We start from the raw sequence: 57,437 nt of genomic DNA, 5'->3' as shown, positions 1-57,437 counted from the left end.
GGCGCCAAGCCTGCCACCCACCGCATCGCGGTTGCCACGGGCCGCATCGAGATGCAGCCCGCCACGCTGGCCATCATCGAGGCCGGCACTGCCAAGAAGGGCGACGTGCTGGGTATTGCACGGATTGCCGGCATCCAGGCGGCGAAGAAGACCAGTGATCTGATTCCGTTGTGCCATCCACTGGCGTTGACGCGGGTGGCGGTGGAGTTTGAGGTGGCTGGCATGCAGTATCCTGGCACTGTAGGTATCGCATGCACGGCAACGGTGGAGACCATCGGCCAGACCGGCGTCGAGATGGAAGCGTTGACGGCGGTGCAGATCGCCTTGCTGACCATATACGACATGTGCAAGGCCGTGGATCGGGGAATGTCTGTGCACGAGGTCCGAGTGCTGGAAAAGCATGGAGGTCGTTCAGGAAGATTTGCTGTGGCCGCAGAAAATTGAAGCCATGGCCGTTACAGCAAATCCTGGCTATTGACGCCCTCCCGGGGTGCAAGTTCTGCGTCGTCCGCAGCAATCCCCAGCGCAACGCGCTAGTTACAATCGTAAGGGGCTAAGCAAGTCCGTTTCCGACCGGCGCCCTCGCTGAATGCCGGGGTTCTGTCACCGGCTCCCACCCTGGACGCTGTCATTCGTGTGTCGAATGGTTTCGAATTTTTATTGGAGGCACGTGAAACGCGATTGGCCTTACTGGAGCGATTTTTTCGCGCTCGCGTCACTGGCCCTTTTGACCATTGCGCTTCACCATAGCGCACTGTCGGGCTCCTGGCGCTGGGATGACGGCCTGCATCTACTGCACACCACCCAGTATTCCTGGACCGCTCTATTCCTTGACCCGGAAGTCCTTCTGTCGGTATCAGGCAACCAGTTCGCACCCTGGAACCTGTTCCTTTACTACGTCAACGGCGCGCTCTTCGGTGCCGACGCACGGCTGTACTATGCCCACCATCTCATATCGCTTTGGGCGGCCGCTGCAGCGCTTTATGCACTCCTGAGGCAATGGCTTCCAGCATCCCGCGCATGGCTGGCTCCAGGTTTGTTGCTGATCGGTGCGCCCACTTTTCAGATGGCCCAGCAGTTAATGGTTGGGCACTATCTGGATGGTTTGGTATTTGCAAGCCTCGGACTGCTGATGCAAGTCCGTGGGGTGAAAGCTTATGGAGCCTCTCGCGGCAAGACACTGATTCTAAGCTGCGCGGGCGCACTGCTCTATGGTTTGGCGTGCCTCTGCAAGGAAATTTATGTTCCATGGGTTTTGATGTGGCTCGTTGTTTCGTGGGTGCTAATGCGTTCCGCGCGAAACGTGGCGGTTTGTACAGCCCCCGTCTTGCTGGTGGCGCTGGCCTACACGATCGCTCGCCTTCTGCTGTTTGGCGACGCTGGGGGCTATTACGGCGGAGGGAGTGGTAGTTGGGAGCCCGCCCGGCTTTTTCAAAGCATGGCCGCAATTCCGGGTGCTTTGCTTGGGGAGGGCATGCGCAGCATAGCGCCTCTTTTCGTCGTTGTTTTGGCATTTTTCGCGGGAACCCTTGCTTCGGGTACTCACGTTCGGCTAATGGTTTGCGCTGCAGCATTGATTGCTACGTTAACGCCGCTAGTTTTTCTAGCAAGTAGCAACCCCCCCTGGGAATTGCATGCACGCTACGTCTGGGCACCCTGGCTTCTCATGTGTCTGATTTGGGCTATGCCCTGGAGCAAAAGTCTTCAGCGCCTGCAATGGATCGCCTGCCTGTTTTTTGTTATTTTTGTGGTTTGGCAAGCGACGATCCTCCGCGAAGGCGATCAACAGCGCGAGGCAATGTTCGACGCGCATTCCCGCATGTTGCTTCAGCCCCCTGAAGGGGTAAGGTATTGGGTACCAGCAGAATTCAATAGCCCAGTATATCTAACCTTTGCCACGTATGCAGCCCGTGAAGCCTTGCATCGAAAAGGCCACGTGGAGGGAGAGCCGCTAGAAGTTCTACGCACGATTCCCAGCACGCCTGAAGAACACGCTGTAGCACAGGCCTGGGATCGAGAATGCCACTGCTTCAAGCCTTTACTGACACTTGCTCCAGCGGAGCGTGATGCCGCGCTGAATAGACTTCATGCCGAGAGGGGCATGCTCATGCCAGGGGCTCATCCAATGGCAGACGTATACACAGGACCCACTCCTGAGATGGTTCTTGATGGCAATCGCCTTCAGGTTTCGGGCTCGATAATGTCAGAGGGCCCTGGGAATGTTCTTATGTTGGCGAACTGGTTTCCATCGAGACTGATCGCATCCAGTATAATCAGGGAAGCTGAATTGGACAACTCCAATTCTCAAACTGTAAGATTCAAAATCTTGTTTGAGTCCACAGACCCCGCTAGCGCGTCCGAACTCAAGAAAAATTTGTGTGTATTAACGCAAAGTCAATCCCATCCCTATACCTATATATTGCTCGATGCTGCTGCACCTTCGACCGCATGCCGCATATTGCTAACGCCCTTGGCGCTAAGACGGCCTGCAGCAGTGCAACACTGATGGCACTCCAATGGATCTATTTTTCAAGGTAATTTAAATTATTAGCCGCAAATTGGAAAAGCCGTGAATTCGTGCCGGTCAGTAGTCGCTTATACAAAAGACGCGAGCAGAGTTGAGGGACTTGACTGATAGTTCTGGTAACAGGGGGCGCCGCTGACAATCAACGAAGCCGGCACATGAAAGAAGGGCGGCGTGGGGAACTGTGCGTTGCAGGCATCCAGGTCGCAATGCGGACCAGTGATTTGATTCTCCGTGCCCCGCCCTCACGCGGGTGAGGGCAGAGCTTGAGGTAGCCAGCGCCCGGCTCCCCACACGAAGGGAATCACCTGCATCGCAGCGAAGGAGACCCTTGGCCAGACTGAGTTGAGATGGAAGCTCAGACGGCCGTGCAGATTTCCCCATTGATGATCTATGGCGCGTGTCAGGCATGTGGACCGGGGCTGCGCACTAGGCCTAGGTGGTAGGAACAAAGCAGGCGCCGCTCTTCACGGGCATTTGGTCCGTATTGACCACGCATTGCTCCAAAAAATATGCTCCCAAATTGGCTCCCAGGCTTGGCCACTTTCTGACAATTTTGCATTTTTTGAGGCACCGCGTGCCTGTTTGGCGCAAATTGACACATGCAATCAAGGCACGCACTGCAGCAGATGCGCGCCACCATGCTGCGATGCACTGGCAATTCTGGATACTCTGGCTGGCCTGCCAATTGCTTCTGCTAAGCCGTGGAACAAGAGGCGATGGGTCGTGTACATTGAGAGCCTTGCCGAAAAGCCCTCGGATACATTTTTCTGGGAGTGCAATCGGCCGCAAAAGAGATACGAGGACCCGAAAGCGGGCTTGGATTCCACTGACCAGTGGCTACCCGATACGGCGACAAGACAACGCGGCGTTTTCATGACAAAAAGCATCTACGTTGCTCAACCCCTTTTGCCGCCCATCGAAGAGTTCATCCCCTATCTTCAAAAGATATGGGACAACAAGATACTGACCAATGGCGGCCCTTTCCATCAGCAACTGGAAGAGGCCTTGTGCAAGTATCTTGGCGTCAAGCATCTAGCATTGCTCTCCAATGGCACGCTGGGGCTGATGACAGCTCTCCAGGGGTTGAGAGTCCAGGGAGAGGTCATCACCACCCCGTATTCCTTTGTCGCGACTGCCCACTCTCTTCTCTGGAATGGCATCCGCCCCGTTTTCGTTGATGTCGATCCTGGCACGCTCAACCTCGATCCAGGCAAGATCGAAGCGGCCATTACGGAGTCCACCTCGGCGATCATGCCTGTTCACTGCTATGGTCATCCCTGCGACGTGGATGCCATTCAAAAGATCGCCGATAAACACCGGCTCAAGGTCATCTACGATGCCGCGCATGCATTTGGCGTGCGCGACACAGGCGGTAGCATCTTGCGCCACGGCGACCTGTCTGTTGTGAGCTTTCATGCCACGAAGGTCTTCAACACTTTTGAAGGCGGGGCCATCATCTGCCCCGACGCCGAGACCAAGCAGCACATCGACTACCTGAAGAATTTCGGATTCGTGAATGAAACCACGGTGGTGGCTGCAGGCATCAACGGCAAGATGAGCGAAGTCAATGCCGCGTTCGGGATGCTCCAGCTCCAGCACATCGATCGGGCCTTGTCTGAGCGCCAACGGGTCGATGCAGCCTACCGCGCGGGGCTTGAGTCTGTTCGGGGTATCCGCTGTCTTCGCGGTCCGCCGAACGTGCAGGTGAACTATGCATACTTTCCGATCCTTGTCGGCCCAGAATATGCGTTGTGCCGAGATGCGCTCTACCAGAGGCTCAAGGATGAAGGTATCCATGGCCGCCGCTACTTTTATCCGCTCATTCCGAGTTTTCCCATGTACAGGGAGCTACCCTCTGCCGCACTCGACAACCTTCCGTGCGCGGTCAATGCAGCAGAAAAAGTGTTGTGTCTTCCCATCTATCCAGCGCTCACGACGGACGAGGTGGAGCGCATAGTCCACATCATCGCGGCACAGCCATGACATGGAAAGATTCTCAGGCCCGAGCGCTGACAGAGGGGTCACGGAATAAGATAGCGGAGCCACCAGAGAACCTATCTGTGGCGCCACAACATAACGAGGGAAATCATGCCAACCATTGAACAATTCATTGAAAACTTCTTGATCGCCGTAGACTTCCAGGTCCCCGTCGACATCACGCCCGAGACCTTGTTGAGCGACCTGCCGGAGTGGGACTCGCTGGCGGCGCTGGGTATCATCGTCATGTTCGATGTGGACTACAACAAGACTATCGTGGGCGATGACCTCAAGAACTGCGCCACGGTCTCAGATCTGTACAAACTGCTCGGCTGAAGCACCATGGGCCTCTCCACACTCCACAACGTCCGCTTTGCGGGCATGACCAGTTGCGTCCCCAAGCGGGTGTTGTCGAACCTGGATGACTGCCCTGCTTCGATGCGCTCCGAGCGCGAGCGATTGGTGCGCAATATCGGTATCCATCAGCGCCGCATCTGCCCCACTTGGCAAACCTTTTCGGATCTGGCCTTTGAGGCCACAGAAAAACTGCTTGAGTCGCTGGACTGGAAACGCGAAGAGGTCGATGCACTGATAGTCGTGACACAGTCACCAGACTACTTGATCCCCGCGACCGCCATCATCCTGCAGGATCGGTTGAAGCTGTCCCATGCCACGATTGCATTCGATGTCAACCTGGGTTGTTCGGGGTATCCTTTCGGGCTCCACATCCTCGGGAGCATGATCGCATCCGGAGCAATCAAGAAGGGCCTCGTCCTGGTCGGTGACCGCTGCGCCACGGTCGACGATCCTCTGTTCTCCGATGCAGGAACGGCCACGGCACTGGAGTTTTCGCCCGATGCTGCACCGATGTACTTCGACCTGAACAGCGATGGAAGCGGCCACAAGGCCATCATGCTGCCAGTGGGGGGCCATCGCGAGCCGTTCGGTCCAAACCATGTCATTCCCACGCGAGATGGGAATGGTCTCCTCCACTGGGCGTCCGACCTGATCCTTGATGGACCAGCGGTCTTAAGCTTTTCCACGCAACGGGTGCCGCCATCCGTCCGCAGTGTTCTCGAGTATGCCGGCATGACGCCCGACAACGTGGACTACTTCATCTTCCACCAAGCCAACCGGATGATCAACGAAACAATCCGCAAGAAGCTCGGTCTGCCGGTGGAAAAAGTCCCCTCCACCTTGCACGACTTCGGCAACACCAGCGGGGCATCGCTTCCGGTCACGATGACTGCGCGCATTCATGAAGCGCTAGGGAGCAGCAAGAACCGGGTGGCGCTCGCAGGCTTTGGCATAGGCCTGTCGTGGGGCACCTGCATACTGGACATTGCCGATGCGCAGTTTCCTCCTCTGCTGATTTCATGAGCCAGCCCATCGATTCGACTAAGCCATCCCGCGATCGCCCTATTGCCTCAACGGATGCCTTTTCCTTAGAGGGACGGGTCATTCTAGTCACCGGAGCCTCATCAGGCATCGGTGCGGCGACTGCCCAACTATGCGCCCAACTCGGTGCACGCCTGGTGATCAATGGCCGCGATCAGGACAGGCTGTCGGCAGTGCATGCTGCATTGGCCGGCAAGGACCACACTGCCATTGCGGGCGATCTCTCGAGGGCGGAAACACGAGAGGCCCTGATGGAAGCCTCACCTGGATACGACGGGCTTGCTTCCTGCGCGGGCATTGCCGCGCTTGTCCCTTTGCGCATGGCTAATGAGGCGCATTTGGAAAAGATGCTGTCCGTCAACTACTTGGCGCCCATTCTGCTGACGCAACGGTTGCTCTACAAGAAGCGGATCCGCAACGGAGCATCGCTTGTCTACGTGACGGCACTGTCCGCGAACGCTGCACCGCAGGCTGCCGCCGGTTATGCAGCGTCCAAGGCGGCACTGGAAGCCGCCTCACGCACCTTGGCACTCGAGCAGGCGAAACTTCGCATTCGCTCCAATTGCGTGGCACCGGGCTATGTGGAGACCCCCATGCTGCAAGGCCTGGGGGCACTGGCGGGTATGGACGACAAGATCGACCTGACCCCCCTGGGCCGTCTTGTCCCGGCCGATATCGCCTCGTCCATCTGCTACCTCTTGTCCGATGCGAGCCGCTGGATCACCCGTACGACCCTGACAGTGGACGGAGGCCTTGGCATCCCCATGCGAACATGACCACCTCCAACCCATTCACCGCAGCTGCCCGCGGCCTGTACGGACTCGAAGGCAAGAGGATCCTGGTGACCGGTGCGTCGCAGGGCATAGGGCGCGCCGTGGCGCTCAGTTGCGCGGAAGCTGGCGCTCAGCTGGTGCTGACGGGACGGGATGCTCAGCGGCTACAGTCCGTTGTGGATTCGCTCGCTAGCACTGGCCACCAGGCCCTGCCAGTTGACTTGACCGACATGTCCGCGCTACGACAACTGGTCGTGGATTGCGGCCTCGTCGATGGCGTCGTCCACAGTGCGGGCATCCGCGGCCTGTCACCGATGAAGATGGTCGGAGACGGTTTTCTGCGCGAGGTAATGGAGACCAACTATATCGCCCCCATGGTTCTCACGCGCCAGTTGCTGAGCCGATCCGCCATCCGCGCAGGTGGCTCCATCCTTTTCCTCTCGTCCATAGCGGCCTTGACAGGCACAGTTGGCCTCGGTCCCTACGCGGGATCGAAAGCAGCTTTGATTGGCACCATGCGCCCATTGGCACTGGAACTGTCAAAGCGTGGCATCCGTGCCAATGCGCTGGCGCCAGGCATCGTCCAGACGCCCCTCACCACCATCGACGCAGATTGGTTCGATGCCATCCGCAAACGCTATCCACTGGACGTGGGGCAGACGGAAGACGTTGCCTGGGCTTGCCTGTTCTTCCTGTCGGACGCCAGCAAAAAGGTGACCGGAACGGTCTTCAGCCTTGATGGAGGCGTGGAGTACACATGAAGACAGCTCGTGCTCGACAGCAATTGGTCATCATAGGTGCAGGAGGCTTCGGGCGTACAGTGGCCAGCCTGGCGCGATCGGACGTCGCCTGCGGCGTGGACTGGGACGTCAAGGGCTTCCTGGACAACCGGACCGGTCTAGCCACGCCGTCGGATCTTCCAATACTCGGGGACCCGATGACCTACCAGGTAGCGTCGCAAGACCTCCTGCTTTGCGCATTGGGAGACCCGGCGGCTAAACGGCATTACACGGAGCCTCTGTGCGCCCAGGGGGGCAATTTCATCAGCTTGCAAACCGAAATGCACATTGGGGAGCGCTGCCATATTTCCCGAGGATGCATCTTCGAGCGCAAGGTGTCCCTGGGCACCGACGTCCATATCGGCGAGTTTGTCACGATCCTGTCCACGAGCATCATCGGCTATGACGTGTGTGTGGGGGACTACTGCCAGATCGGCAGCTTCGTGTTCATAGGGGGCGGAGCGCAAATCGGAAACGACGTGGTGATCCACCCACACGCTACCATTCTGCCAGGGATCAAAATCGGTGATGGTGCCGTGGTGGGCGCCGGTAGTGTCGTGATACGGCATGTGCCGCCTCGGACAACCGTTATGGGCAATCCTGCCAAGCCTTTCAATTTCCGCTAGCGGCAGGTCCCGGTGCTGTCCCAATTGACATCTGAGCATTACCTGTCTCAGCGAATATTCGATCTCGAGCGCGATCGCATTTTTCGCAGGCTGTGGCTGTTTGCTGGTTTCCGCACCTCCATTGCAGAGCCTGGTGCCTTCCTCACCCGGACCATGGCGGGCTTGCCCGTCCTGCTGCAGAACTGCGACGGAGACATTCGCGCCTTCGAAAATCTCTGCCCGCATCGCCAGATGCCACTTCAGCAGCAGCCCTTTGGCCAGGCGCGCATGGTGTGCCCATACCACGGTTGGGTCTTCGACCATGATGGCAAGGTCAAATCCATTCCGCATGAGGACACGTTGTATGCCTACACGCCGGCCGAGCGGGAGGCCCTGTGCCTTAAACGGTACGCGGTGGAGATCGTCGGCAATATGGTGTTCGTCAATCTCGCGCCATCGCCCATGGCCATCGGCTCGCAGTTCACCGACGACTTTCTGTCTTTACTGGCCGAGGCTTCAGGACATTTTGCCGCCCTGTCCGTTCATGTGGACATTCCCGTCCGCTACAACTGGAAGCTCAACTACGAGAATGTGCTGGATGCCAATCACATCCCCTACATCCATCCCAAGAGCTTCCAGCCCCTCTTGAGAGACCGAGAGCGTCGAACGGCCCAGGAGGAGAAGCCGAACCGTGTGCCCCGCGATGAGCCAGCGGCGCCAGCCGGAGTACACAGCACGGCGTCAGGCCTTTTGGCGCAGAGCCTGTTGCAGAGCGCGCCGATGCGCATCGATCCGTGGCCCTGGCACGATGCCGTGCAAAGGTACGGCAGCCAGGATTGTTTCTATACCTTCTCGATCTTCCCTAACGTCAATTTCATATCCCCTGGCGGACTGACCTTCATCGCACAGCAGTTTGAACCCTTGGCACCGGGGCTGACGCAATTGCGTATGACATTGACGATTGCCAAGGAAAAGCGGCGCGTGCCTGGCCTGCCTGCGTTGCTGCGCACCTACCTCAAGGGTGAGGCGTCCGTCCTGAACGAGGACATCGCCTACCTGGAAGCGCTGCAGGCGCGCCTGTACCTGGGTGCCCCCCGGGCGCAGCATGGGCAATACGAACACCGGCTCCAGTCAGCGGCGCAGGCCTATCTCGACCTCCTGGGGCAGGAGAGCGCTGCGTGACCAAGGAGCTGGCCCATTGTCTTGTCGGCTGCGGCAGCGCATTCGACTGCATCGCAGCAGAGCCCAAAGCATATGCTGAAGGAGATTGGGAAATCCGAAAGGCAGCGGGTGTAGCGCAGCTCGCATCGACCGCGTCCACCCTGCTGTCAGGGCTCTCTTCTCTGGAAACCTGGCTCTTCATCGCGGTGGATGCACAGGCGCTGAATTACGCACGCCTTGAGCTGTATGGAGTCGCGCGACTCGCCGGATTGAAGATGGCCACACTGGTGCACCCTACTGCATGGGTCGCACCAGGCACGCGGCTTGCTGACAATGTCTGGGTGGGGCCCGGTGTGCGCATCAGCCCTGGCTGCCGAATCGACAGCGACGTGTTGCTGAATGTAGGCGTGCGCCTGGATGAAAAAGCGCATATATCAGCACATGGCTGGGTGGGACCAGGAGCTTCTCTCGGCGCTGGTGCGCGGGTCGGCCTGCACAGTGCCATCGGCGCCGACGTGCATGTGCGCGCAGGCGTGCAGATCGGCCGCCATTGCACCATCGACCACGGCGGCATCTGGACCCGCGATCTTGCAGATGGCAGCTTCCTGGAGCCGGAGCTGCCCTGCAGCACAGCGCATGTCATCGGTGCCGGCTACAGTTTTCAACGAAAGTCTTGAATGAGATCTCTGATGCCGGCTGCGGCCTACACCGATGAGGGCTGGTTCAGGCGCGAGCGCGAGTTGTTGATGCGCCCCCTGTGGCAATTCGTAGCGCCAGGGATGCTGTTGAACAAGCACCACGCGTTCGTGCGCCGCAAGGTGTGCGGCGTCGACGTCGTGGTGCAGAACTTCAACGGTGAACTGCGGGCATTCGACAACCTCTGCCTGCATCGCCAGAACCCGATCCAGCAACAGCCCCAGGGGGTGCGCCCGCTCGTCTGCGGTTACCATGGCTGGGGCTATGCCAGCGAAGGGGATGTGAACAACATCCCTTTCCACGACGAGGCTTACCGCTTCCCTGCGCAAGAGCGCGATTGCCTGCGCCTGCGCCGCTTTGCTGTGGCCCGCATCGGAAGCCTGGTATTCGTGAACCTGAGCGAGAAGCCGATGCCCATCGAGGCGCAATTTTCGCCTGCAGCACTCGACATGCTGCGGGCTGCATCGGAGCAGTTCGACGACGAAGTGCTGATTGCGCGCCTCGAAACCCGCTTCAACTGGAAGCTTGCCTACGAAAATCTGCGTGACAGCCTGCACCCCCGGTATGTGCACCCCCGCACGCTCTACCAGCAAGTGAAGTTCAAGGCGCACATGGATGAAGCCGCCATTGCCGACGCGAGGACTTACCATGCCCAGGGAAGCCTCGATGAGGAAGCGCATCTTGCACGGCTGCGCAGCTTTAGCGGCGGTGGCCTCAACGAGCCCTTGGTGAAGATGCCCCACTTCTCCTGGCACGAGAACGTGGAACGGTTCGGCACGGACGACTGGTACCTCAATTGGCTACTGTTCCCCAACCTGCACATCGCATCGGGATCGGGAGGGTACTCGTTCATCATCGAGCATCACCAGCCCATCTCTGCGGGACGCACAGATCTGCTGGTCTACTACGTCACCGCCCGCAAGAAGCGCCGCTATCCAACATCCGCCGCCGTCTTGATGGCCCATCTTGAAGGGGCCGAAGGTGTTTTGCGCGAAGACATCGACATCATGGAGCAAGTGCAGTCCGGGCTTCAACTGGACGCACCCCGCGCGAATCTTGGGGATTTCGAGTTCGCGAACATGGCCATCGAGCGGTGGTACATGGATGTCATGGACGGACGACATGCCCTCTAAGTACGTGATCGGCTCCGGTGCGCTACTGGAGTGGGCGATGGCCGCATGGACAGAGGCTGCACCCGAGGAGACGCTCCATCCACTCGACGTTGTTCAGGATGGCAACTACACCTTCGACCTCAGTGCGTTGAACGGCATCTCGCCCGCCGACGCAACTGCATTCGTAGCCTGGGGACCCCAATTCCTCAATTTCAGGCGGCTGGAGTTGATGGGCGAGTTCAAGACACGCGGGTTCAAACTCCCCCCCCTGATCTGCCGCACTGCGGTGGTTGCGCCCGGTGTCTCGATAGGGGAAAACTGCGCCATCGGGGCAGCGGCAGTCATCAGCCACGGCTGCAAGATCGGTTTCAACAGCCACATCGGTGACGGAGTCGTCGTTGGCAGTGGTGCGCAGGTCGGCTCTTCCACCTGGATCGCTGATGGGGTGCAGATCGGAAGCACGGCACGCATCGGCAACAATGCAACGCTCGGCCTCGGGGTACTGATCAGCGAAGGCCTGACCATAGGCCGCCAGTGCATTTTGGACCGGCCGGGGATGCAGCTCAAACCGCTTGCCGACAAGACCTTCGTGACCACGGCCTTCCCGACAGGCGTGTTCGTGATCGACAACGGCATCTAGTCAATTTTTTTCCTTGCTGGAACCCCGCATGTACTTCGAACTTTCGGAACGCTTGAAAGCGCGCCTGCTTCATGCGGCTATGCACGAGGATGCGCCTGGTATCGACTCGCTCGAAGGCAGACCCCTGTTTTTTCTCGCGCCCGAGTCGCACCTGGGCTTGGTACATGGCCCGGCCATCGCTGCAGCGGCCAAGGGACTGGTTGCGGTGGTTGACGACAAATCCTCCCAGGCGGCCATCCACGGAGCTCCGCGCTGGACCAGCGAAAGGTTTTTGCGCGATGCCAAGAGCTACAAAAATGCTGTCGCACTGGATTTTTCGATGAGTCATGGCGCTCGGGCCATGTTCTCGGTGCTTTGCCAACAAGCAGGCATTGAAAAACAAGACTGCGTCGTTGCCCAGGCACAGCTGGGACTGATTTCGGTCTATGAGTCCGTATCTGAGTACCGGAGCAAGACCCTTGCGAGGCTGGATGAGCTCATGCGACTGGCTGAGAGCTTTGCAGATCACCACAGCCGGGCAACCCTGTATGCCAATTTGCTTTTTCGCATTACATATGATCGCAGCCCCATGCTGTCCACGTGGGCCAATCCCAGCGACGAATACTTTGCCAATTTCGCCCACTCCTCCACGTTCACGCTGGGGAAGAACGAGCACTACTGCGACTGTGGGGCATTCCAGGGCCCAGTCGTTTCAAAGTTTCTTGGCGCCACGGAATACCGCTACGCAAGCATCACGGCGTTTGAACCCGATCGCACGAACTTCGAGATGTTGCAGAAAGTCTCGCCTGTCCCTCTTGCCAATTTCCGCAGCGTCAACAAAGCGGTTTCCCATCAAGCAGGTCATTTGAGGTTCATGGAGACAGGCAGCATTTCCAGCCATGTATCCGATCAAGGCAATATTCAGGTGGAGACCATCAAGCTTGATGATGAAGTCGACAAGCTCACCTTCCTGAAGATGGACATTGAAGGCTTTGAGGTGAACGCATTGAAGGGAGCATCGCGGCTGTTGCGGGAAAACAGGCCCCGCGTGGCCGCCTGCGTTTACCACTACGCGGACGATCTGCTGGATGTCGTAGAGCAGCTCGAACAAGCGGTCGACAATTACAACTATCGACTCAGACAGCACAACGGCAGCTACTACTACGATCTTATTCTTTACGCCTCCACTGAATCGGGCGTCGAGCCCGGCTCTGCGGCAGCTTGACCCTGCACAGAGGAAACCTGCGTGCCACTATTGAAGTACTTTGACGCCAAGGAGGCCAAGATTTTCGGCTCGTCCTTGGCCGAGATCGTCATTGAACGGACACCGACCGCCGCCAAGGTGCTCAGTGAAAAGCGCCTCACGAAGATTCACCAAGCCATGCTGGGACAACTGGAACGCCAGGTGCTGGCCTTCCGCAAGACCCACACGCTGAACGTCTACACCAAGGCGCAACTGGGCAATGTCTTCAAATGGATGCTGCTGGAAAAGAAGTACGACCCGGACTACGTCGACCAGTTGACGACTTACATACTCCACCGATGCTGAACGGCTTTTGACATGGTAATGAAATTCATTAAGAAGTTCTTTGGGACAAACTCCCAGGAGGCAACCGCTCCGGCAAAGCCTGCACCTGCACCCAACGATGCAGAAGTAGAAGCAGCACAACGCGCGCGGGAACTGCAGAAGCAAGGCAATGCTTTGATGCAGAGCGGGCAGCTGAACGAGGCCGTTGCATGCTACCGGCAAGCAACGGTGGTGGCGCCCCAGCATGCCGCGGGGTATATCGGGCTGGGTTATGCCCTGCTGCAGATGCAATCTCTTGACGAAGCAGAGGCCGCACTCCGCCAGGCCGTAGCCCTGCAGCCGCGCAACGTTGATGCCCGGTTCATGCTGGGAAATATAGCCCAGCAACGCGGAGATGACGAGGAAGTCGTCAACGAAATGCTGGTAGCGTTGGAGATCGACCCAACCTTTGAATACGCCTACATAGATCTCGGCCCTGCGCTCTTCAGACTCGGGCGTTTTGACGTGGCGCACCAAGTACTTGCCGAGGGAACGAAACGATTCCCGAACAATGCCCAGTTGCATTTCTATCGGGGAAATTTGTTTGCCGAACAGCACACCTACAAAGAAGCGGTGGACTGCTTTCAATGTGCGCTGGGTATCGAGCCAGAGCATGCAACGGCCTTGGCCAATCTTTCCACGTCCAAGAGCAAGTTGGGGGCGATGGACGGCGCGGTATCGGATCTGCGCAAAGCTCTTGCACTGCAACCCGACAAAGCATCCTGGCACAGCAACCTTCTGCTGACTTTGCAATACCAGGGAAAGCTGAGCAGACAGGAGCTGTTTGAAGAACATCTGGCATTTGCAGAGCGCTTCGAAGCACCCTTGCGCCCGCAATGGCCCACCCACCAGAGGACAGCGGAGCACGAGCGCCTGCGCATCGGCTATGTTTCAGGAGATTTCCGCTATCACTCCCTGGCTTTTTTCATCGAGCCCACCCTGCGCCACCATGACCGAACACGGGTCGAGGTGTACTGCTATCACGCTTTCCCAGGGATCGACGATGTGACCTTGCGGTTTCAGGCCCTCGTGGATCACTGGCGTCCCTGTGCTGGCCTTACGGACCAAGCGTTGGCACAGCAGATTCTGGAGGACGAAATTGACATCCTGATCGATCTGTCGGGACACACGGGATACAACCGCCTGCTGGCCTTTGCGCACAAACCCGCGCCTATACAGATGACCTGGCTAGGCTATCAGGCTACCACCGGCCTGCATGGTATGGACTATCGAATCACCGATGCATCAATGGATCCACCCGGGATGTCGGAGGCGTACCACTCGGAGAAACTGTTGCGCATCGATGGCGCGGCCAGTTTCCAGCCCGCAGCGGAGAGCCCTAGCGTCAACCGATTGCCAGCCTTAAGCGGTTTACCCTTCACCTTTGCAAGCGTCAACAATCCAGCCAAGATTACGCCAGCGGCGCTTGACGCCTGGTCAGAGATCCTACGCAGCGCGCCGGCATCGCGCTTGTTGATGGCCGGGCTGAGGCCGGAGCCCCAGATCCAGATGCTCCGGGAATTTGAAGCCCGAGGCATCCATCCGGAAAGACTGTTGCTTCAGGAGCCCATTCCCTTCAGCGACTATCTGCAGATGCACCACCGCATCGATCTGATTCTCGACACCTTTCCCTACAACGGCGGTACCACAAGCCTGCATGCGTTGTGGATGGGCGTTCCCATGGTGACACTGGGAGGCAGCTTGCCGGTGGAACGCGCCGGTACTTCGATGTTGGCGGGATTTGGCTTTTCGGAATTCGCGACGACCAGTTGGGAGGAATATGTTGCAAAAGCCGTGCACTTCAGCAAACAACTTGCACTGCTCGATAGCGTGCGCCAGTCCCTTCGCAACCGTATGGACACGACCCTTGTTGAGCAAGGCTTGGCCCTGACGCGCTCGCTCGAAACCCGGTTGTATCAAGCCTGGGACACCCACAAGAGTGCAGCCGAAAGAGACTCCCGGAGTGTGGGGACTTAGATCTCACATTCTGCCAGCTAGGTCTATTTGCTGACTTGGCGGTCACACCAACCAGCCATGCAACAGAAACTGGCACTCAATGGAAAGCTGTTGCTGCCGACGCTTTCGAAGCGCGAAAGTCTGGGAAACCGTGTACATCCCACCAAATCAAGGCAAAATTTGACAATTTTGTCTTCTTTGTGGGGTGCTGCTGGTGAAAATGAGGCAATTTTCTGCACGGCACTTTTCTTGCTCGATCAATGCACCTAGCCCCTAGAACTCAAAGTTGGAGTACTAATTGACGATTTCTTCCCCCCGTGGCGCTCGAAGCTGGTTGTTGGCCATTTTTGTTTTATCAGGCTTTGCCGGACTAATATATCAGTCCATCTGGTCTCACTATTTGGGGCTTTTCCTGGGTCATGCGGCATATGCGCAGGCACTGGTACTGGCAATTTTTATGGGGGGCATGGCTGCAGGCTCAGCATGGATCGCGCATGCAGGTCAACGCTGGCGCAACCTGATACGTGGATATGCGGTGATCGAAGTGGTCATCGGCATTTTGGGATTGTTGTTCCACTGGATATTTGGCGCGGTTGCCAACTTCAGTTACGAGTGGTTAATTCCTTCGATCGGTGAACCTTGGGCGGTGAATCTTGCGCGATGGGTCGTTGCCACTTTGCTGATTCTCCCGCAAACCATTCTTTTGGGTATGACTTTCCCACTCATGAGTGGTGGGCTCATACGGCGGTTTCCAGGTACCGATGGAAACCTTCTTGGTGGGCTGTATTTCACCAACAGCATCGGCGCCGCATTCGGTGCACTGGCCGCGGTTTTTATATTGCTGCCATGGGTGGGTCTGCCAGGGGCCATGGTCACCGCGGGCCTATTGAATTTTGCCGTCGCTGGCTTGGCTTGGTGGTTGGCACGCGAGCCAGAACCAATAGTGCCAGAGCCAGCCGCCGGCACACCACTGGCCGAGCGCAGATTGCGCCATAACCCTACGTTGCGGCTGGTACTTTTGGGAACGGCTCTCTCCGGTGCGGCCTCATTTATCTATGAGATCGTATGGATACGCATGCTCAGCATGGCTGTGGGCTCCACCATGCATGCGTTTGAACTGATGCTCGCCGCCTTTATTTTAGGCATTGCGCTCGGAGGGCTATGGGTGCGCAAACATGCGGATTCCACCAGTTCACCGTTGCGATTGGTCGGGTGGATGCAGATTTGTATGGGGATTGCAGCACTGGCGTCACTTGCGGTGTATGCCAATGCATTTGCATGGGTGGGCTGGCTGTACAGTGCGTTGGCCAAGACGGACGGCGGCTATACGCTCTACAACCTGGGCACGGCGACATTATCGATTTTTATCATGTTGCCGGCAGCCTTTTTCGCCGGGACTACACTTCCCCTCTTCACTGTGGCATTGCTGCGCGAAGGCCAAGGTGAGCGTGCAATCGGCCGCGTGTATGCCTGGAACACATTAGGCGCTATCGTTGGTGTGTTTGCGGCGATTCACTTGCTGATCCCCTCCGTGGGGTTGAAGCTCACCCTTTGCATAGCCGCCATTATTGACCTCGGTATCGGCTTGGTCCTTTTGCGATTAAACGCTGACAGCAAGCGCGCCATGACCCGCTTTGCTTTTGCAGCGGGCATCTCGGCAATTGCACTTATTGCAGCTTTCCGCGTGCCATACGATCCGTTGAAACTCGCTTCTGGGGTGTTCAGACACGGGAGAGCAATCGTCGACGCCGAACAGCAAAAAGTTATCTTTTACAGGGATGGAAAGACCTCAAGTGTCGCGGCGATCGCGGGAAAGGATGGAAACGCCAGCATCGCAACCAATGGAAAGCCCGATGCGGCAATCGCAATCAGAGAAGGCAACAAACCCACTCCCGATGAACCAACCATGACTCTGTTGGCGGCAATGCCGTTGACAATGCTGAAAAATCCCGAACGCGTAGGAGTTATAGGCTTTGGGTCAGGCATGACCACGCACACCCTTTTGGGTGACGCCCGTGTCAAACAGGTCGATACCATAGAGATTGAGCCTGCAATGGTTCAGGGTGCTAGAATTTTTGGAGATCGCGTGGCGCGGGCTTACACGGATCCACGTTCCCACATTGTCATAGAAGACGCCAAAGCATTTTTCTCAGCGAACCCTGCGAAGTATGATTTGATAATATCCGAGCCGTCCAATCCCTGGATTAGTGGCGTAGGATCATTATTCTCCAAAGAATTCTATAATTTTATCCCGCGGCACCTGAATGACAACGGCCTGTTTGTTCAGTGGATTCAGCTTTATGAAATTGATGAGCAATTGGTGGGATCGATATTCAATGCCATGACTCCGCATTTCGAAGATTATGCCGCCTGGCTTGCCTCTTCGAATGATATGTTGATTATTGCAAGTCCTAAGGGGCCTTTGCCGAAAAGCGAAATTGCTCGACTTCTGTCGACACCTGGACCGCTGCAATCGGAGCTGGCGCGCATAGGAATCACCACACAAGAGCATCTTGATTTTCACAAGCTTGCAGATGCTCGCTTACTGCGGGGCTTTGGCCAGCTATACAAAGATCTTGGAGCCAATTCAGATTACTATCCGGTACTCGGGCTTCAGGCGCCACGAACGAGATTCAAGGCTATAACTGCTGAAACTATAGGGACATTGCCCTCCCAAGAAACACCTTTGCTGGAAGCAATGGCAGTTAGATCCCCGCTGCCCTCGCACATTCTTCCTTCCAAGCTGCCGCATAATGCCCCGGATGTTCTGACGTGGCGGGCTCGGGCACTGGCAGCTGAACTGGCTGGCCAGGATGGCTCAAGTGTGGCCCCAGACATTATTCCCAGTCGGGCATTGGCGCCAGCAATCCTGCTCAAAGCAGCCGCCAGCCACGCTTGCAAGCTGTCCTGGAGCCCTGCCGCCAGCCGACAGTTTTCCGTACGCATGCGGGAAGTCGCCAACCTGACCAATGCTTTTTTGCCAAGTGACATATTGCGGAGTATTTGGGTACGCCGAGATTGGTTGCCTTGTAAAAACATGCCCGAAGATATTAGTCGCGCGCTAAATCTTTTAGGTACGATAGCTGAAAAGGATTGGAAACCTATAATCAAATCAAGCAGTGAGTGGCTCAACCGACCAGCACAAGATGGGGTTATACATGGTGATTATGCAGATCTTGCGCTTTCATCGTTGCTGCTGGGTTTTGCGCACGAGCAACAGTGGAGTGACTTACAGGCGGCTGAGGCGAAATTTGGGTCCTCTACCAACTCCGAGCCTGTCTATTCATTCCAACGCAAATTGCTGCAAGCAGTGGCCAAAGAGCACACGAAGTAAGTGAAATGCAGGCAAGCCTCAGCTTGAAGTGGGGCTTCCTGGCATACGATGGCAAGAGATGTGTTTGCGATCTACGTACGCACTTGCGGACAAAATGCTATCTCGATCTGATATCAATAGTCCAGCAAGTTCAGCTATCGCCTGGCTGTTCGTGCATCCCCCATGGCCTATGCTACGGACGGTAGGCAAATCGGGGCAGACTGTCTGAATTTCGATCCCTTGTTTGAATCACTAGCCGGTCGGCAGCCGGTGAGTGGAGCCTGAGACACACTTGTGCGTACCGATCGTGTTTCATTATCAGGCGCCAGCCCTCACGGCTTTTCGCATACGTCAGCAAGCTACTTCGCAATGACCCAAGATAACGCGTGCCGCGCTAGCAGGCTGAAGAAATACCTACGCGCCGCATGTGATCGAAGAATGCCGACTTCACAGAATGGCTTACACGCGATAATTTTGATGAGTGCAAAGGAAAAGATACTCCTGCCGAGGTCGAATTTGTACCCTCTATGGAGTATTTCTTCAGCCTGCTAGGGAAATTGCAATTGCATTAATGCCACGAATAGGTAGGCCAGGAAGCAATACAACCTATCAGCGGATCACAGGATCAAAGCAGGCCTTGACCAACTGACTTAGGCACTGGGGCCGATCAGATCAAAGAGTGCAGGGTACATTTGGGGAGCGGTCTGGCGCCACCCGATTGCGTATAAGGGGTAACCGACCGATTCGCTCTTACCGAAAGCAGCGCCAGGCTTCGCCAAGTTGACCGACTATATGAAGTACGTTCAAGCTCGACCGAAGGCAAAGAGATAGCAGATCATTCACTGTGCGCTGCCACGATTTGCAGAGTCTATCTAGCGGGGCATTTGCGATAAAATCAACAAACTGCTACCACTGCTCTCATTTCAGAGCACTGGCTATGCCTCAAAGATGCAAGATCAAGATGCACTCGATACTTGGATCGTCTGATAGACAATACGCATGCAATTTTTTGGAGGGGGTTCTGACCTTCATCGCCAGGTTCTGGGAATAGCACCAGAACCTCATCGGGGCCGCAACCCATGAGCGAGTGAACGTGCTATTTTATCGGCACTCAGCTGGAGCATATTTTGCGGGTAAAGTGCCCAGAGTTCTGTTCGTCAAGCCTCGGGTCAAAGACACATTTCCACTATCACTCGTGCATGCCCAGTCCATCGGGCCTACTGATGTTCCTGCAGGAGCAGCGTTGTTGACATTTGCGGAAAGTAGGATTGTGTTCCCGTCAAGGCCAGCCGGAATTCCATTTTTTCCATCTGCCAAGATGGAAATGGATATCGCCCAAGGAGTTGCAGCGCCGATGCTTATTCCCTTGATGTATTTACTTTTCAACACCACATTGGGGGTGGCATTGTAGGCTGCGGCTGCGGCGTCCATACCGACAATTCCATTGGCCTGGAATGCTTCACTCAGCAGTTCTTTGGGAACCGAAGCAGCAACCAATCCCTCTGACACTTTCGCACGAATCGTATAGTCCTGATAGGCGGGCAAAGCAATTGCGGCCAGAACCCCGATAATTGCCACGACAATCATCAGTTCAATAAGGGTAAACCCCTTGGCAGGGCGATTTCGGTGCGTCATTTTAGACTCCTATTGCATTTCACATGTCAAAGCAAGCAAAAATCATTCCCATGTCATTTCTATGCGAAGGTTTTTCTATCAGCTTACGCAAACCAGAACTTCATTCACCAAAACCATCTGCACGTACATAGCCCCTGATACGTGCAGTATTCGGATCTATGAAGGCAACCCACCCCGTGGTCCTTTTACTGACAACCGGCAACCACAAGAGCTCTGAGGGGACAAGTACTTCGTTTTCGCGTGGCTTTTCAGCAGCACGCGCGGCATTTTCTCTTATGCTTTCTACTGAACCTGAATTCAGTGCCAACAACTGCTCAAGTGATTTTGCGCGCGCTTTCACCTGGGGCACGCTGATTTCATAATCCTGCCACCAGTTTGGCCGCTGCCCTGTCTCCAGGCCTTGAAGTGAAGCATTCAAGCTTTCAATTTTCTCTTCGGCACTTTTTGCGGATCGCACGCCCAAGATACGGGGCGGTGTGAAGTTCCAGGCACCAACCCACTCTGGAAGCGCTTCTGGGCTGGATGTATCAATATCGGCAACACTTACCACGCGAAAGCGGTCTACCTCGTATACAACTGCGATGGGACGCGCTTGGCCCAAACTGTATATCCCATAAGACAACGCCGAGGCCTGCAAGGTGAGGATCAGCCCTATATCCACCAACAGTGCCTTGCGCGATTTTCCTGGATGCAACAACAACAATGTGAGAGCGGGACCACAAACCACGTCCACGCCAAAAATCAAAAGCAATAGTGACCACCCGCCCGAAATCTCCATCAGAGGCCATGGAAACCATACAAAGAAAACCAGAATACCCACCAGAAATACAATGCCCAGCGAGAAGAGCAAATGGCGCCATGCCCAGGGCAGTGCCGATCGAAAACGAAGAAGAGATTTTGAATTAGCCTTCAACATTGTCAAAATATTATGTCATTTACCATCATTGGAACTTACCTCCATCCCAGATAGGAGGTGTTCAATTTCACATTAAAAATGCTTTATACACCTATCGAACCCAAGCGACTCGTTTTCATTGCATTTGTTTCGCATTCTCATTTGTACCATGCACCGCTGCACCGATGATAGTAATACCGAATTTTAGACGGGTAGCTTGAGGACGGCAAACCCATGGTGCATTAAAAAAAGCGAGGCACAGCCTCGCTTTTTTTGAACAGTCAACAGCAGTTGTCTGTTTAAATCAACGGCATTCCGAAGGCGCGTACTTTGCAGGCAGGGTACCCACAGCAACCGTCAGGAGACGCTTGGACGCAGTCACGGTCGTATCAGCACCGCAAGCCCAGTCGATAGCGCCAGTGGAAGTATCGGCAGGGGTCTTGCCTTGCACGTTGGCGGTCAGCGTGAGGGTCTTTCCGTCCAAGCCCGTGGGCATGCCGTTTTTGCCATCAGCCTTGATACCTACCGTAATAGTCCAAGGCGAGGTCGTCTTGATGTCAACACTCTTGACATACTTGGAGGTCTTCTCTGCGGAGTCAGCCGGGTTCTTCATGAATGCGGCGGCAGCTGCGTCCATACCAACAATGCCGTCCGACTGGAATGCTTCGCTCATCAGGCTCTTTGCAGAAGAACCAGCAATCACGCCTTCAGACACCTTGGCACGCACGGTGTAGTCTTGGTAAGCGGGCAGTGCCACGGCAGCCAGAATACCGATGATCGCCACAACGATCATCAATTCGATCAGGGTAAAACCTTGTTGCAGAAGTTTGCGGTTCATAAATTTCTCCTAGGAAGTCAAGTCAATTGCAATTGAAACCTGCAGAAAATTCTCCAGGCTGCCTCAACATCAGCAGATTCCGTGCCAAGCTGTCGGACCGACGGTACCGCACCTGAATCACCCCCCCCAAATGAGTCATTTGTCACCGAAGTGTTTCCCCACCAGCACTGGGGGCTTTTTCGCGACATTCTTGTCACAGCAGAAACGTCACCACTTGCAACACAGTGGTCAGAACTTGAACTCGTCCCCTGCCTTGAGCCAATAAATGTCATGGGAACCGGCGCCTCGCAACCCGCCACTCTGGTCAAAGCGGCGGATCTCCTCCATGATCAACTCAGTTTCTGACGGCTTGGTGTGGGTGATGTAGATTGGGCATCGCTTGCCACGGTTCAATTGCGCCAGTTCCTGCGCCAGGGTGTGGGGTGACAGGTGCAGGCTGCGCTGGGCCAGGGCGGTTTCGCGGTTGCTGAAGGCAGTCTCGATGACCAGCACGGCAACAGGAAGCGCATTGACCCGCCGCCAGAACTCAGGATTGCGTCCGGTGTCGCCACTGAACACCCAGCAACCCGTGTCACCAGCCACCGCGTACCCGACGGCGGGAACAGTGTGGACAGCAGGCAGAACCTCCAGTTCCACCCCTTCGACGTTCAGGCGCTCGCCCACGGCTATGGTTTGGTACTGCAAAAACGGCTGGTCGGACGTGGGAATGCTGCTGAAGTCCGGCCAGATGACGTTGTTGAACACATGCGCCTGCAGGGCGGCGATGGTGCCGGGCAGCGCGTGCACCTGCACCGGGCTGCTGCGCAGCGACGACACCGCATCCAGCATCAATGGCAGCGCCGCGATATGGTCCAGGTGGGAATGCGTGAGGAACACATGATCGATGCGCCGCATTTCGTCCAGCGCCAAGTCGCCCACCCCCGTTCCTGCATCGATGAGGATGTTGTCGTTGACCAGGAAGGAGGTGGTCCGGCAATCTTTGGCGATGGCCCCGGAGCACCCCAGTACGCGAACCTTCATGTCATGCAGTCCTGTTTGTTCCGTCTGTCTCTTCTGGCTGTCTGTTGTTCGTCTGCGTCTGCCGGCTACTTGGTATCGAATTGGGTGGCACCATCCCAGTCCGGCTGGAAGGGTAACACCCGCAGCGCCTCCATGCGGGCAGCGTACAGCGAATACAGGATGCTCGCAGGTTGTAACGCCTGCAAATTCTGCAAAAGCAGGGCACATGCATCCCATTCCTGGGCCCGGTAGGTGGCGAGGAACTGGTGCCACAGGGCCAGTTGCTGCTCCCGCTCGGGCGCCAGCGGCTCGGCCGCCGTGCCCACGGGCGTGTAGATGGTGACTGCCTGGGCCTTGCCTTTCACACGCACCCGGTCCAGCTCCTGCCAGATGAATCCCGGGGCCATTGCACGGGTGGTATCACTGACCACCATGGTCACGCCGTAGGTCTTGGACAGGCCTTCCAGCCGGGAGCCCAGGTTGACGGCATCGCCGATCACCGTGTAGCTGCGCCGGATGTCCGAGCCCATGTCCCCCACGCACATGGTGCCGGTGTTCAGGCCGATGCCCACGCCGATCTCCGGCAAGCCCTTGCTGCGGTGCTCTTCGTTGAGCTGGGCGATGGCCCGGGTCATGTCCAGCGCCGCAGCCACGGCCGATTCGGCGTGCCCGGGGGTGGCCACGGGTGCGCCCCAGAAGGCCATCACACAATCTCCCATGTACTTGTCGATGGTGCCCTGGCGGCGGCCACGGATGATCTGGGTCAGGCGGCTGAACACGCCGTTGAGCAGGGCCTGCAGTTGAAGGGGCTCCATGCGCTCGGACAGCGCCGTGAAACCGCGCATGTCGCAGAACATCACCGTCAGCTCCTGGTTGGCGGCATCCATGGTGTAGCGCTCGGGCTCCTTGAGCATCTCATCCACCAGTTCCGGGGGCACGTAGGTGCCGAACAGGGCAGCGAGCTCCCGCTTGGAACGGCTCTCCACAAAGTACCCGTAGACCATGTTCAGCGTGAAGGCGGACAGCACCAGCACCAGGGCCGTCGCCAGAGGCATCACCAGACCATGCGACTGGTACAGCCAGAGATTGAGCCCCACCAGCCCGGCGAACACCCCGGCGCTGAGCAGCACCGCCCAGCCCGCCGTCAGCAAAGGCAATGAGAATGCCAGCAACAAGCCCGTTGCCACGAGCTGCAGAACATCGAAATCGGTGGCGTAGTCTGGCTGGAGCACATTCGCGCCGTCCAGGAAGGCGGACAGCAGATTGGCATGCGTCTCCACACCGGGATAAGTTCGCCCCACGGGCGTCACACGCAGATCGACCAAGCCTGGCGCCGTGGACCCCACCAGCACCAACTGGCCCTTCAGGCTGCCTTGCGGCAAGCGCCCCTCCAGCACATCACCGGCGGAGATATAGCGAAACGAACCACCGGTAACGTCACCAGGGCCGCGATAGGGCACCAGCGTCGCCAGATTGGGATCGACCGGCAACCGGATCAAGCTCTGGCCTTGGCGTAGCAGGATGCCCTGCAACACGTCATGGTCGAATTCCGACGACGCATAGACCGGGTCCAAGTCCCTCACGCCCGTCGCCACACGCAGCATCGCCAAGGCCAGCGATTCGTAATAACGGCCCTGGAACTCGGCCAGCAGAGGCAGGGAGCGCACGACCCCGTCGGGGTCGGTGATGGAATTGAAAAAACCCGCTGCAGGCGCCGCCCGTGCCAGCGCTCCGATATTGCTGCCATGGCCCTGCCAGGACGTGGCTCTCAAGGGCTTGCCGCGCAGCCGCTCCAGGGGCAGCGCAGGTTCGGGCAGGACGCCCCGGGCCTGTCCGTCCCGGTCGCTCGTGAAATAGTAGCCCAGTACCACGGGCCGGCCCTGCAACGACTGCGCAAACAATGCGTCGTAGTCCAGCTGCGGCGACAGCTGCGCCAATTGTTCGGCAAACCCGGAATTCCCCTGCAACGGCCCCTGCGCCAGCCGCTGCAGGCTGGCCAGCCCGGAACTGCCGTCAGGCTCGGCAAAAATCACGTCAAAGCCGAGCACGGAAACCTGTTGGCGCTCCAGCAGCTCGTGTGCGACTCGGGCCATCTTGTCCCGGCCCCAGGGCCACTGCCCGATGCGTTCCAGGCTCCGTTCGTCGATGTCGACGATGGTGATGCGCTCGTCCATCGTGCCCGGCATGGTGGCGCGCAGGCGGGTGTCGTAGATGATGTTTTCCAACCGCTCAAGCACCTGCAGATGCAGGACCCCGCCCACGTGAAGCAGGGCGAACAGCAGTGGCAACAGCGTGACGGCGATGCGGCGCCAGCGGCGCGCCAACCAGGAGCCAGTCCGGGGGCGCATCAGAATGGCTCAGCTCGGAGGCGCCCGACGCTTGGCGGACAAGGTGCCGAGCAAGGCAAGGGGCACAGCGCGCCCGTCAGGTCTGCTCGAACTGCATCTCGGTGCCGGCCAGCTCCAGCTTGTCGCCGTGCTTGAGTGGCACGGGCGACAGCCCGATGGCCGAGCCGTTGAGCAGCGGCATGTCCGGGCCTTCCACATGTGCCAGCACGAAGCCGTGGTGGCGCTTGGTGATGGAGGCCACGGCAACGCCCGGCTTGCCGATGGTGGTCACCACCTTGAGCAGCGAGACCTCGCGCCCTGCGGCTGCGCCGGACATGACCTTGATCACCGCCGTGATCGGTGCAGGGGGCGGGGTACCCGGCAGACCGGCCGGGCGCGATACGGCGCCCAGCGGCGGCACCATGCCGGGCTTGAAGATCATGGTCTTCTCGAAGTTCTCGCCTTCGGCCTCGTGCATGAAGCGGATCTTGTACTTGCCAACTTCCACCGTATCGCCATTGCGCAGCTCCTGGCGCTTGACGGCCTTGGCATTCACGTAGGTGCCGTTGGTGCTGCCCAGGTCCTCGATCTCGACATCATTCCCGACCATGTGGAAGATCGCGTGCTCGCCGCTCACCGCCAGGTTGTCGATCACGATATCGTTGTATGGCCTGCGACCAAGGGTGGTGCGGTCCTTGGTCAACTGAACTTCCTTGATGACGACGCCGTCGATCGAAACGATCATTCTGGGCATGATCCACTCCTGATTTGAGATTTGTTATGGGCCGGCACCGTCATGCAGCACCCAGCAGGCGGGACATCAGGCTGCGCTTCTTGCCCCCCGCACCGGCCTGTACCAGCAGTACGCTAACGTTATCACGACCGCCGTGTGCATTGGCGGTATCAATAAGCAATGTGGTTTTTTCCTCCAGCGGGAGGGATGCACGCACCATCTCCGCCAGATCGGCATCGGACACCATGTCCGTGAGCCCGTCCGAGCACATCAGGAACAGGTCGTGCGGCGCTACCTGGAATTCATTGACTTCCATGAGCACATTGGGCTCCACGCCCAGGGCACGGGTGACCAGGTTGCGGTTCGAGGAGATCGCCGCCTGGTGCGGTGTGAGGATGCCGGCATCCACCTGCTCCTGCAGCCACGAATGGTCGCGCGTGATCTGCTGCAGCACCCCGCCGCGCAGGCGGTAGCAGCGCGAATCGCCGATGTGCCCAAGAATCAGCCGCGAACCCTGGAAGATGCCCGCCACCAGCGTGGTCCCCATGCCGGCGTACTGGGGGTTCGACAACGACGCCCCCAAAATGGCATGGTTGGCGTTTTCCACGCAGATTTCCAGCGCCCGGCGCACATCCGTCGCCTGGGGGGTACTGCCGGCCTGGGACAGCCAGCGGGCCATTTCCGTGCGGATGAAGGTCGTGGCCATGCCGCTGGCGACTTCGCCAGCGTTGTAGCCTCCCATGCCATCGGCCAGGATGGCCAGCTGGGCATCCCGGTCGATCGCGACGGCGTCTTCGTTGTTGCTGCGCACCCGCCCCCGATCGGTGCGCGCAAAAAAATCGTAATTCATGGATAAAGCGGCACAGGCCTCATCGGGCGCTGGATGGCGGCAGCGAAGAGTCCCTCTGTGCAGGATATTCCGTCACTGTTTCCTGAAAGTCCGCCATGTCGTTCCGTGTTGCCTTGCGAGCCGCATCATAGACGACTGTCCGCTGGTTTGTGCCGGTTTCAGCGGCTACCAGCGCTGCCAGTGCACGCCGGATCTCGGCCGCAAACTGGCGCCCCGTCTGGTAGCGGGCTTCGGGGCGCTTCATCATCGACAGCGCCACCACCTCCGCCACTTCGGCCGACAGCTCGGGCCGCAGCGTGCGCACGTCGGGCGCCGGCACGCTGGCAATCTTGTGCATCAGTTCGGGCATGGAGGCTCCGCGCAGCGGCAACGAGCCGGTGAGCATCTGGAACAGGGTCACACCCAGCGAATACAGGTCCGAGCGCCCGTCCACCTTCTTGCCCGCCAGCTGTTCGGGCGACATGAAGCTCGGTGTGCCCAGTACCAGCCCCGTGCGGGTCTTGCTGGAATCGGTGATGCGCGCAATGCCGAAGTCGGTCACCTTGACCGCATCGGTCGCCGCGTCGAACATGACGTTGGCCGGCTTGATGTCGCGGTGCACCACCTGGTTGGCATGGGCATAGTCCAGCGCCTCGGCCACGCGGGCCGCCACCGACAGCGCCAGCGGCACCGGCAGCAGGTTGCCCTCCTTGCAGAAGGGCGACAGGTCGGTGCCCTTGAGGAACTCCATGGAGATATAGGCCAGGTCGTGCTCCTCTCCTGCATCGAAGATGGTCACGATGTAGGGGTGCTGCAGCCGCCCGGCCGTCTCGGCCTCGCGAAAGAAGCGCGCACGGGCGTCGATCAGCCCGTCGCCCTCGAACTCCTGTCCCAGGGCCAGCGTCTTGATGGCCACCATGCGGCCGATCTTCGGATCGCGCCCCAGGTACACCACGCCCATGGAACCCTTGCCGAGCTCCTTGGTGATCTCGTAGCGGCCCAGCATGGGCAGACCGATGGTCGCATCGCCCGGCAGGCGCGGCATGGCCGGCACGCTGGGCATGGGCATCGGTGCCGAACTCGGTGGCGGCGCCGTGTCCGGCTGGCCCGAGGCCGACTTGGCCCGGGCGCGCATCTTCCGGTAGCGGGTCTTGGCGTCCTTGTACTGCCTGTCGTGGCGCAGGATGCGCTCGTACACCAGCTTGGCCATGGCGTAGTTGCGCTTGCGCTCGAAATCCTGTGCCAGGTGGTACAGGTTGTCCTTGAGGGCATCGGTCATCGGCAGGCGGCGAAAGTGCTCGAACGCCTGCTCCAGCTTGCCCTGGCCGTGCAGCGCCAGGCCCAGCATGCGCTTGGACTCGGCTGCCTCGGCAGACTTCGTGCGGGAAGCGCCCCCACCACCGCGCAGCTTCAACGCCAGCATGGCGGCCTGCCCCACGGCCACCACCAGCGCGGCCCCCAGCAGCGAGAAGGACAGCAGCGCGTGCTCCAGTGCCAGCCACTGGGCCCCGGCAAGCGCCAGCAGCAAGGCCATGCTCACGGCCAGGCCGGCCAGTGCACTCACCTGCGGCAACGCCAATGCCAGGTACAGCACTGCCGCCACGATGGCCAGCCATGCCACTGGCAGCGCCCAATCCGGCGCCGTCACGGCATGGCCCTGGCGGATGGTCGACACCATCTGCGCCAGCACCTCCACCGGGTACAGCGACTGGCCGCCTGGCGTTGCCAGGGGCGGCGCCTGTGCAGCCGAGGTGAAACCCACCAGCACGGTCTTACCCTGGAAGCCGGAGGCGCCTGCCGGAGACAGCACCTGTGCGAACGCGGTCCGGGCAAACACCGGCTGGCCGCCTTCCGGCGCATGGAACAGGGGCCGCAGCACCGACGTACTGTCGGTCGCAATACCCAGGCTGCCCAGCCGCAACCAGGGCGCAGCGGCCTGCAGGCGCAGATCGGACGCGCCCAGTTGCAGGCTGCGCAGCACCGTCAACAGCGCGACCGATGGCACTGCGGCGCTGTCATGCGCCAGCAGCAGGGGCATCTGGCGCAGCACACCGTCCGGGTCGGGGTCCAGCTGCAGATGGCCAATGGCGGATGCCGCCGCCCCCAGGACCGCAGGGGGATGCCGCCCCGAAGCCGCAGGCACGGCATGCTCGCCCGGATTGGCCAGCGCACTGCGGCGCACATACGACGGCAGCGGTGTGGCAGGGCCGGTCGCCGGATACTGCGACACCAGCACCACGTTGCCCGCGCGCTGCATGCTCGCAGCCAGCCGCGCATCGCCCGACAGGGCGGCGGCGCTGTCCGCGCCAGGCACGCCAGCCGCCTGTGGCTCGCCAGACACGGCGGGAGCAGTAAGGGGCGAGGGGCGGGCTGGCGTTTCCGGCAGCGGCATGGTGTAGACGATGGCCCGGGCGCCGGCGGCCGTGAGCTGGTCTACGAAACGGGCGTGTGCCTCGGGCTGCCAGGGCCAGGGGCCCAGGGTCTTGAAGCTGCGGTCATCGATGCCGACAACCGCCAGGTCTGCTGCCGGCTCGGCCGAGGTACTGCCGACGGCCGCGTCGTACATGGCCAGATCCAGCCGGTGCACCCCACCCATCGCGCTGGCCACGGCCACCACGACGGCGGCCACCAGTGCGCAGACAAAGCCATCGGTACGCCACCACACCAGCTGCTGTCCCGATGTTGTTCTGCCCACTTGCAATAGATCCACGGAGGTAATGAGATACCTTTAGAAGCAATTTCCAAGCCCGGCCCCGGGCGGCCCTTGGCGCGCCCCAGACCCCCTGGTCGCGGCCCTTGCCTGCCGTTCTTGTCGCTGGCACGCAACGCTCGGCGCTGTAGGTGCCATTTTTGTCAGGTCGAGGCGGCAGCGCGGCTGGCGCGGCGTTGCCAGAGTTTGCCGCCTCCCACCACAAGAATGGCCCCCAACGCCGCAGCCACGTAGTGCAACGACGGATGCGCCGCCACTAGGCCCTGCAGTGCCGTATCGCCAGCGATGGTCTCGCCCGCCACCCAGCCAATGAGGGCCGCGCCCAGCACCACGATCACCGGGAAACGCTCCATCAGCTTGATCATCATCGTGCTGCCGAACACCACCAGCGGAATGCTGATGGCCAGGCCAAGCACCAGCAGCGTGGTGCTGCCCTGGGCCGCTGCAGCCACGGCGATCACATTGTCCAGGCTCATGACCAGGTCGGCCATCAGGATGGTACGCACGGCAGCCATCAGGCTGCCATAGGTCTTGGATTCGCCTTCGTCCTCGTCGCTTTCGCTGAGCAGCTGGAAGCCGATCCACAGCAGCAGGCAACCGCCCACGACCTGCAGGAAGGACAGCGCCAGCAGCTTGGCCGCCACCACCGTGAGCAGCACGCGCAGCACCACCGCTGCGCCGGAGCCCCAGAACACCGCCTTGCGCTGCTGCTCGGGGGGTAGCGAGCGTGCCGCCAGGGCGATCACCACTGCGTTGTCACCCGAGAGGATGATGTTGATCCAGACGATCTTGATCAGGCCGATCCAGAAGTCGGCACCGTGCAGAAATTCCATTGTCAATGACTCCACTGTTATGAATGCAAGAAGCGCCCGGAACCGGGGTTCCGGGCGCTTCTCTTTTTTGGAGCGGCCAGTGTATCGGGCGCTTGCGCCCGATGCGTCCGTAATTGTGCTTACAGACTGGTGTGCTTACTTCAGCTGGGCCTTGAGCAGCTTGCCCAGTTCCGAGGGGTTGCGCGTGATGATGAAGCCGGACTCTTCCATGATGGCCAGCTTGGCATCGGCCGTGTCGGCACCACCGGAGATCAGGGCACCTGCGTGGCCCATGCGCTTGCCGGGAGGCGCCGTCACGCCGGCGATGAAGCCCACGATGGGCTTCTTCATGTTGGCCTTGCACCACTGGGCGGCTTCGGCTTCATCGGGTCCACCGATTTCGCCGATCATGATGACGGCATCGGTTTCAGGATCGTCGTTGAAAGCCTTCATCACGTCGATGTGCTTCAAGCCATTGATGGGGTCGCCACCAATGCCCACGGCGCTCGACTGACCCAGGCCCACTTCGGTCAGCATGGCCACGGCTTCGTACGTCAGCGTGCCGGAGCGGCTCACGACGCCGATGCGGCCCTTGCGGTGGATGTGGCCGGGCATGATGCCGATCTTGATTTCGTCGGGCGTGATCAGGCCGGGGCAGTTGGGGCCCAGCAGCAGGGTGCGCTTGCCACCGGCGGCTTCCTTGGCCTTCATCTTGTTGCGCACTTCGAGCATGTCGCGCACCGGGATGCCTTCGGTGATGCAGATGGCCAGGTCCAGGTCGGCCTCGACGGCTTCCCAGATGGCGGCAGCAGCGCCTGCGGGCGGCACGTAGATCACCGACACGGTGGCGCCGGTCTGCGATGCGGCTTCCTTGACGGAGGCGTAGATCGGGATGTTGAAGATCGACTCGCCGGCCTTCTTGGGGTTCACGCCCGCCACGAAGGCGTTCTTGCCGTTCGCGTATTCCTGGCACTTTTCAGTGTGGAACTGGCCGGTCTTGCCCGTGATGCCCTGGGTGATGACCTTGGTGTCTTTGTTGATGTAGATCGACATGTGTGTTCTCCGGGCTTACTTGACGGCAGCAACGATCTTGGTCGCAGCTTCGGCCATGGTGTCTGCGGCGATGATGGGCAGGCCGGACTCGGCCAGCATCTTCTTGCCCAGCTCTTCGTTGGTGCCCTTCATGCGCACGACCAGCGGCACATTCAGGTTCACGGCCTTGCAGGCCGTGATCACGCCGGTGGCGATGGTGTCGCACTTCATGATGCCGCCGAAGATGTTGACCAGGATGCCTTCGACCTTGGGGTTCTTGAGCATGATCTTGAAGGCTTCGGTGACCTTCTCGGGGGTGGCACCGCCGCCCACGTCCAGGAAGTTGGCCGGCTCGCCGCCGAACAGCTTGATGGTGTCCATGGTGGCCATGGCCAGGCCGGCGCCGTTGACCAGGCAGCCGATGTTGCCGTCCAGGCTGATGTAGGCCAGGTCGAACTTGGAGGCTTCCACTTCGGCCGGATCTTCTTCGTCCAGATCGCGGAAGGCCACGATTTCAGGATGGCGGAACAGCGCATTGGCGTCGAAGTTGAACTTCGCGTCCAGGGCCATCAGGTTGCCCTTGGAGTCGCAGTTCAGCGGGTTGATTTCCACCAGCGACGCATCGGTGTCCATGTAGCACTTGTAGATCTTCGCGAAGATGTCCACGGCCTGGTCGATGGAAGCGCCGGTCAGGCCAATGGCTGCGGCAACCTTCTTGCTTTGCTCGACGGTGATGCCGGTCAGGGGATCGATCATCTCGGTGATGATTTTCTCGGGCGTGGAGTGGGCCACTTCCTCGATGTCCATGCCGCCTTCGCTCGAAGCGATCAGCGCGACCTTCTGCGTGCCGCGGTCGGTGACCAGCGAGACGTACAGTTCGTTCTTGATGTCGGCACCGTCTTCGATGTACAGGCGGCGGACCTTCTGGCCTTCGGGGCCGGTCTGGTGCGTCTTGAGCTGCATGCCCAGGATTTCGCCAGAAATGCGCTTGACGTCGTCAATGGTCTTGGCGACCTTGACACCGCCACCCTTGCCACGGCCACCGGCGTGGATCTGGGCCTTGACGACCCACACGGGACCGCCGAGTTTCTGGGCTGCTTCGACGGCTTCTTGTACCGTGAACGCGGGAATGCCACGCGGAACGGGCACACCAAAATTGCGCAAGATTTCCTTGCCTTGGTATTCGTGAATCTTCATGAGGTCTCTCTCAGGGAAGGGTGGTAGTTACCCGTTTACCATGAACAGTTGTCTGGCCGCGGGCTTGGGACATGGCAACCGGCGACTGTATCATGCTGCGACGCACCATCCTTTGTGCCTAACACGTACAGCGTTGACGTCCATCCATTCTTACCCCCGGCAGTCCACGCTGCCAGACCAGCAGGAGCACCCCATGTCCAGAGTCTTTATTGATGGCGAAGCCGGCACCACGGGCCTGCAGATCCGTGAACGCCTGCAGGCCATGCCCGAGGTCGAGCTGGTCAGCATTGCACCCGAATTGCGCAAGGACCCGGCTGCCAAGCGCGACCTGATCGCGGGCGTGGACCTGGTCGTTCTGTGCCTGCACGACGACGCCGCGCGCGACACCGTGGCCATGGTGGACGGCATCGAGCAATCCACCGCCCGCAAGATCAGGATCATCGACGCGAGCACCGCGCACCGCACCGCGCCCGGCTGGGTCTTCGGCTTCCCCGAGCTGGCCGCCGGCCAACCCGAGGCCGTGGCCGCCGCGACCCGTGTGGCCAACCCCGGCTGCTATGCCACCGGCGCCATCGCGCTGCTGCGCCCCCTGGTCGATGCCGGGCTGGTTCCCGCCGACTTTCCCCTGGCGCTGCCCTCGGTGAGTGGCTATTCGGGTGGCGGGCGCACCATGATCGAGGCCTACCAGAAGGGCGAAGCGCCGCTGTTCGAGCTGTACGCCCTGGGCCTGGCGCACAAGCACCTGCCGGAAATCATGCACTACACCGGCATCACCCGCAGGCCCATCTTCGTCCCCTCGGTGGGCAACTTCGAGCAGGGCATGCTGGTGCAGTTGCCGCTGCACCTGGACACCCTTCCCGGCGCGCCCAAGGCGAGCGACCTGCACGACGCCCTGGCCGCGCACTACGCCAAGAGCAACACCCCCGAGCAGTGGGTCAGCGTGCTACCCGCAACGGCCGACGGCAAGCTCGATGCCCTGGCGCTCAACAACACCAACAAGCTGGAGCTGCGCGTGTTCGCCAACGAGACCTACCGCCACGCGGTGCTGGTGGCGCGCCTCGACAACCTGGGCAAGGGTGCCAGCGGCGCCGCAGTGCAGAACCTCAAGCTGATGCTGGGTCTGTGATTTTCCGCACGCCGGGCGGGCCAGGCACGGCCCGCGCCATGGCGTGCACAGCGCCCTGCCACCCATAATTGCGCAAGGCCGGGCCTTCGCCCCGGTACCCGAAGAGGCTGGCATGAGGATATCTCCATGGTGGGTGGCTGCGGCCCTGGTGGCCACACTGGCAGGGCCCGCCTCGGCCCAGACCCGGGTGCCGGCACAGGACATCAAGGGTCTGACCGACCCCGCAGGGCTCAAGCGCTACGCCGGCGCGGTGCTGCTGTACCGCGATGATGCCGCTTACGATGAACTGCGTTTCCCTGCAGCCAAGGTGGTCAGCCAGAGCGACGACAAGCTGGTGGCGCCTCGCAGCCTGGACCGCTCCGGCCAGCGCACCGCGCTGCAGTACGTGGCACCCGCCGGCCGCTCCTCGCTCGAAGTTCTGCGCGGTTACCAGCAGGAGCTCAAGGCCGCCGGCTTCGAGACCGCTTTCGAATGCGCAGGCGATGCCTGCGGCGGCTCCAACATCTTTGCCTACAGCCTGCCGCGCTCGCTGCTGCCCGGCGGCTGGGCCGGCAAGGTGGGCGACAACAGCCCCGCCGCCTGCGCCTCGGGCACCCTGGCCGACCTGCGCTACGCGCTGCTCGACAACAAGGCCACCGGGGTGGGCATGGCGGTGATGACCTGGAACCCCGACATCACTTCGGCCTACTGCGACGAGAAGGAGTTCCAGAAGCGCACCACCATCACCGTGGTACGCGTGGAACCCAAGGCGCGCGAGCAGCAGATGGAAACGATGTCGTCGAGCGAGATCGCCAAGGGGCTCGATGCCAACGGCAAGGTCGCCATCTACGGCATCCTGTTCGACACCGGCAAGGCGGACATCAAGCCTGACAGCAAGGCCTCGCTGGACCAGATCGGCGCGTTGCTCAAGCAGCAGGCGGGCCTGAAGCTCCATGTGGTGGGCCACACCGACAACGCCGGCAACCTGCCTGCCAACATCGACCTGAGCCGCCGCCGCGCCGATGCCGTGGCCGCAGCGCTGGCCAGGGACTACGGCATTGCCCGCGACCGGCTCACGGCCAATGGGGTGGCCAGCCTGGCGCCCGTGGCTTCCAACGGGTCCGACGCAGGGCGCGCCAGGAACCGGCGCGTGGAGCTGGTTCTCCAGTAGCGCATCCAGCTTGCGCACCAGGGCGCGCGCCCGACTTCAGACCTCTTCGTCGTCCCCGACACCGCGCACCACCCGGTGCACGACGTCGCCCGAAAAGCCCCGCGCCATCAGAAAGCGCACCTGCTTTGCCCGCGCCTGAGGGTCGGCAGCGGGCTCGCCAAAACGGCGGCGCCACACCTCGCGGGCGCGCGCCAGTTCCGTGTCCTGCAATTGCGCCAGGGCCTGCTGCACCACCTCGCCGCCCACGCCCTTGGCCTGCAGCTCCTGGCGGATGCGCGCGGCGCCCATGCGGCCGGCACGCAGGTTCACGACCGAGGCCACCACGCGCTCCTCGCTGATGAAGTCCTTCTCCTCCAGTTCGGCCAGCACCGCATCGAGGTCCTCGCCCTCCTGCACATGCGGGCGCAGCTTGCGCAGCAGCTCGGCCCGCGAATGCTCGCGCTGGCCCAGCAGCCGCAGTGCGCGGCCTTTGAGGGAGAGGGTGCCAAAGCCCATGGGGTCCGATCAACTGGTACAGGGGGATGGGTAACGCCGCAGGCGCAAGCAGCAACGGCCACCGCCCTATGAAAGAGCGATGGCCGCCATGGTCTGCGGGGAAGGCCGCCGACGGCCGCCTTCCTGGCGATGCTCAATGCATCAGTCTTCCGCTGCGGCCGGAGCAGCCGCCTGCAGTGCGTCTGGCAGCAGCGCAATGCCCAGGCCCTCGCGCACCTTGTTCTCGATCTCGCGGGCGAGGTCGGGGTTCTCGCGCAGGAATTCGCGCGCATTGTCACGGCCCTGGCCGATCTTCTCGCCGTTGTAGGCATACCAGGCGCCCGACTTTTCCACGATCTTGGCGGTCACGCCCATGTCGATGATCTCGCCTTCGCGGCTGATGCCCTCGCCGAACAGGATGTCGAACTCGGCCGTCTTGAAGGGCGGGCTCACCTTGTTCTTGACCACCTTGACCTTGGTTTCGTTGCCGATGGCTTCGTCGCCCTTCTTGATGGTGCCGGTGCGGCGGATATCGAGGCGCACCGAGGCGTAGAACTTGAGCGCATTGCCGCCGGTGGTGGTTTCGGGGCTGCCGAACATCACGCCGATCTTCATGCGGATCTGGTTGATGAAGATGACCATGCAATTGGTCTTCTTGATCGTGGCCGTGAGCTTGCGCAGCGCCTGGCTCATCAGGCGGGCCTGCAGGCCGGGCAGGGCATCGCCCATCTCGCCTTCGATTTCGGCCTTGGGCGTGAGCGCTGCGACCGAGTCGATGACGATCAGGTCCACGGCGCCCGAGCGCACCAGGCTGTCCACGATTTCGAGGGCCTGCTCGCCGGTGTCGGGCTGGCTGATCAGCAGATCGGACAGCTGCACACCCAGCTTCTGGGCGTACTGCACGTCCAGGGCGTGCTCGGCGTCCACGAAGGCGCAGGTGCCGCCTATTTTTTGCATCTCGGCAATCACCTGCAGCGTGAGCGTGGTCTTGCCCGAGGATTCCGGGCCGTAGATCTCGACCACCCGGCCACGCGGCAGGCCGCCCACGCCCAGGGCGATGTCCAGACCCAGGGAACCGGTGGAAACGACCTGGATGTCCTCGATCACCTCGCCTTCGCCCAGGCGCATGATGGTGCCCTTGCCGAACTGCTTCTCGATCTGGGCGAGCGCAGCCGCCAGCGCCTTGGCCTTTTCGGTGTTGACGGGGAGGGCGGGGTTGGTGCCTTTGACTGCGACGTCCATGAGAAAACTCCTTGAGAAACAACGGGTTGGGTGTTTGCACTTTGTCTGCAATTAACTACAGGCTGGATGCTTGAACAGTAGTTTATGCGACCCATTGAATCCCATCAATGCACTATTTAGTCAGTTTGCCTGACAATATCGCATGCCTGATTCTTCGTCTCTTGCCGCATCCACTCCGATGGAAGACGGCTGGCGCCAGACCCACCTGGGCCGCCTGCTCGGCCACGCCATGCGCCGCTTCGACGCCCGGGTGCTGCAGCTCATGGCGCACAACGTGGAGGTGCCGCTGGCACTGTCCAACCTGGCTGCGCGCGACCAGGTGAGCGCGGCCCACGTGCACATCACGCGCCACCTGGCGTTGCAGGGCGACCGCCTGACCGACTTGGCCCAGCGCGCCGGCATGACCAAGCAGGCCATGGCCACCCTGGTGGACCAGTGCGAGGCCTGGGGCTTGGTCACGCGCGAGGCGGACCCACTCGACGCCCGCGCGCGCCGCGTGCGCTTCACCCCCACCGGCCTGGCGTGGCTGCAGGCCTTTCGCGATGCGGTGGCCCAGGCCGAGGCCGAGTTCCGCGCCGAGGTGGGCAGGGACGTGGCCACGGTGGTGGCCATCGGGCTGGAAGCCTACGCCAGTGGCGACACGACGGGTGACGGCGCCAGCCGCAGGGACAGCGCCAGGGGCTGAGGACAGGAAACTCTGTTCAGGCAGGTGGCGCGGGCATGCCCGCAGGCTCGGCACAGGCCAGCAGCCACTGCCGGAACTGCTGCAGCGTCTGCAGCTGGTTGCGCCCCTCGGGGTAGCAGAACCAGTAGCCGACTTCGCTCTGGTAGCCGCAGCCGGGCAGAGGCTCGCGCACCAGGCCGCTGGTGATCTCGTCCTGCACCAGGCAACGCGGCACCAGCGCCAGGCCCATGCCGGCCATCACCGCGCGGATCATGGACTGGAACTGGTCGAACTGCGGGCCGGCCAGCGGATTGAGCCCCTGCACGCCATGCGTTTCGCTCCAGCGCAGCCAGGCCTCGGGCACCGTGACGTGGCGCAGCAAGGTGTGGCGCGCCACGTCGCGCGGACTGTCGATGGCCCAGTCCGCCACACGGGTGCGCGGTGCGATCAGCGCCACGTCCTGACCCGTGAGGTAGTGGGCGTGTGCACCGGGCCAGTGGCCATCGCCGAAGAGGATGGCGCAGTCGAGCTCGGGCCGCTCGAAGTTGTAGCTGTGCACGTAGGGCACGAAGTGCAGCGTGACCTGCGGGTGCTGCTGCTGGAACTGCGGTAGCCGCGGAATGAGCCACTTGGCAGCAAAGGTCGGCAGGCTCGACAGGTGCAGCGCGCCGCCGCCGTCGTCGCTGGTGATCAGCTCCAGCGTGGCCGCCTCCAGCTGCGCGAGCACGGCCCGCACGGCCTTTTCGTAGCGCTCCCCGGCGGGCGTGAGCGCCAGGCGCTTGCGGCTGCGCTCGAACAGCGGCACACCCACCCAGCCCTCCAATTCCTTGACCTGCTTGCTCACCGCGCTCTGGGTCAGGTGCAAGGCCTCGGCGGCGCGCGAAACGCCGCCGAACCGGGTTACGGTGGAAAAGGCACGAAGAAGGTGCAAGGGTGGGGAGAGGCGTCGAAGAGAAGACATAGTAAGTTCTCAAATCATTCCATATCGGAATGTTATCAGGCACATCCATTGCTTGGTAGTGGGCACCGGATCATTTAATCTCAAACCCCCTTCATAGGAAAACCGCACATGAAACGCCGTCACCTGCTCACCACCCTGGCTGCTGCATCTTTCATTCCCGGAATGTCTTTCGCGCAAGAAGGCAAGCCCCTGCGCATCGTGGTGCCTTTCCCGCCCGGCGGCGCCACCGACATCACCGTGCGCGCCCTGCAGGAGTCGCTCACCCGCATCCTCAAGCAGCCCGTGGTGCTGGACAACCGCGCCGGCGCAGGCGGCTCGATCGGCATGGCCGAAGTGGCGCGCGCCCCGGCCGACGGCCTCACGCTGGGCGTGGCCACCCTGTCCACCCACGGTGTGAACCCCGCCGTCTACAGCAAGCTGCCCTACAACCCGCTCAAGGACTTCGTGGGCGTGACCGAGATCGTCAAGGCCCCCGGCGTGGTCGTGGTGAACCCTGCCGCACTGCCCGTAAAGGACTTCGCCGACCTCGTGAAGTACCTCAAGGCCAACCCCGGCAAGGTGTCGTTCGCAACGCCCGGCAACGGCACCATCGGCCACATGTGGGGCGAGCTGTTCAAGAGCAGCACGGGCACCTCCATGGTGCACATCCCCTACCGTGGTGCAGGCCCGGCCATCAACGACGTGCTGGCCGGCCAGGTGGCCGTGTACTTCGACCAGGTGGCCTCGTCGCTGCCGCACATCAAGTCGGGCAAGCTCAAGGCGCTGGCGGTCTCGTGGCCCACGCGGCTGGACGTGCTGCCGGACGTCCCCACCTACGCCCAACTGGGCTTTGCCAACAACAACGACCCCTCGTGGTTCGGCCTGGTGGCCCCCGCAGGCACGCCCGCCGCTGCCGTGGACCGCATCCAGCAGGCCGTGGCACAGGCACTGCAGGAGCCCGCCGTGCGTGAACGCCTGGCCGGCCAGGGCCTGTACCCCTCGGGTACCACGCCCAAGGAGTTCTCGGCCCAACTGGTGCGCGAGATCGAAAAGATGAAGCGCGTGGCCGCCTACGCCAAGATCGCGCTCGATTGACACCACACCGGGCCTGCGGGCCCGGCGGCCACAGCTGGGGAGACCATCTCAGGGATAACCATGGTCTCCAACCGGTCCGGGCGGCTAGGCCAGCCGCCCCTTATTGCGCACACTCTGCCTATGCATGCCGCTTTGAAACTGATCAACCGACGATTCCAGCAGGCCCAGCCCGGTGCCACCGGCTCCCCCGGCACCTCGCTGGCGCCTGCGGCAACCTTCACCTACCTGCCCGGCACCACCGCCCTGGTGCTGGACTCGCCGCACAGCGGCACCTGCTACCCCGACGACTTCGGATCCGCCTGCGACCTGCCCACGCTGCGCCGCGCCGAAGACACCCATGTTGAGAAGATCTACGACTTCGCCCCCTCGCTGGGCGTGGCGTGGGTGGAAGCCCACTTTCCCCGCATCTACCTGGATGCCAACCGCGACACCACCGAACTCGACACCTCCCTGCTCGACGGTGAGTGGACCGACCCCATCTCCACCGACCCCCGCGTGCTCTCCAAGGTGCGCCTGGGCAAGGGCCTGATCTGGAAGTTCACCGACGAGGGCGAGCCCATCTACAACCGGCTGCTGGGCGTGGACGAGGTGCGGGCCCGCATCGACCGCTGCTGGCGGCCCTACCACGGTGCCGTGCAGCAAGCCATCGATGCTGCGCACGCCCGCCATGGCTACAGCATCCACATCAACTGCCACTCCATGCCCGCCGTGGCCGCCAGCCATGCCACCGATTTCCCGGGCCTGGTGCATGCCGACTTCGTGGTCGGCGACCGCGATTGCACGACCGCCGACCCGGCGCTCTCGGCCCTGGTGTGCGAGCACCTGCGCGAGCGCGGCTACAGCGTGGAATACAACCACCCCTACAAGGGCGTGGAGCTGGTGCGCCGCTACAGCAACCCTGCCGGCCAGCGCCACAGCATCCAGCTGGAGATCAACCGCAAGCTCTACATGGACGAGACAACCCTGGCCCAGTACCCCGAGGGCATGGCGCGGCTGCGCGCCGACCTGCGCGCCCTGGTGGACAAGCTGCTGGCACACGACCCGCGCTGACCGTCAAGACAGCAGCCCGGCGACGGCCTGGAACAGCCGTGGCAGGCTGTCCGCAGTCGCCGTGTTGGAATGGGCCAGGCCCGCGCGGGACCCGTCCAGGGCCACGAAGGACACGGCCTGGAATCCGAGGGTCTGCCCGGTGTGCACCAACCAGCCCACGCCTTCCTGGGTCTGCGCCACCCAGCCCAGCGCATACCTCCCCGCCGGGGCACGGCCCAGGCCTTGCAGCGTTTGCACATAGCTGCGGGGCAGGGGCGTGGCTTCGCCCCGCAGCGCCCGCAGGTGCCATTGCAGCCACAGGGCATCGTCCCGTACCGCCAGGCTCACAGCCCCAGCGGGGGCCAGGATCTCCTGCCAGGCGCGTTCCGGCGCCTCGGGCAGGGCCTGGGGCTGCAGGCGCCCACCCACGGCCTCATGGCCCTGGGGCTGGTTGCTGGCATGGCGCAGAGGTGCACCCACGAAGACGGACAGGCCCAGTGGCTGCGCAACGCGCTGGCGCAGCAGATCGGCCCAGACTAGCCCCGTGGCAGCGCGCAGCATGCGGGCTGCCAGTGCGTAGCCCGCGTTGGAGTAGGCATAGCCCGGCAATGCCCCTGTGGCAGGGATGGGTGGCTGCTGCAGCAGCCAGCGCAGAAAGAAGGCCTCGACCTCGGCGGGCTGCTGCAGCCCCACCAGCACCTGCTCCCCAGCCTGCTGCTCGAACAAGTCGATGTCCGCCGGGGCCGTGAAGGCCATGACACCGGCACGGTGGTCCAGCAGATCCCGCAGCGTGATGGTGCGGTAGGCGGGCAGCGCCTCGCGGGCCAATTCGGGCAGCACCTGCGCCAGCGTGCTATCCCAGCGCAGCAGCCCCTGGTCGACCACGCTGGCGGCCACGCAGGCCGTCATGGCCTTGGTGTTGGAGCCGATGGCCATCAGGTCGCCCGGCTCCAGCAGCGCACCGCCCCCCAGGCGGCGCGACCCGGCCACTGCCGTGCGGATCTCGCGGGCGTCAGCCCAGCCCACCGCCGTGCCGACCAGGCCCTCTGACACCAGATCGCTGGCCAGGGACTGCAGGCGCGACGGCTCCGGGTCGAGGAGGTCATCACTACCCCCACCCCCGCCACAGGCGCTGAGCAGGGCGCCCAGCCCGACGGTGGCCAGCCACTGGCGGCGATGGAGAGCGGCATGTGGCAACGCGGGGGGAATCGGGAGGTTCATGGCATCTCGTACAAAAATGAAGATGCCGGATTGTTGGAAGCCGAACCTTGGGCTCAGCCAAAGGCCATGGGCCAGCGCAGCGTGAAGCCCACGCCGCGCCCGTGCAGGCCCTGCCCCAGCGTGATGCTGCCGCCCAGGTGGCCCAGGGCCTGCTGCGCAATGGTCAGCCCCAGGCCCGAGCCGCTGCTGCGTGCATGCGGCGAGCGCCAGAAGCGCTCGAACACCCGGGCCTGTTCGTCCGCACCGATGCCCGGCCCGTCGTCGGCGATCCAGACCACCACCTCCCGGCCCTCCTGCGTGGACCGTACCAGCACTTCGCGCCCGGCCCCGGGCCCCGGCTCGCATCCGTGCCTCAGGGCGTTGTCCAGCACATTGCCCAGCGCCGACCACAGCAACTGGCGGTCGAGCGGCAGAACCCAGCTGTCCGGCCCCTCCAGGGACAGCTGCACCCCGAGCCCATCGGCCCAGCCGCTGCGCTGCACCACGCAATCCTGCAGTAAGGCCACCAGGTCCAGCGGGGTCGCCCGAAGGCTGGGAGCTTGCTCCAGAGCCGCCAGGGTAAGCAATTGCTCACTCAGGTGCGCGGCGCGCTGCAGGGCGTGCACCAGGGCGCCGGCGGCCTGGACCCGCACCGGCCCTTCTGGCGCCTGCAGCAGCACGTGGGCCTGGGCCGCAATCACGGCCATGGGTGTGCGCAGCTCGTGGGCTGCGTCATGCACCAGGGCCTTCTCCCGGGCCAGGTGCGCCCGCAGCCGCGCCAGCAGTTGGTCGAATGCCTGGGCCAGCCCGCGCAGTTCGCGCTCGGGTGGCAAGTTTTGCAGGGGGCGCAGGTCCTGGGCAGAGCGCTCGGCGATCTGGGCTCCGAGCCGCTGCAGTGGGCGCAAACCAGTGCGCACAGCCAGCCACAGGGGAAGACCCACCAGCGGAAACGCCAGCAGCACAGACATCGCGAGGTCTTCCCCTATGAAGCCCAGCAGGCGCGCATCGGACACGCGCGGCTCGGCCACCAGCACGCGCCAGGCGCCGGGGGACTCCCAGGCCGCCCAATGCGGCCGCCCGGCGATCACCAACTGCGCATGGCCCGACGGGCCGGCCACCGCCACCAACGGGATGTCGACCGCACTGCTGTGGACCAGTCGGCCATGCGCATCCTGCAATTGCAGCAGGACCGCATCGCCCCCCAGCAGCGCCAGGTCCGTGCGCAAGGCATTGAGAGTCTGGGCCATGCCGCGCACAAGGGCGCGGGCCTCTACCGGGTCGTCCATGGAGCTCAGGGGCTGCGCCAGGGCCAGGGCAAGCCGGCGCACGCCCGGGTTGGTGTCCATGGCGGTGTAGTGTGCCCAGGCAGCCTGGGCCAGCAGGACCAGCCACACCAGGGCCATGGCAACCATCAGAGCCAGCAAGATCCGGCGCGTGAGGCTGGGGCCCCACCAACCTTGCCGCAGCACAGGCACCGTCATGCCTGCAACCGGTAGCCCACGCCCCGCACGGTGGCGATGCGCTCCCCGCCGATCTTCTTGCGCAGGTTGGAGACATGCACCTCCAGCGTGGCGGCGTCCAGAGCGTCACCCAGCGGTTCCAGGCGCTGGGCCAGCACGTTCTTGGCGATCACCGTGCCGGGCTCCCGCGCCAGCTCCAGCAGCAGCCTGAACTCGCGCGGCGACAGCGCCAGTGGAGCCCCCTCCAGCCAGGCCTCGTGCCGCCGCGGCGCGATGGTCAGCCCGCCCAGCACCCATTCGCCATGGGTCTGCCGGGCGCTGCGGCGCAGCAGCGCATGCAGCCGCGACAGCAACTCGGGCACGTGGAAGGGCTTGAGCACGTAGTCGTCGGCGCCGCCGTCCAGGCCGTCGATCCGGTCCTGCAGCGCTGTGCGGGCCGTGATCACGATGACGGGCAGCGCCATGCCGGCGCGGCGCCAGCGGCGCAGCAGCACCATGCCCTGGCCATCGGGCAGGGTCAGGTCGAGCAGCACGGCGGCCACCTCGCCGGCGTCGGGCACGGGCGGCGTCGCCGCCGCGCTGCGCAGCCACTGCACGGTGAAGCCGTCGAGCTGCAGGGCCTGCAGCAGCGCCTGTCCCAGGTCCAGGTCGTCTTCGATGAGCAGGATGTGCATGGCGCGCATTGTCCATGCGCCAGGCTTGCACCCAGCCAAAGGCCAGGGTGAACCGATGGCACGCCCTAGAATCCGACACAAGACCTGCCCGACAGGCCCCCCAACAGGAGACACCCCCATGCGCATCCTCATTGCCGAAGACGACCAGGTGCTGGCCGATGGCCTGCTGCGCACCTTGCGCAGCTCCGGCGCCGTGGTGGACCATGTGGCCAGCGGCAGCGAGGCCGATGCCGCGCTGATGACCAACAACGAGTTCGACCTGCTGATCCTGGACCTGGGCCTGCCGCGCATGCATGGGCTGGAAGTGCTCAAGAAGCTGCGCAGCCGCGGCTCGGCGCTGCCGGTGCTGATTCTTACTGCGGCCGACAGCGTGGAGGAGCGCGTCAAGGGCCTGGATTTCGGGGCCGACGACTACATGGCCAAGCCCTTCAGCCTGCAGGAGCTCGAAGCCCGCGTGCGCGCACTCACACGCCGCGGCATGGGTGGCACCAGCAGCGCCATCAAGCACGGCCCGCTGGTGTACGACCAGGCGGGCCGGGTGGCCACCATCGACGGCAAGATGGTGGAGCTGTCGGCGCGAGAGCTCGGCCTGCTGGAGGTGCTGCTGCAGCGCGCCGGGCGCCTGGTCAGCAAGGAGCAGTTGGTCGAACGCCTGTGCGAGTGGGGCGAGGAGGTGAGCAACAACGCCATCGAGGTGTATATCCACCGCCTGCGCAAGAAGATCGAGCGCGGCCCGATCCGCATTGCCACGGTGCGCGGCCTCGGCTACTGTCTCGAAAAGATCCCGGGCTAGTCCACCTTGAAAATCTTCCAGCGCGAGCAGCGCTCCCTGTTTGGCGAGATCCTGGACTGGATGCTCACCCCGCTGCTGCTGCTGTGGCCCGTGAGCCTGGCGCTGACCTGGCTGGTGGCCCAGGGCCTGGCCAACAAGCCCTTCGACCGGGCGCTGGAATACAACGCGCATGCGCTGGCCCAGCTCGTGGGCGTGCAGAAGGGCACGGTGCAGTTCAACCTGCCCCAGCCCGCCAGCGAGATCCTGCGCGCCGACGATTCCGACGTGGTGTACTACCAGGTCAAGGGGGTGGGCGGCGAGTTCCTCTCGGGTGAGCGCGAGCTGCCCGCCCCGCCCTCCGATGAGGTGCCCATGCCCGGCGAGGTGCGCCTGCGCGATGCCGAGCTGCGCGGCATCGACATCCGCGTGGCCTACATCTGGGTGCGCCTGCCCTTGAAGGATGCCCCCCTGGCCCTGGTGCAGGTGGCCGAGACCCGTGAGAAGCGCAGTGTGCTGGCCACCGAGATCATCAAGGGCGTGATGCTGCCGCAGTTCGTGATCCTGCCGCTGGCCGTGCTGCTGGTCTGGCTGGCGCTGGCGCGCGGCATCCAGCCGCTGAACCAGCTGGAGCAGCGCATCCGCGCGCGCAACCCCGACGACCTCTCGCCGCTGGACGACCGCACCGTGCCGCTGGAAGTGGCGCCGCTGGTCGCCTCGGTGAACGACCTGCTGACGCGCCTGCACGACTCGCTGGCCACACAAAAGCGCTTCCTGGCCGATGCGGCCCACCAGCTCAAGACACCGCTGGCGGGCCTGCGCATGCAGGCCGATCTGGCCCAGCGCGAAGGCACCAGCACCGAAGAGCTCAAGCGCTCGCTGCAGCAGATCGGGCGCTCCAGTATCCGCGCCACGCACACCGTCAACCAGCTGCTGGCCCTGGCACGCGCCGAGGGCAGCGGCGTGGGCTTTGCGCGCCAGCCCTGCGACCTGGCGCGCCTGGCCATCGAGGTGGTGCGCGACTCGGTGCCGCGCGCGCTCGAAAAGCACATCGACCTGGGCTACGACGGCGCCGAGCCCGGCTCACCCGGTGTGTGGGTGGACGGCAACCCCACGCTGCTCAAGGAGCTGGTGCGCAACCTGGTGGACAACGCGCTCAACTACACCCCGTCGGCGCCCGACAGGCCCGGCGTGGTCACCGCGCGCGTGCTGGCAGACACCTTCGGCCGCGTGCTGCTGCTGCAGGTGGAGGACTCGGGCCCGGGCGTGCCCGAGTCCGAGCGCGACCTGGTGTTCCAGCCGTTCTACCGCGCGCTGGGCAGCGATGCGGACGGATCGGGCCTGGGCCTGCCCATCGTGCTGGAGATCGCACGCAAGCACGGGGCCGAGGTGCAGCTCGAAGACGCCCACCCCGGCATGCAGCCGCCAGGGGCGCGCTTCAGCGTGCGCTTTGCGGCCAGCGAGCACACGCCCGCCTGAACCTGGGGCCTTGGCCCGCGGCGCCTACCGGGAACACCGGTTTGAGGCATCATGAAAATCCCGTTCTGCCGGATGCCCCATGCCTGCTTCTCCCGCTTCGCCACCGCGCCGCTTTCGCAACACCGATGCTCAGGTCGTGATCGGCAACTTCCCCTGGTACGAGATGGCCTGGCGCTCGTTGCGCGGCGACTTCAAGCCCCGCTCCGAGCCCGCCGGAGGCTACGCGCGCTTCGTGAGCGACTGGACCCAGCCCGTTGACCATGCACTGCTGGCGCAAAGGCACCAGGCGCCGGTGGTCACCTGGCTGGGCCATGTCTCCATGCTGTTGCAGGTGGCGGGTCTGAACGTGCTGATCGACCCCACGCTGGCCAGCCATGCCGGTCCGCTGGGGCGCTTTGGCGCCCCGCGGCGTGTGCCGCCGCCGCTCGCGCCCGAGCAGTTGCCGCGCATCGACGCGGTGCTGGTCTCGCACAACCACTACGACCACCTGTGCAGCGCCACCTTGGCGCGCCTGCGCGCGGCCGGACAGTCGCCGCGCTTCATCGTGCCGCTGGGGCTCAAGGACTGGTTCTTGCAGCGCGGGATGGAGGACACCGTCGAACTCGATTGGTGGGAGTCCGTGGAGCTGGCGCCTGGCGTGTGCGTGCACTTCACCCCCGCCCAGCATTGGAGCCGCCGCAGCCTGAACGACACCAATGCCTCGCTGTGGGGTGGCTACCTGCTCGAATGGAGCCGTCCCGGTGCGGCAGGGCCCTGGCGCTTCCTGTTCCCGGGCGACACGGGCTACAGCGACGACTTCAAGACCATCCGCCAGCGCATCGGCGCCGTGGACTTCCTGGCCCTGCCGATCGGCGCCTACCTGCCACGCGACTTCATGAAGCCCATGCACGTGAACCCGGCCGACGCCGTGCAGCTGATGCTGGACGTGCAGGCGCGCCAGGCCATGGGCGTGCACTGGGGCACCTTTGCACTCACCCAGGAGGCCTTCGACCACCCGCCGCGTGACCTGGCCGCAGCGCTGGCCGAGCGTGGTGTGCCGGCCGAGCGTGTCTGGCTGATGCGGCACGGGGAGACGCGGGCGATCCCGTTGGAGTAGCCATCCCAGGCATGGCATGACCGGGACATTCCCGCCAGGACTATGCTGAGTGCCAAACGTCGTTATCCACGGCGGCACGAACTCTCCAGAATGGGCCTTTCACCATCCACAAGGCCCCCGATGAAACGACGCACTCTGTTGACCGGGGCCGTCCCCATTGCATGGGCTGCAGGCCACGCATGGGCCCAATCCACGGCCGATACGCGCCCGGTGCGGCTGCTGGTTCCGTTTGCAGCGGGCGGTGCCACCGACATCACGGCACGCGCCATCGCCGGCCCGCTGTCGCAGCGGCTGCAGCGGCCCATCACCGTGGAGAACCGCCCCGGCGCGGGCGGCGCCACCTGCATGGCCGAGGTCGCGGCCGCCGCGCCCGATGGGCTGACCCTGGGCATCGCCACGCTGTCCACGCACGGCGTGAACCCTGCGGTCTACCGCCACCTGCCCTACAACATCGACGCCTTCACGCCCATCACCGAAATCGTGAAGGCCCCCGGCGTGCTGGTGGTGCACCCCGACTTGCCGGCGCGGGATTTCGCGCAGTTCATCCGCTACGTGAAGGCGCAGCCGGGCAAGGTGGCCTATGCCTCGCCCGGCAATGGCACCATCGGCCACATGTGGGGCGAGCTGCTCAAGAGCACCACCAACACCTTCATGACCCATGTGCCCTACCGGGGCGCGGCACCGGCGCTGGCCGACGTGGTGAGCGGCAAGGTACCCGTCTATTTCGACCAGGTGGCCTCCTCCCTGCCGCACATCCAGGCTGGCCGGCTGAGGGCCCTGGCCGTGTCCTGGAAGGAGCGGCTGGCGGTGCTGCCCACGGTGCCCACCTATGCCGAGCTGAGCCTGTTTTCCAGCAACGACCCGTCGTGGTTCGGCCTGGTCGGGCCGGCAGGCATGCCGGCCGCCATGGCCAGGCAATGGCGCGATGCCGTGGCCACCGTGCTGCAGGAACCCAGCGTCAAGACCCAGCTGGCGGACCAGGGGCTCTTCGGCTCCGGCAGCCTGCCCGACGAATTCAGCGCGCAGATCCGCAAGGAAGTCGACAAGATGCGGCGTGTGAGCCGCTTCGCGCGCATCGTGCTGGACTGAAGGCCCTGGGATGGCACAGGCGCCATCGCATGGCTACCCCACCGCCCGCACCGACATCAACGCCATGAAAAGGTAGCCATTGTCCGTGGGCGCCCGGTACACGCCGCGCGCTCCGAGCACCTGCGCGGCCACGCCCGAAAGCTCCCAGCCGTCCGTCACGTCCGCATCCCAGCGGGGTACGGTCAGCGGCAGAAAGCCGTGCACCTCGCCCCACTCGCGCACGGCTGGGATGCGGGTCGATACCTTGGCGTGGTTGCTGAAGTTGGCCCAGGCCCAGAGCCAGGTGCCGCTGGCCTTAGAGACCGAGCCGATGAACTCGATGTCCGCCACGACCCGGGGAGCCCCCGCGTGCGAGAAGGTCAGCGTGCCCTGCGCCTGGTCGTAGTCCCAGCGCTCGAAGCGCGAGATGCCGTGGTCGGATTCGAGCGCCTGCTGCTTGTGCACCAGCGCGTGGTGGGCGTCGACCACGGCGTCTTCCCAGGCGTGCAGCTGCGGCTCGGGCATGGCGCCGATGCTCTGGGCCATGGAGCCCTGGTAGCAGTGGTGGCACAGGATCTTGAGGTCCAGACAGCCCTCGTTGCGCTCGTTCCACTCGCCGCCTTCCTTCACCAGCTCTGCATTGCAAGTGGCACACCAGGCGTCGGGGAAGGGGTAGTCGGCCTCGGGGGCGTCGCAGAACCAGCGCTGCGCGGGGTTGCGGTGCAGATGCCCGCAGACATAGGTGGGCGTGGCTTGTCCGTGCTCGCCACATTGGATGGAAGAGGCTTCTTCGGTCATGGGATCAGGTTCGCAAAGAAAAAAGGGACCGGCATCGAACGCCACCGCGTGCATGGCCCGCAGGCGCCGGCAGCTCAGCTCAGTTGCAACTGCGCAGCGCCTTGCCGGCCAGCGCGCTGCGCAGCGTGTCGAGTTGCGAGCGCAGCGCATCGGTCACGGCGGGCAGGCGCAGCGTGAAGCCGGAGGTTTCGGTGCGTTCCTGGATCACCCGGGCGGTGCGCACGCCTTTTTCGCCCAGTGACGCCAGCTCGCGCTTGGCCGCGTCCTCCGTGGTGAAACGGCCCAGTGACAGGCCGATCTCCAGCGTGCCGCCGGGGCGGTCGAAGTCGACCTTGCGGGCACGCAACTCCGCGCGCTTCTTGTCCAGGGTCTCCTGGTCTTCGAAACGGCCCATGTAGACCATCCAGCGGGCCGGCGTGGGTGTCGATTCGAGCACCCAGCTGCCCTGGGGCAGAGCGGCTGCCGCCGTGCGCACGGCTTCGGCCTGCCGTTCGTCGAGCACGCCGGCCTGCAGGCATTCGGCCGCGGTGCCCGCGGGTGGCGTGGCCTCGGACACGGCAACTGGCGGGGCGGGGTTGGTCGGTCTGGCCCGCAGGATCTGCAAGGTGTCAGGGCGCAACTGCTGGCCCATGCGCTGGGGCTCGCCCTCCTGCGCCGGTGCAAAGCCCCATTCGCGCAGATGCCCGTGCGACCAAGCGTAGTAGCCGCCATTGGCCAGCAGCAGGATCAGGATGAGACGGCGCAGCATGCAGCTCCCTCTTTCATGACGGCAGCGCAGGGCTGGGCCGCACGCTGATCTCCGAACTCGTGATGGCCTGCATCCCGTTGGCCGTGTGCACCAGCAGCGCACCATCCTCGCCCACGCCGTGGGCGGTGCCGGCCTGCCCGTCGCTCAGGGTGACGGCACGGCCCTGCAGGATGTCGCGCTGCGCAAAGCGCGCCTGCATGGGGGAAAAGCCATAGCCTTCGAACGACTGCAGCATGGCCACCAGAGCCGGCACGATACGCCGCAGCGCCTCGGGGGCAGTCAGGCCGGGTTCCACATCCTGCAGGCTGGCCGGGGGCATGCTCATGCCATCGCCGTTGCGCGGCAGCACGTTGATGCCGATGCCCACCACCACGTAGCGGGGGCCGCTGCCCGCCGGCATGGCACTGCTGCCCTGCGGCGCCACAAAGCTGGCCGTTTCGACCAGGATGCCGCCGAGCTTGCGGTCGCCGGTGGTCCACAGGTCGTTGGGCCACTTGAGGCCGACGCGGGGGGGCTGGCCTTCACCGGCAGGCGGCAGCACCGGCTGCAGGCTCTCGGCCACGCTCACCCCCACGGCCAGGGACAGGCCCGACCAGTCGGCCGGTGCCAGGGGCAGGCCGAGCGACATCATGAGCGAGGCGCCCACGTCGCTCTGCCAGACCCGGCCCAGGCGCCCGCGCCCTGCGGTCTGCTGCTCGGCCACGAGCAGGGTGGGGTCGCACAGGCCTGCGCGCGCGCGGCGCATGAGTTCGGTGTTGGTGGAGTCGATGCTGGGCAGCACCTCGACGGAAAAGCCCGGCAACTGGGGCGCCACGGCTTCCCAGAGGGCTTCGGCAGGCCAGTGCATGGCGAGCGCGATCATGGACGGGGATCCCGGGCGGTCTTGGAGGCCTTCGCGGCGCCCTCGCTTTTTTTGTTACTTTTTTTACGCGGGGGCGCTGCCGGCTCGGGCGGCATCGGGGGGCGCCAGCCCCGCTTAGGCGCCAGCAGGGTTCCCCGGCAGTTGTCGCTGCCGCACCAGCAGGGATACTCGGCCTTGAGCTTCTTGGTGTAGGGTTCGTCGATGATCAGGCCGTAGTCGTAGTTGAGTTCCTCACCGGCGTGGATGTTGCGCAGGGCGGTGATGAAGATGCGGCCGTCCCGCTCGTCGGCGTAGCAGTTGGGGTTGCAGCTGTGGTTGATCCAGCGCGAGGAGTTGCCGCCGAACTTGGCGTCGATCACGCGGTCTTCATCCACATGGAAGTAGAAGGTATGGTTGGGCTGCAGGGGATCATGAGGGTGGCGGTCCTGCGCCTCCTCCCAGCCGATGACCTCGCCCGTGTACTCGACAAGGACTTCGCCCTCTGCAATATCCTGCACGGCAAACACGCCGTTGCCGTGCACGCCCGAGCGCCGCGTCTGGATGCGGCGGCCCGGTGGGTTGGAAGGGGCTGCGGGCGATGCGGTGCGGGGCATGGCAAAAACTCTGTTAACTTGAAGATGCACACATGCGCGTGCGCGTGTACGCGTGAGGCAACGAATTGTAGAAGCGACCGGCCGGATGCCGGACAGCCAGACTGGCGAGAAACCAAAAAATGACCAAGACCCTGGTAATTGCAGAAAAACCCTCGGTGGCGCAGGACATCGTGCGCGCACTGACGCCCGTGGCGGGCAAGTTCGACAAGCACGATGACCACTTCGAGAACGACCGCTATGTAGTCACCAGCGCCGTGGGCCACCTGGTGGAGATCCAGGCGCCCGAGGAATTCGACGTGAAACGCGGCAAGTGGAGCTTTGCCCACCTGCCGGTGATCCCGCCGTACTTCGACCTCAAGCCGGTGGACAAGACCAAGACGCGCCTGAACGCGGTGGTCAAGCAGGCCAAGCGCAAGGACGTGACGCAACTCATCAACGCCTGTGACGCGGGCCGCGAAGGGGAGCTGATCTTTCGCCTGATCGAGCAGTACGCCGGTGGCGCCAAGCCCCTGGGCAAGCCCGTCAAGCGGCTTTGGCTGCAGTCCATGACGCCCCAGGCGATCCGCGATGGCTTCGACGCCCTGCGCAGCGAGCAACAGATGGCGGGCCTGGCCAGCGCGGCGCGCAGCCGCAGCGAGGCCGATTGGCTGGTGGGCATCAACGGCACGCGGGCCATGACGGCCTTCAACTCGCGCGACGGCGGCTTTTTCCTGACCACCGTGGGCCGGGTGCAGACGCCCACGCTGTCGCTGGTGGTGGAGCGCGAGGAAAAGATCCGCAAGTTCGTGAGCCGCGACTACTGGGAAATCCATGCCGCCTTCCAGGCCGAGGCCGGCGAATACCCCGCCAAGTGGTTCGACCCGAAGTGGAAGAAAAACGAGGACGTGGAAATGCGAGCCGACCGTGTCTGGTCGCAGCGCGAGGCCCAGGCCATTGCCGACGCCGTGCGCGGCAAGCCGGCCACGGTGACCGAAGAGAGCAAGCCCACGACCCAGGCGTCGCCTCTGCTGTTCGACCTGACCAGCCTGCAGCGCGAGGCCAACGGCAAGTTCGGCTACTCGGCCAAGACCACGCTGGCGCTGGCGCAAAGCCTGTACGAACGCCACAAGGCCCTGACCTACCCGCGTACCGATTCGCGCGCGCTGCCCGAGGACTATGTGCCCGTGGCGCGCCAGACCTTCGAGATGCTGGCCGACAGCAGCATGCGCCACCTGGCGCCGCATGCGCGCACGGCGCTGACCAACAACTACGTGCGCCCCTCCAAGCGCATCTTCGACAACAGCAAGGTGAGCGATCACTTTGCCATCATCCCCACACTGCAGGCGCCAAGCGGCCTGTCGGAAGCCGAGCAGAAGCTCTATGACCTGGTGGTTCGCCGTTTCATGGCGGTGTTCTTCCCGAGCGCCGAGTACACGGTGACGACCCGCATCAGCACGGCCGTGGGCCACAGCTTCAAGACCGAAGGCAAGGTGCTGGTGCGCCCCGGCTGGCTGGCCATCTACGGCAAGGAAGCGGCCGACGAGGTGGAAGGCGGCAAGGAAGGCGACAAGGGCCAGAACCTGGTGCCCGTGAAGCCCGGCGAGACGGTGCAGACCCAGCAGGTGGACCCCAAGGGCCTCAAGACCAAGCCCCCGGCGCGCTATTCCGAAGCCACGCTGCTGGGCGCCATGGAGAGCGCCGGCAAGCAGATCGACGACGAGGAACTGCGCGAGGCCATGCAGGAGAAGGGCCTGGGCACGCCCGCCACGCGAGCGGCCATCATCGAAGGCCTGTTGACCGAGAAGTACATGCTGCGCGAAGGCCGCGAGATGATCCCCACGGCCAAGGCCTTCCAGCTCATGACGCTGCTGCGCGGGCTGGAAGTCGAGGAACTGTGCCGCGCCGACCTCACGGGCGAGTGGGAGTTCAAGCTCTCGCAGATGGAAAAGGGGCAACTGAGCCGCGAATCCTTCATGGCCGACATCGCCGCCATGACCGAGCGCATGGTCAAGAAGGCCAAGGAATACGACCGCGACACCATTCCAGGCGACTACGCCACGCTGACCACGCCCTGCCCCAACTGCGGCGGCGTGGTGAAGGAAAACTACCGCCGCTTTGCCTGCGTGGGCAAGCCCGGCACCGAACCCTGCGGCTTCAGCTTCGGCAAGTCGCCTGCGGGCCGCACCTTCGAGACCGCCGAGGCCGAAGCACTGCTGCGCGACAAGAAGATCGGGCCACTGGAGGGGTTCCGATCCAAGGCCGGCTGGCCCTTCACCTCCGAGATCGTCATCAAGTACGACGACGAGGCGCACAACTACAAGCTCGAGTTCGACTTCGGCGACGACAAGAACGCCGAGGAATCGGGCGAGCTGGTGGAGTTTGCCGATGCGTCCCTGGGCCCCTGCCCGATCTGCGGCGCCGGCGTGCACGAGCACGGCGCCAACTACGTGTGCAGCAAGGCCGTGCCCACCGCTGCCCAGCCCACGCCGAGCTGCACCTTCAAGAGCGGCAAGATCATCCTGCAGCAGCCGGTGGAGCGCGAGCAGATGCACAAGCTGCTGGAGACGGGCAAGACCGACCTGCTGGACAAGTTCGTCTCGATGCGCACGCGCCGCGCGTTCAAGGCCTTCCTGGCCTGGGACAAGGAGGCAGGCAAGGTGAACTTCGAGTTCGCGCCAAGCAAGTTCCCGCCGCGCAAGCCAGCCGCCGGTGCCTTTGCCGGCAAGACGACTGCGGCCAAAGCCCCGGCCAAGGCCGCCGCTGCGAAGAAGGCGCCTGCCAAGAAGGCCGCGGCCACCAAGACCGCCGCTGCCAAGGCACCGCGCAAGGCCGCCGCTGGCGCCGCCCCCAGCGCTGCGCTGGCCGCCGTGATCGGCAGCGAGCCGGTGGCCCGGCCGGAAGCCGTGAAGAAGCTGTGGGAGTACATCAAGGCGAACAACCTGCAGGACCCCAAGGACAAGCGCACCATCGTCGCCGACGACAAGCTGCGCGCGGTGTTCGGCAAGGACAGTGCAGGCATGTTCGAGCTGGCCGGCATCCTGGGCCAGCACCTGGGCTGACACAGCAGTATGCGCAGCGCCCGCGAACGCACCGCCTGGACCATCGCCGTGGTGGTGCTGGCGGCTGGTGCCGCCGTAGCCTGGTGGAAGGCAGACCTATGGTTGCCCCAGGCCAGGCCGTGGGCCGAGAAGGCGTGGGGCCAGCTGATGCGGCCCGGCGACGACTCGCTGCCCCCGGAGAAGAAGAACGCGCAGGGCGCTGCCGCGGGCGCGCGAGGCGATGCATCCGCGCCCGCACCCCAGCTGCGCAAGTGCGTCCAGGAGGGGCGCACGGTCTACACCGACCAGCCTTGCGCGCCCGGCGGCCAGGAGCACAAGGTGAATGGCGAGGTCACATCCTTCCCACGCTCACCGTGACGACCGGCCCGTCAGACCACGCGGCGTTCGGTCACCAGAAAGGCCGTGATCTCCGCCAGGAAGGTCCTGGCATGGGCCATGGTGCGCTGGCCCTCAGGTGACGCAAATGCAGCGCTCAGTACCTCTGGACTTTCGAACCACAGCTCCACAATGCCGTCGATGGGCAGATCGCCATAGCCGCAGGGCTGGCCCTTCACGCGCTCACGTTCGGTCACCACGTTCTGGCGGTAGCCACTCACGCCGGGCATGGTGCGCACCAGGTCGGCGTGCACGCGCCATTCGCGCCTGAAATCGTCCTCGGAGATATCGGCGCGGCGGCGCAGGGTGGAGATGCGCTTGAGCAGCCGGGCTCGGGCCGCAGGGTCGGCGGGCAGGGCGATGACCTCGGTCTGCTCGGTGGTCACGATATGCAGGCCCGAGAGGAAGTGCTGTTCGTCCGCTACCAGCTCGGCGGCCAGGTTGCCTTGCCCGAAGACAGCCTCTGCGCGCTGCTCCCCGTCGAGCCACAGCTGCGAGAAGCCATCGAAATCCCAAGGCCCGCGCGCATAGTCGATGCCGCGCTGCACGCGGTCGGTCACCAGGTTCTGCCAGTAGGCCTGCAAGCCGGGGACGCGTGCCGCCAGTGTGCCGTGGTGGTCACGCCAGTAGGCATCGAAGCGCTCGGTGCTCCAGTCGGGCTGCTTCCTGATGAGGCCCATCCTCACACGGCTGGGGATGTGGTTGCTGCTCATCGTGTCTCCTTGTGGTTGTCACTGGTGAAGGAAGTACTGTCCGCCTGATCGGCACGCGCACGCGCCAGGCCTGGCGCCCGCTTGGCCAGCCAGACACCGTGGCGCACGGGCCAGCGTTCGTAGCCTGGGTCGGCCCCGAGGGCAGCTGCGGCATGGTGGGGCCAGTAGGGGTCGAGCAAAGCCTCGCGGCCCAGAGCGATCAGATCGGCCTGGCCGCGGTCCAGGATGTCTTCGGCCTGCGCGGCATCGACGATCATCCCCACGGCCTGCGTCTTCACCTGGGCCTCGGCGCGGATGCGGGCAGAAAGCGGCACCTGGAAACCCAGGCCGCGCGGCACGGGCAGGGCGCGAGTCTCCTCGGTCAGTCCGCCGGAGGAGCAGTCGATCACGTCGACGCTGCACTGCGCCAATTCACGCGCCAGCACGATCGAATCCTCCACATCCCAGCCGCCCTCGCCGCTGCCGTCCACTACCGAGAGGCGGGCGAACAGCGGCTTGTGGGCCGGCCACACGGCACGCACCCGGCGCGCGACGGTGAGGGCCAGGCGCATGCGCCCCTGCAAACTGCCACCCCATTCGTCGCTGCGGTGGTTGGAATGGGGCGACAGGAAGCTGGCCACCAGGTAGCCATGGCCGAAGTGCAGTTCGACCACGTCCATGCCGGCCTGATCGGCACGCACCGCAGCATCTGCAAAGCGCTGCACGATGTCTTCGATGCCGGCCGCATCGAGCGCAGCAGGTGCGGACCAGCCGGGCCCGGCAGGCAGGGCGCTCGGGCCCAGGCGCTGCCAGGGCTCGGCATCGGCGGCCATGGTGGCCTCGGCCAGTGCGGCGCCGCCCTCCCACAAGGGCTGGCTGCCGGACTTGCGGCCGGCATGCGCCAGCTGCACGCCGATGGCGCAGCCGTGGGCATGCACGAAATCGACCACGGACTTGAGCGCGTCAACGTGGCTGTCCTTCCACAGCCCGAGGTCGGCGGTGCCGATGCGCCCGCGCGGGTCCACGGCCGTGCTTTCCGCCAGGATGAGGCCGGCGCCGCCCAAGGCGAACTTGCCCAGGTGCACCAGGTGCCAGGGCGTGGCATGTCCGCCTTCGGCTGCGTGCTGGCACATGGGCGAGATGACGGTGCGGTTGCGCAGGGTGAGACCGCGCAGGGTCAGGGGCTGGAACAGCAGGGGAGGTTGCGAGGTGGTCATGGTGAGAGAAAGTGTTGCGGCAGGGCGCCGTCAGGGCACAGCAGGAGCCATGGGCACGGGCCGGCGCGTACCCATCCAGGTGCCGCCCATGACGGCCACGAAGCCCACCAGATGCCAGACCGTAAGCGCCTCTCCCAGCAGCAGCGCGGCAAAGAGCACGCCGAACACCGGCACCCAGTAGAGGAAGACGGCGGTGCGCGCCACGCCGATAGAGGCGATGGCCTGGTTCCACACCACGTTGCACAGCGCCGTGGCGAAAATGCCCGAGAACAGCACCAGCGCCCATGGCCACCAACCCGGGAACAGCGTGGCCACCGTCACGTCCGAGGGGCCCAGCGCCAGGTGCACCACCAGCAGCACAGTGCCAATGCAGTAGCTGATCCAGCAGAGGGTGAGCGGATGGATCTGGCGCGCGAGGCGCTGCACCATGGCACCGCCGGCGGCAAAGCTCACCACCGAGCAGATGATGAGCAGGTCGCCCACGCCCGCGCTGGACAGGCCCGAGCCCGGGTGGCTGAGCACCACGGCCGCCACGCCGGCAAAGCCGAGCAGCACGCCGCAGCCGCGCTGCAGCGTGAGTGGCTCGCGGAACGCCAGCGCCGCCAGCAGGGCTGAAGCCAACGGACTCAGGGCCATCACCAGCGCCGCATTGGTCGCCGTGGAGCGCTGCAGGCCCTGGGCGAACAGCACCTGGTTGGCATACACCATGAACACCGCGCACAGCCCCATCGCCGCCCACTGGCGCCCGGTGAACTGCATGCGCGCGCAGTGCTTGACCACGACGATGGCTGTGAGCGCGAGGCACGCCACCAGCATGCGCACGCAGGCCAGCATGGTGGGCTCGAACCAGGCGGTCAGCCACTTCACGGACGTGAGGTTCAGGCCCCACACAGCCATCGCGCCGATCAGGACGGCCTGCACGGCCAGGGACTGGCGGTCGTTCACGGGCATGGGCTCAGGACTCCTGCAGGCGCCTACAAAGGGGCGTCACCCGTGCGATGCACGGGCGTTGCCATGGATGCCGACCGCGCACACGCGGCGCGGCCTGGGACGGGCGCTCAGCCTTCCAGCGACTTCCACATCTGGATGTCGCGTTCGGCTGTCCAGATGCGCGGGTCCGGGTACTGCGTGGCTTCGTCATAGGCCCGCGTCACATCA

52 protein-coding genes and 1 pseudogene (1 of these 53 running past the window's edge) are annotated in these 57,437 nt (G+C 63.1%); 28 read left to right on the top strand and 25 right to left on the bottom strand.

The genetic code is table 11. From position 1 onward, the window contains the following. The 17 genes from moaC to QYL93_RS14805 all read left to right on the top strand — a co-directional run. Positions 1-444, top strand: partial view of a cyclic pyranopterin monophosphate synthase MoaC gene (moaC, locus tag QYL93_RS14885; protein ID WP_305744369.1) — the 3' portion only. Its footprint begins 72 nt before the window's first position; only the last 444 of its 516 coding nucleotides appear in the window; its start codon lies off the left edge, out of view; its stop codon occupies positions 442-444. Positions 445-670: 226 nt separating this feature from the next. After that, complete coding sequence (locus QYL93_RS14880) at positions 671-2,506, top strand: hypothetical protein (protein WP_305744368.1); 1,836 nt, start codon at positions 671-673, stop codon at positions 2,504-2,506. Between the two features lie 894 nt (positions 2,507-3,400). Beyond that, complete coding sequence (locus QYL93_RS14875) at positions 3,401-4,510, top strand: DegT/DnrJ/EryC1/StrS aminotransferase family protein (protein WP_305744367.1); 1,110 nt, start codon at positions 3,401-3,403, stop codon at positions 4,508-4,510. Positions 4,511-4,648: 138 nt separating this feature from the next. Then, on the top strand, positions 4,649-4,840 hold the full coding sequence (locus QYL93_RS14870) for an acyl carrier protein (RefSeq protein WP_305744366.1): 192 nt from the start codon (positions 4,649-4,651) through the stop codon (positions 4,838-4,840). A gap of 6 nt (positions 4,841-4,846) precedes the next feature. Then, positions 4,847-5,884, top strand: a complete 1,038-nt coding sequence (locus QYL93_RS14865) for a ketoacyl-ACP synthase III (RefSeq protein ID WP_305744365.1) — start codon at positions 4,847-4,849, stop codon at positions 5,882-5,884. After that, the gene (locus tag QYL93_RS14860) at positions 5,881-6,678 is read left to right on the top strand and encodes an SDR family NAD(P)-dependent oxidoreductase (protein WP_305744364.1); all 798 of its coding nucleotides are present in this window, start codon (positions 5,881-5,883) and stop codon (positions 6,676-6,678) included. The genes QYL93_RS14865 and QYL93_RS14860 overlap by 4 nt, the downstream gene beginning before the upstream one ends. Beyond that, positions 6,675-7,436: an SDR family NAD(P)-dependent oxidoreductase gene (locus QYL93_RS14855; RefSeq protein WP_305744363.1), complete on the top strand. Its 762-nt coding sequence runs from the start codon at positions 6,675-6,677 to the stop codon at positions 7,434-7,436. The genes QYL93_RS14860 and QYL93_RS14855 overlap by 4 nt, the downstream gene beginning before the upstream one ends. Then, positions 7,433-8,080 carry a NeuD/PglB/VioB family sugar acetyltransferase gene (locus QYL93_RS14850; RefSeq protein WP_305744362.1) on the top strand — a complete coding sequence of 216 codons (648 nt, stop codon included), beginning with the start codon at positions 7,433-7,435 and terminating at the stop codon, positions 8,078-8,080. Before QYL93_RS14855 ends, QYL93_RS14850 begins: the two co-directional genes overlap by 4 nt. A gap of 12 nt (positions 8,081-8,092) precedes the next feature. Further along, complete coding sequence (locus QYL93_RS14845; RefSeq protein WP_305744361.1) at positions 8,093-9,241, top strand: aromatic ring-hydroxylating dioxygenase subunit alpha; 1,149 nt, start codon at positions 8,093-8,095, stop codon at positions 9,239-9,241. Then, a complete protein-coding gene (locus QYL93_RS14840) occupies positions 9,238-9,897 on the top strand; it encodes a hypothetical protein (RefSeq protein WP_305744360.1) in 660 nt (219 codons plus the stop codon). Before QYL93_RS14845 ends, QYL93_RS14840 begins: the two co-directional genes overlap by 4 nt. Positions 9,898-9,909: 12 nt before the next feature. Continuing rightward, entirely contained in the window at positions 9,910-11,049 is a 1,140-nt protein-coding gene (locus QYL93_RS14835; protein ID WP_305744359.1) for an aromatic ring-hydroxylating dioxygenase subunit alpha, read from the top strand. Next, a complete protein-coding gene (locus QYL93_RS14830) occupies positions 11,039-11,668 on the top strand; it encodes a DapH/DapD/GlmU-related protein (protein WP_305744358.1) in 630 nt (209 codons plus the stop codon). Before QYL93_RS14835 ends, QYL93_RS14830 begins: the two co-directional genes overlap by 11 nt. 28 nt (positions 11,669-11,696) lie before the next feature. After that, the gene (locus tag QYL93_RS14825; RefSeq protein ID WP_305744357.1) at positions 11,697-12,872 is read left to right on the top strand and encodes an FkbM family methyltransferase; all 1,176 of its coding nucleotides are present in this window, start codon (positions 11,697-11,699) and stop codon (positions 12,870-12,872) included. Positions 12,873-12,893: 21 nt separating this feature from the next. Continuing rightward, positions 12,894-13,196: a hypothetical protein gene (locus QYL93_RS14820; RefSeq protein WP_305744356.1), complete on the top strand. Its 303-nt coding sequence runs from the start codon at positions 12,894-12,896 to the stop codon at positions 13,194-13,196. Positions 13,197-13,214: 18 nt separating this feature from the next. Beyond that, positions 13,215-15,191 carry a tetratricopeptide repeat protein gene (locus tag QYL93_RS14815; RefSeq protein ID WP_305744355.1) on the top strand — a complete coding sequence of 659 codons (1,977 nt, stop codon included), beginning with the start codon at positions 13,215-13,217 and terminating at the stop codon, positions 15,189-15,191. A 57-nt stretch (positions 15,192-15,248) separates the two neighbouring features. Continuing rightward, positions 15,249-15,440: a hypothetical protein gene (locus QYL93_RS14810; protein ID WP_305744354.1), complete on the top strand. Its 192-nt coding sequence runs from the start codon at positions 15,249-15,251 to the stop codon at positions 15,438-15,440. 28 nt (positions 15,441-15,468) lie between these two features. Further along, positions 15,469-18,504, top strand: a complete 3,036-nt coding sequence (locus QYL93_RS14805) for a fused MFS/spermidine synthase (protein WP_305744353.1) — start codon at positions 15,469-15,471, stop codon at positions 18,502-18,504. 1,080 nt (positions 18,505-19,584) lie between these two features. Here QYL93_RS14805 and QYL93_RS14800 read toward each other — a convergent pair. The 11 genes from QYL93_RS14800 to sucC form a co-directional block, all read right to left on the bottom strand. Then, on the bottom strand, positions 19,585-20,118 hold the full coding sequence (locus tag QYL93_RS14800) for a pilin (RefSeq protein WP_305744352.1): 534 nt from the start codon (positions 20,116-20,118) through the stop codon (positions 19,585-19,587). Positions 20,119-20,218: 100 nt separating this feature from the next. Continuing rightward, entirely contained in the window at positions 20,219-21,040 is an 822-nt protein-coding gene (locus QYL93_RS14795; RefSeq protein ID WP_305744351.1) for a hypothetical protein, read from the bottom strand. Between the two features lie 277 nt (positions 21,041-21,317). After that, positions 21,318-21,851: a pilin gene (locus QYL93_RS14790; RefSeq protein ID WP_305744350.1), complete on the bottom strand. Its 534-nt coding sequence runs from the start codon at positions 21,849-21,851 to the stop codon at positions 21,318-21,320. 228 nt (positions 21,852-22,079) lie between these two features. Next, the gene (locus QYL93_RS14785) at positions 22,080-22,871 is read right to left on the bottom strand and encodes a 3',5'-cyclic-nucleotide phosphodiesterase (protein WP_305744349.1); all 792 of its coding nucleotides are present in this window, start codon (positions 22,869-22,871) and stop codon (positions 22,080-22,082) included. Between the two features lie 65 nt (positions 22,872-22,936). Beyond that, on the bottom strand, positions 22,937-25,198 hold the full coding sequence (locus QYL93_RS14780) for a CHASE2 domain-containing protein (RefSeq protein WP_305744348.1): 2,262 nt from the start codon (positions 25,196-25,198) through the stop codon (positions 22,937-22,939). A 76-nt stretch (positions 25,199-25,274) separates the two neighbouring features. Further along, on the bottom strand, positions 25,275-25,931 hold the full coding sequence (locus tag QYL93_RS14775) for an FHA domain-containing protein (RefSeq protein WP_305744347.1): 657 nt from the start codon (positions 25,929-25,931) through the stop codon (positions 25,275-25,277). Positions 25,932-25,971: 40 nt separating this feature from the next. Then, entirely contained in the window at positions 25,972-26,760 is a 789-nt protein-coding gene (locus QYL93_RS14770; RefSeq protein WP_057200611.1) for a Stp1/IreP family PP2C-type Ser/Thr phosphatase, read from the bottom strand. A 19-nt stretch (positions 26,761-26,779) separates the two neighbouring features. Further along, entirely contained in the window at positions 26,780-29,404 is a 2,625-nt protein-coding gene (locus QYL93_RS14765; RefSeq protein WP_305744346.1) for a CHASE2 domain-containing serine/threonine-protein kinase, read from the bottom strand. A gap of 188 nt (positions 29,405-29,592) precedes the next feature. Then, positions 29,593-30,282, bottom strand: coding sequence for a TerC family protein (locus QYL93_RS14760; RefSeq protein ID WP_305744345.1), 690 nt, complete (start codon positions 30,280-30,282; stop codon positions 29,593-29,595). Between the two features lie 135 nt (positions 30,283-30,417). Beyond that, positions 30,418-31,314, bottom strand: a complete 897-nt coding sequence (gene sucD / locus QYL93_RS14755; RefSeq protein ID WP_305744344.1) for a succinate--CoA ligase subunit alpha — start codon at positions 31,312-31,314, stop codon at positions 30,418-30,420. A 15-nt stretch (positions 31,315-31,329) separates the two neighbouring features. Further along, entirely contained in the window at positions 31,330-32,490 is a 1,161-nt protein-coding gene (gene sucC, locus QYL93_RS14750) for an ADP-forming succinate--CoA ligase subunit beta (RefSeq protein WP_057200608.1), read from the bottom strand. 193 nt (positions 32,491-32,683) lie between these two features. Here sucC and argC point away from each other — a divergent pair, with 193 nt between their 5' ends. Both argC and QYL93_RS14740 read left to right on the top strand, forming a co-directional pair. Beyond that, positions 32,684-33,616, top strand: coding sequence for an N-acetyl-gamma-glutamyl-phosphate reductase (argC, locus tag QYL93_RS14745; RefSeq protein ID WP_305744343.1), 933 nt, complete (start codon positions 32,684-32,686; stop codon positions 33,614-33,616). A gap of 112 nt (positions 33,617-33,728) precedes the next feature. Then, a complete protein-coding gene (locus QYL93_RS14740) occupies positions 33,729-34,766 on the top strand; it encodes an OmpA family protein (protein ID WP_305744342.1) in 1,038 nt (345 codons plus the stop codon). Between the two features lie 36 nt (positions 34,767-34,802). On the opposite strand, the gene recX is transcribed toward QYL93_RS14740, so the two are convergent. Together recX and recA are read right to left on the bottom strand one after the other, a co-directional pair. After that, positions 34,803-35,261 (bottom strand): recombination regulator RecX, encoded by a 459-nt coding sequence (gene recX / locus QYL93_RS14735; RefSeq protein WP_057200605.1) that lies wholly within the window; start codon positions 35,259-35,261, stop codon positions 34,803-34,805. A 141-nt stretch (positions 35,262-35,402) separates the two neighbouring features. Beyond that, positions 35,403-36,482: a recombinase RecA gene (gene recA, locus QYL93_RS14730; protein ID WP_305744341.1), complete on the bottom strand. Its 1,080-nt coding sequence runs from the start codon at positions 36,480-36,482 to the stop codon at positions 35,403-35,405. Positions 36,483-36,624: 142 nt separating this feature from the next. Between recA and QYL93_RS14725 the strand changes: the two genes are divergently transcribed. Then, on the top strand, positions 36,625-37,167 hold the full coding sequence (locus QYL93_RS14725; protein WP_305744340.1) for a MarR family winged helix-turn-helix transcriptional regulator: 543 nt from the start codon (positions 36,625-36,627) through the stop codon (positions 37,165-37,167). Positions 37,168-37,183: 16 nt separating this feature from the next. On the opposite strand, the gene QYL93_RS14720 is transcribed toward QYL93_RS14725, so the two are convergent. Beyond that, on the bottom strand, positions 37,184-38,107 hold the full coding sequence (locus QYL93_RS14720) for a LysR substrate-binding domain-containing protein (protein WP_305744339.1): 924 nt from the start codon (positions 38,105-38,107) through the stop codon (positions 37,184-37,186). Positions 38,108-38,215: 108 nt separating this feature from the next. Here QYL93_RS14720 and QYL93_RS14715 point away from each other — a divergent pair, with 108 nt between their 5' ends. Together QYL93_RS14715 and QYL93_RS14710 are read left to right on the top strand one after the other, a co-directional pair. Then, positions 38,216-39,181: a tripartite tricarboxylate transporter substrate binding protein BugE gene (locus tag QYL93_RS14715; protein ID WP_305744338.1), complete on the top strand. Its 966-nt coding sequence runs from the start codon at positions 38,216-38,218 to the stop codon at positions 39,179-39,181. 120 nt (positions 39,182-39,301) lie between these two features. Beyond that, positions 39,302-40,231, top strand: a complete 930-nt coding sequence (locus tag QYL93_RS14710) for an N-formylglutamate amidohydrolase (protein WP_305744337.1) — start codon at positions 39,302-39,304, stop codon at positions 40,229-40,231. A gap of 3 nt (positions 40,232-40,234) precedes the next feature. Here QYL93_RS14710 and QYL93_RS14705 read toward each other — a convergent pair whose 3' ends face one another. The 3 genes from QYL93_RS14705 to QYL93_RS14695 form a co-directional block, all read right to left on the bottom strand. Next, the gene (locus QYL93_RS14705) at positions 40,235-41,431 is read right to left on the bottom strand and encodes a serine hydrolase (protein WP_305744336.1); all 1,197 of its coding nucleotides are present in this window, start codon (positions 41,429-41,431) and stop codon (positions 40,235-40,237) included. A 53-nt stretch (positions 41,432-41,484) separates the two neighbouring features. Next, positions 41,485-42,822, bottom strand: coding sequence for a HAMP domain-containing sensor histidine kinase (locus tag QYL93_RS14700; RefSeq protein ID WP_305744335.1), 1,338 nt, complete (start codon positions 42,820-42,822; stop codon positions 41,485-41,487). Between the two features lie 65 nt (positions 42,823-42,887). Then, the gene (locus QYL93_RS14695) at positions 42,888-43,544 is read right to left on the bottom strand and encodes a response regulator (RefSeq protein ID WP_305744334.1); all 657 of its coding nucleotides are present in this window, start codon (positions 43,542-43,544) and stop codon (positions 42,888-42,890) included. A gap of 118 nt (positions 43,545-43,662) precedes the next feature. Between QYL93_RS14695 and QYL93_RS14690 the strand changes: the two genes are divergently transcribed. The 4 genes from QYL93_RS14690 to QYL93_RS14675 all read left to right on the top strand — a co-directional run bounded on the left by QYL93_RS14690 (position 43,663) and on the right by QYL93_RS14675 (position 47,977). Beyond that, positions 43,663-44,337, top strand: a complete 675-nt coding sequence (locus tag QYL93_RS14690) for a response regulator transcription factor (protein ID WP_305744333.1) — start codon at positions 43,663-43,665, stop codon at positions 44,335-44,337. A gap of 6 nt (positions 44,338-44,343) precedes the next feature. Beyond that, a complete protein-coding gene (locus QYL93_RS14685; RefSeq protein WP_305744332.1) occupies positions 44,344-45,792 on the top strand; it encodes a sensor histidine kinase in 1,449 nt (482 codons plus the stop codon). 79 nt (positions 45,793-45,871) lie between these two features. Further along, positions 45,872-46,888 (top strand): MBL fold metallo-hydrolase, encoded by a 1,017-nt coding sequence (locus tag QYL93_RS14680; RefSeq protein ID WP_305744331.1) that lies wholly within the window; start codon positions 45,872-45,874, stop codon positions 46,886-46,888. Positions 46,889-47,008: 120 nt separating this feature from the next. Next, positions 47,009-47,977: a tripartite tricarboxylate transporter substrate binding protein BugE gene (locus QYL93_RS14675; RefSeq protein WP_305744330.1), complete on the top strand. Its 969-nt coding sequence runs from the start codon at positions 47,009-47,011 to the stop codon at positions 47,975-47,977. 33 nt (positions 47,978-48,010) lie between these two features. On the opposite strand, the gene QYL93_RS14670 is transcribed toward QYL93_RS14675, so the two are convergent. From QYL93_RS14670 to QYL93_RS14655, 4 genes are all read right to left on the bottom strand, one after another. Beyond that, a complete protein-coding gene (locus QYL93_RS14670) occupies positions 48,011-48,754 on the bottom strand; it encodes a DUF6882 domain-containing protein (protein WP_305744329.1) in 744 nt (247 codons plus the stop codon). A 79-nt stretch (positions 48,755-48,833) separates the two neighbouring features. After that, the gene (locus QYL93_RS14665) at positions 48,834-49,502 is read right to left on the bottom strand and encodes an SPOR domain-containing protein (protein ID WP_305744328.1); all 669 of its coding nucleotides are present in this window, start codon (positions 49,500-49,502) and stop codon (positions 48,834-48,836) included. A 13-nt stretch (positions 49,503-49,515) separates the two neighbouring features. Next, positions 49,516-50,364: a biotin--[acetyl-CoA-carboxylase] ligase gene (locus tag QYL93_RS14660; protein ID WP_305744327.1), complete on the bottom strand. Its 849-nt coding sequence runs from the start codon at positions 50,362-50,364 to the stop codon at positions 49,516-49,518. Further along, on the bottom strand, positions 50,361-50,957 hold the full coding sequence (locus QYL93_RS14655; RefSeq protein ID WP_305744326.1) for an SET domain-containing protein: 597 nt from the start codon (positions 50,955-50,957) through the stop codon (positions 50,361-50,363). Before QYL93_RS14655 ends, QYL93_RS14660 begins: the two co-directional genes overlap by 4 nt. 119 nt (positions 50,958-51,076) lie before the next feature. Between QYL93_RS14655 and QYL93_RS14650 the strand changes: the two genes are divergently transcribed. Beyond that, the gene (locus QYL93_RS14650) at positions 51,077-53,995 is read left to right on the top strand and encodes a DNA topoisomerase III (RefSeq protein ID WP_305744325.1); all 2,919 of its coding nucleotides are present in this window, start codon (positions 51,077-51,079) and stop codon (positions 53,993-53,995) included. 9 nt (positions 53,996-54,004) lie between these two features. Further along, positions 54,005-54,352 carry a DUF4124 domain-containing protein gene (locus QYL93_RS14645; RefSeq protein ID WP_305744324.1) on the top strand — a complete coding sequence of 116 codons (348 nt, stop codon included), beginning with the start codon at positions 54,005-54,007 and terminating at the stop codon, positions 54,350-54,352. Between the two features lie 11 nt (positions 54,353-54,363). Here QYL93_RS14645 and QYL93_RS14640 read toward each other — a convergent pair whose 3' ends face one another. The 4 genes and pseudogenes from QYL93_RS14640 to QYL93_RS14625 form a co-directional block, all read right to left on the bottom strand. After that, entirely contained in the window at positions 54,364-55,083 is a 720-nt protein-coding gene (locus QYL93_RS14640) for an EthD domain-containing protein (RefSeq protein ID WP_305744323.1), read from the bottom strand. Next, a complete protein-coding gene (locus QYL93_RS14635; RefSeq protein ID WP_305744322.1) occupies positions 55,080-56,279 on the bottom strand; it encodes an NADH:flavin oxidoreductase/NADH oxidase in 1,200 nt (399 codons plus the stop codon). Before QYL93_RS14635 ends, QYL93_RS14640 begins: the two co-directional genes overlap by 4 nt. A 30-nt stretch (positions 56,280-56,309) precedes the next feature. Continuing rightward, positions 56,310-57,230, bottom strand: a complete 921-nt coding sequence (locus QYL93_RS14630; protein ID WP_305744321.1) for a DMT family transporter — start codon at positions 57,228-57,230, stop codon at positions 56,310-56,312. A gap of 107 nt (positions 57,231-57,337) precedes the next feature. After that, positions 57,338-57,437: pseudogene (locus QYL93_RS14625) on the bottom strand (MBL fold metallo-hydrolase); the annotation flags it as partial.

It is taken from the genome of Acidovorax sp. A1169, from assembly GCF_030704685.1.
Taxonomy (GTDB): Bacteria; Pseudomonadota; Gammaproteobacteria; order Burkholderiales; family Burkholderiaceae_C; genus Acidovorax.
The sequence above is the reverse complement of the archived record's forward strand: the minus strand, read 5'-3'. Positions and strand labels throughout refer to the sequence as shown.

Excerpts from the sequence above, each read along its gene's own strand:
- QYL93_RS14875 (WP_305744367.1), top strand. The coding sequence starts at position 3,401 with ATGACAAAAAGCATCTACGTTGCTCAACCCCTTTTGCCGCCCATCGAA.
- QYL93_RS14865 (WP_305744365.1), top strand. The coding sequence starts at position 4,847 with ATGGGCCTCTCCACACTCCACAACGTCCGCTTTGCGGGCATGACCAGT.
- QYL93_RS14860 (WP_305744364.1), top strand. The coding sequence starts at position 5,881 with ATGAGCCAGCCCATCGATTCGACTAAGCCATCCCGCGATCGCCCTATT.
- QYL93_RS14855 (WP_305744363.1), top strand. The coding sequence starts at position 6,675 with ATGACCACCTCCAACCCATTCACCGCAGCTGCCCGCGGCCTGTACGGA.
- QYL93_RS14850 (WP_305744362.1), top strand. The coding sequence starts at position 7,433 with ATGAAGACAGCTCGTGCTCGACAGCAATTGGTCATCATAGGTGCAGGA.
- QYL93_RS14835 (WP_305744359.1), top strand. The coding sequence starts at position 9,910 with ATGCCGGCTGCGGCCTACACCGATGAGGGCTGGTTCAGGCGCGAGCGC.
- QYL93_RS14830 (WP_305744358.1), top strand. The coding sequence starts at position 11,039 with ATGCCCTCTAAGTACGTGATCGGCTCCGGTGCGCTACTGGAGTGGGCG.
- QYL93_RS14825 (WP_305744357.1), top strand. The coding sequence starts at position 11,697 with ATGTACTTCGAACTTTCGGAACGCTTGAAAGCGCGCCTGCTTCATGCG.
- QYL93_RS14815 (WP_305744355.1), top strand. The coding sequence starts at position 13,215 with ATGAAATTCATTAAGAAGTTCTTTGGGACAAACTCCCAGGAGGCAACC.
- QYL93_RS14810 (WP_305744354.1), top strand. The coding sequence starts at position 15,249 with ATGCAACAGAAACTGGCACTCAATGGAAAGCTGTTGCTGCCGACGCTT.
- QYL93_RS14800 (WP_305744352.1), bottom strand. The coding sequence starts at position 20,118 with ATGACGCACCGAAATCGCCCTGCCAAGGGGTTTACCCTTATTGAACTG.
- QYL93_RS14790 (WP_305744350.1), bottom strand. The coding sequence starts at position 21,851 with ATGAACCGCAAACTTCTGCAACAAGGTTTTACCCTGATCGAATTGATG.
- QYL93_RS14785 (WP_305744349.1), bottom strand. The coding sequence starts at position 22,871 with ATGAAGGTTCGCGTACTGGGGTGCTCCGGGGCCATCGCCAAAGATTGC.
- QYL93_RS14780 (WP_305744348.1), bottom strand. The coding sequence starts at position 25,198 with ATGCGCCCCCGGACTGGCTCCTGGTTGGCGCGCCGCTGGCGCCGCATC.
- QYL93_RS14775 (WP_305744347.1), bottom strand. The coding sequence starts at position 25,931 with ATGCCCAGAATGATCGTTTCGATCGACGGCGTCGTCATCAAGGAAGTT.
- QYL93_RS14770 (WP_057200611.1), bottom strand. The coding sequence starts at position 26,760 with ATGAATTACGATTTTTTTGCGCGCACCGATCGGGGGCGGGTGCGCAGC.
- QYL93_RS14760 (WP_305744345.1), bottom strand. The coding sequence starts at position 30,282 with ATGGAATTTCTGCACGGTGCCGACTTCTGGATCGGCCTGATCAAGATC.
- sucD (WP_305744344.1), bottom strand. The coding sequence starts at position 31,314 with ATGTCGATCTACATCAACAAAGACACCAAGGTCATCACCCAGGGCATC.
- sucC (WP_057200608.1), bottom strand. The coding sequence starts at position 32,490 with ATGAAGATTCACGAATACCAAGGCAAGGAAATCTTGCGCAATTTTGGT.
- argC (WP_305744343.1), top strand. The coding sequence starts at position 32,684 with ATGTCCAGAGTCTTTATTGATGGCGAAGCCGGCACCACGGGCCTGCAG.
- QYL93_RS14740 (WP_305744342.1), top strand. The coding sequence starts at position 33,729 with ATGAGGATATCTCCATGGTGGGTGGCTGCGGCCCTGGTGGCCACACTG.
- recX (WP_057200605.1), bottom strand. The coding sequence starts at position 35,261 with ATGGGCTTTGGCACCCTCTCCCTCAAAGGCCGCGCACTGCGGCTGCTG.
- recA (WP_305744341.1), bottom strand. The coding sequence starts at position 36,482 with ATGGACGTCGCAGTCAAAGGCACCAACCCCGCCCTCCCCGTCAACACC.
- QYL93_RS14725 (WP_305744340.1), top strand. The coding sequence starts at position 36,625 with ATGCCTGATTCTTCGTCTCTTGCCGCATCCACTCCGATGGAAGACGGC.
- QYL93_RS14720 (WP_305744339.1), bottom strand. The coding sequence starts at position 38,107 with ATGTCTTCTCTTCGACGCCTCTCCCCACCCTTGCACCTTCTTCGTGCC.
- QYL93_RS14715 (WP_305744338.1), top strand. The coding sequence starts at position 38,216 with ATGAAACGCCGTCACCTGCTCACCACCCTGGCTGCTGCATCTTTCATT.
- QYL93_RS14710 (WP_305744337.1), top strand. The coding sequence starts at position 39,302 with ATGCATGCCGCTTTGAAACTGATCAACCGACGATTCCAGCAGGCCCAG.
- QYL93_RS14705 (WP_305744336.1), bottom strand. The coding sequence starts at position 41,431 with ATGAACCTCCCGATTCCCCCCGCGTTGCCACATGCCGCTCTCCATCGC.
- QYL93_RS14700 (WP_305744335.1), bottom strand. The coding sequence starts at position 42,822 with ATGGTTGCCATGGCCCTGGTGTGGCTGGTCCTGCTGGCCCAGGCTGCC.
- QYL93_RS14695 (WP_305744334.1), bottom strand. The coding sequence starts at position 43,544 with ATGCACATCCTGCTCATCGAAGACGACCTGGACCTGGGACAGGCGCTG.
- QYL93_RS14690 (WP_305744333.1), top strand. The coding sequence starts at position 43,663 with ATGCGCATCCTCATTGCCGAAGACGACCAGGTGCTGGCCGATGGCCTG.
- QYL93_RS14680 (WP_305744331.1), top strand. The coding sequence starts at position 45,872 with ATGCCTGCTTCTCCCGCTTCGCCACCGCGCCGCTTTCGCAACACCGAT.
- QYL93_RS14675 (WP_305744330.1), top strand. The coding sequence starts at position 47,009 with ATGAAACGACGCACTCTGTTGACCGGGGCCGTCCCCATTGCATGGGCT.
- QYL93_RS14670 (WP_305744329.1), bottom strand. The coding sequence starts at position 48,754 with ATGACCGAAGAAGCCTCTTCCATCCAATGTGGCGAGCACGGACAAGCC.
- QYL93_RS14665 (WP_305744328.1), bottom strand. The coding sequence starts at position 49,502 with ATGCTGCGCCGTCTCATCCTGATCCTGCTGCTGGCCAATGGCGGCTAC.
- QYL93_RS14660 (WP_305744327.1), bottom strand. The coding sequence starts at position 50,364 with ATGATCGCGCTCGCCATGCACTGGCCTGCCGAAGCCCTCTGGGAAGCC.
- QYL93_RS14655 (WP_305744326.1), bottom strand. The coding sequence starts at position 50,957 with ATGCCCCGCACCGCATCGCCCGCAGCCCCTTCCAACCCACCGGGCCGC.
- QYL93_RS14650 (WP_305744325.1), top strand. The coding sequence starts at position 51,077 with ATGACCAAGACCCTGGTAATTGCAGAAAAACCCTCGGTGGCGCAGGAC.
- QYL93_RS14645 (WP_305744324.1), top strand. The coding sequence starts at position 54,005 with ATGCGCAGCGCCCGCGAACGCACCGCCTGGACCATCGCCGTGGTGGTG.
- QYL93_RS14640 (WP_305744323.1), bottom strand. The coding sequence starts at position 55,083 with ATGAGCAGCAACCACATCCCCAGCCGTGTGAGGATGGGCCTCATCAGG.
- QYL93_RS14635 (WP_305744322.1), bottom strand. The coding sequence starts at position 56,279 with ATGACCACCTCGCAACCTCCCCTGCTGTTCCAGCCCCTGACCCTGCGC.
- QYL93_RS14630 (WP_305744321.1), bottom strand. The coding sequence starts at position 57,230 with ATGCCCGTGAACGACCGCCAGTCCCTGGCCGTGCAGGCCGTCCTGATC.